The organism is Micromonospora humida (assembly GCF_016901255.1).
GTDB classification, from domain to species: Bacteria; Actinomycetota; Actinomycetes; order Mycobacteriales; family Micromonosporaceae; genus Micromonospora; species Micromonospora wenchangensis.
The window spans coordinates 57,672-113,909 of the sequence record NZ_JAFEUC010000009.1; the positions used below are offsets into that span (position 1 = coordinate 57,672).

Annotated in this window: 53 protein-coding genes, 1 pseudogene and 1 riboswitch (2 of these 55 running past the window's edge); of the genes and pseudogenes, 37 read left to right on the top strand and 17 right to left on the bottom strand. The window is 72.9% G+C overall.

All coding sequences use genetic code 11. The features are described from left to right. Positions 1-576, top strand: partial view of a radical SAM family heme chaperone HemW gene (gene hemW / locus JQX11_RS18925; RefSeq protein WP_204926474.1) — the final stretch only. The gene continues 648 nt to the left of window position 1, outside the view; the window shows 576 of its 1,224 coding nt (coding positions 649-1,224); the start codon falls outside the window, past its left edge; it ends in the stop codon at positions 574-576. Between the two features lie 91 nt (positions 577-667). Here hemW and JQX11_RS18930 read toward each other — a convergent pair whose 3' ends face one another. After that, positions 668-1,270, bottom strand: coding sequence for a DUF4870 domain-containing protein (locus JQX11_RS18930; RefSeq protein ID WP_204926293.1), 603 nt, complete (start codon positions 1,268-1,270; stop codon positions 668-670). Between the two features lie 214 nt (positions 1,271-1,484). On the opposite strand from JQX11_RS18930, the gene hrcA reads away from it, so the two are divergent. The 11 genes from hrcA (at position 1,485) to JQX11_RS18985 (ending at position 12,365) form a co-directional block, all read left to right on the top strand. After that, a complete protein-coding gene (gene hrcA / locus JQX11_RS18935) occupies positions 1,485-2,507 on the top strand; it encodes a heat-inducible transcriptional repressor HrcA (RefSeq protein WP_204926294.1) in 1,023 nt (340 codons plus the stop codon). A 74-nt stretch (positions 2,508-2,581) separates the two neighbouring features. Then, positions 2,582-3,727, top strand: a complete 1,146-nt coding sequence (gene dnaJ / locus JQX11_RS18940) for a molecular chaperone DnaJ (protein WP_204926475.1) — start codon at positions 2,582-2,584, stop codon at positions 3,725-3,727. Between the two features lie 176 nt (positions 3,728-3,903). Then, entirely contained in the window at positions 3,904-4,638 is a 735-nt protein-coding gene (locus JQX11_RS18945; RefSeq protein ID WP_204926295.1) for a 16S rRNA (uracil(1498)-N(3))-methyltransferase, read from the top strand. A gap of 293 nt (positions 4,639-4,931) precedes the next feature. Next, complete coding sequence (locus tag JQX11_RS18950; RefSeq protein WP_088644388.1) at positions 4,932-5,291, top strand: histidine triad nucleotide-binding protein; 360 nt, start codon at positions 4,932-4,934, stop codon at positions 5,289-5,291. Between the two features lie 68 nt (positions 5,292-5,359). After that, the gene (locus JQX11_RS18955; protein WP_204926476.1) at positions 5,360-6,700 is read left to right on the top strand and encodes a serine hydrolase domain-containing protein; all 1,341 of its coding nucleotides are present in this window, start codon (positions 5,360-5,362) and stop codon (positions 6,698-6,700) included. A 276-nt stretch (positions 6,701-6,976) separates the two neighbouring features. Then, positions 6,977-8,032, top strand: a complete 1,056-nt coding sequence (locus JQX11_RS18960) for a PhoH family protein (protein ID WP_204926296.1) — start codon at positions 6,977-6,979, stop codon at positions 8,030-8,032. Positions 8,033-8,050: 18 nt separating this feature from the next. Beyond that, positions 8,051-8,524, top strand: coding sequence for an rRNA maturation RNase YbeY (gene ybeY, locus JQX11_RS18965; protein WP_088644390.1), 474 nt, complete (start codon positions 8,051-8,053; stop codon positions 8,522-8,524). Then, positions 8,500-9,879: a hemolysin family protein gene (locus tag JQX11_RS18970; protein ID WP_204926477.1), complete on the top strand. Its 1,380-nt coding sequence runs from the start codon at positions 8,500-8,502 to the stop codon at positions 9,877-9,879. The genes ybeY and JQX11_RS18970 overlap by 25 nt, the downstream gene beginning before the upstream one ends. Further along, the gene (locus JQX11_RS18975; protein ID WP_204926297.1) at positions 9,872-10,258 is read left to right on the top strand and encodes a cytidine deaminase-like protein; all 387 of its coding nucleotides are present in this window, start codon (positions 9,872-9,874) and stop codon (positions 10,256-10,258) included. Before JQX11_RS18970 ends, JQX11_RS18975 begins: the two co-directional genes overlap by 8 nt. Next, positions 10,255-11,151, top strand: a complete 897-nt coding sequence (gene era, locus JQX11_RS18980) for a GTPase Era (protein ID WP_204926298.1) — start codon at positions 10,255-10,257, stop codon at positions 11,149-11,151. Before JQX11_RS18975 ends, era begins: the two co-directional genes overlap by 4 nt. A 131-nt stretch (positions 11,152-11,282) precedes the next feature. After that, entirely contained in the window at positions 11,283-12,365 is a 1,083-nt protein-coding gene (locus JQX11_RS18985; RefSeq protein WP_204926299.1) for an acyltransferase family protein, read from the top strand. A gap of 16 nt (positions 12,366-12,381) precedes the next feature. Here JQX11_RS18985 and JQX11_RS18990 read toward each other — a convergent pair whose 3' ends face one another. Next, positions 12,382-13,158: a DUF4097 family beta strand repeat-containing protein gene (locus JQX11_RS18990; RefSeq protein WP_204926300.1), complete on the bottom strand. Its 777-nt coding sequence runs from the start codon at positions 13,156-13,158 to the stop codon at positions 12,382-12,384. A 102-nt stretch (positions 13,159-13,260) separates the two neighbouring features. On the opposite strand from JQX11_RS18990, the gene recO reads away from it, so the two are divergent. The 3 genes from recO to JQX11_RS19005 all read left to right on the top strand — a co-directional run bounded on the left by recO (position 13,261) and on the right by JQX11_RS19005 (position 15,229). Beyond that, complete coding sequence (gene recO, locus JQX11_RS18995) at positions 13,261-14,163, top strand: DNA repair protein RecO (protein ID WP_204926301.1); 903 nt, start codon at positions 13,261-13,263, stop codon at positions 14,161-14,163. Between the two features lie 32 nt (positions 14,164-14,195). Further along, positions 14,196-14,972 carry an isoprenyl transferase gene (locus tag JQX11_RS19000; RefSeq protein WP_204926478.1) on the top strand — a complete coding sequence of 259 codons (777 nt, stop codon included), beginning with the start codon at positions 14,196-14,198 and terminating at the stop codon, positions 14,970-14,972. A gap of 71 nt (positions 14,973-15,043) precedes the next feature. Beyond that, on the top strand, positions 15,044-15,229 hold the full coding sequence (locus JQX11_RS19005; protein ID WP_204926302.1) for a hypothetical protein: 186 nt from the start codon (positions 15,044-15,046) through the stop codon (positions 15,227-15,229). An 89-nt stretch (positions 15,230-15,318) separates the two neighbouring features. Here JQX11_RS19005 and gnd read toward each other — a convergent pair whose 3' ends face one another. Beyond that, complete coding sequence (gene gnd, locus JQX11_RS19010; RefSeq protein ID WP_204926303.1) at positions 15,319-16,764, bottom strand: NADP-dependent phosphogluconate dehydrogenase; 1,446 nt, start codon at positions 16,762-16,764, stop codon at positions 15,319-15,321. Between the two features lie 386 nt (positions 16,765-17,150). Here gnd and JQX11_RS19015 point away from each other — a divergent pair, with 386 nt between their 5' ends. Beyond that, the gene (locus JQX11_RS19015) at positions 17,151-17,402 is read left to right on the top strand and encodes a hypothetical protein (RefSeq protein WP_204926304.1); all 252 of its coding nucleotides are present in this window, start codon (positions 17,151-17,153) and stop codon (positions 17,400-17,402) included. Between the two features lie 150 nt (positions 17,403-17,552). On the opposite strand, the gene JQX11_RS19020 is transcribed toward JQX11_RS19015, so the two are convergent. Genes JQX11_RS19020 through JQX11_RS19030 form a run of 3 tightly spaced genes read right to left on the bottom strand, consistent with a single transcriptional unit; the run spans position 17,553 to position 20,451 of the window. Continuing rightward, positions 17,553-18,353: an energy-coupling factor transporter transmembrane component T family protein gene (locus JQX11_RS19020; protein WP_204926479.1), complete on the bottom strand. Its 801-nt coding sequence runs from the start codon at positions 18,351-18,353 to the stop codon at positions 17,553-17,555. A gap of 46 nt (positions 18,354-18,399) precedes the next feature. Further along, positions 18,400-19,827 (bottom strand): ABC transporter ATP-binding protein, encoded by a 1,428-nt coding sequence (locus JQX11_RS19025; protein WP_204926305.1) that lies wholly within the window; start codon positions 19,825-19,827, stop codon positions 18,400-18,402. Positions 19,828-19,860: 33 nt separating this feature from the next. After that, complete coding sequence (locus tag JQX11_RS19030; RefSeq protein WP_204926306.1) at positions 19,861-20,451, bottom strand: ECF transporter S component; 591 nt, start codon at positions 20,449-20,451, stop codon at positions 19,861-19,863. Between the two features lie 75 nt (positions 20,452-20,526). Further along, positions 20,527-20,632, bottom strand: a riboswitch (TPP riboswitch). Positions 20,633-20,743: 111 nt separating this feature from the next. On the opposite strand from JQX11_RS19030, the gene JQX11_RS19035 reads away from it, so the two are divergent. Next, on the top strand, positions 20,744-21,577 hold the full coding sequence (locus JQX11_RS19035; protein WP_204926307.1) for an alpha/beta fold hydrolase: 834 nt from the start codon (positions 20,744-20,746) through the stop codon (positions 21,575-21,577). Positions 21,578-21,700: 123 nt separating this feature from the next. After that, positions 21,701-22,204 carry a DUF6328 family protein gene (locus JQX11_RS19040; protein WP_088644403.1) on the top strand — a complete coding sequence of 168 codons (504 nt, stop codon included), beginning with the start codon at positions 21,701-21,703 and terminating at the stop codon, positions 22,202-22,204. A gap of 97 nt (positions 22,205-22,301) precedes the next feature. On the opposite strand, the gene JQX11_RS19045 is transcribed toward JQX11_RS19040, so the two are convergent. Continuing rightward, positions 22,302-22,469: a hypothetical protein gene (locus JQX11_RS19045; RefSeq protein ID WP_204926308.1), complete on the bottom strand. Its 168-nt coding sequence runs from the start codon at positions 22,467-22,469 to the stop codon at positions 22,302-22,304. Positions 22,470-22,710: 241 nt separating this feature from the next. Here JQX11_RS19045 and JQX11_RS33465 point away from each other — a divergent pair, with 241 nt between their 5' ends. Then, positions 22,711-23,979, top strand: coding sequence for a cellulose binding domain-containing protein (locus tag JQX11_RS33465; RefSeq protein ID WP_307826247.1), 1,269 nt, complete (start codon positions 22,711-22,713; stop codon positions 23,977-23,979). 46 nt (positions 23,980-24,025) lie between these two features. Here the strand turns inward: JQX11_RS33465 and JQX11_RS19060 are convergent, their stop codons facing one another. From JQX11_RS19060 to JQX11_RS19090, 7 genes and pseudogenes are all read right to left on the bottom strand, one after another. Beyond that, on the bottom strand, positions 24,026-25,501 hold the full coding sequence (locus tag JQX11_RS19060) for a cellulose binding domain-containing protein (protein ID WP_204926309.1): 1,476 nt from the start codon (positions 25,499-25,501) through the stop codon (positions 24,026-24,028). A 114-nt stretch (positions 25,502-25,615) separates the two neighbouring features. Further along, the gene (locus JQX11_RS19065; protein ID WP_204926310.1) at positions 25,616-26,221 is read right to left on the bottom strand and encodes a hypothetical protein; all 606 of its coding nucleotides are present in this window, start codon (positions 26,219-26,221) and stop codon (positions 25,616-25,618) included. Positions 26,222-26,288: 67 nt separating this feature from the next. Then, positions 26,289-26,591: pseudogene (locus JQX11_RS19070) on the bottom strand (ArsR/SmtB family transcription factor); the annotation flags it as partial. A 43-nt stretch (positions 26,592-26,634) separates the two neighbouring features. Then, a complete protein-coding gene (locus JQX11_RS19075; protein ID WP_204926311.1) occupies positions 26,635-27,501 on the bottom strand; it encodes a metal ABC transporter permease in 867 nt (288 codons plus the stop codon). 3 nt (positions 27,502-27,504) lie between these two features. Continuing rightward, positions 27,505-28,266, bottom strand: a complete 762-nt coding sequence (locus tag JQX11_RS19080) for a metal ABC transporter ATP-binding protein (protein ID WP_204926312.1) — start codon at positions 28,264-28,266, stop codon at positions 27,505-27,507. Further along, entirely contained in the window at positions 28,263-29,207 is a 945-nt protein-coding gene (locus JQX11_RS19085; protein WP_204926313.1) for a metal ABC transporter substrate-binding protein, read from the bottom strand. Before JQX11_RS19085 ends, JQX11_RS19080 begins: the two co-directional genes overlap by 4 nt. 54 nt (positions 29,208-29,261) lie before the next feature. Beyond that, positions 29,262-29,519, bottom strand: a complete 258-nt coding sequence (locus JQX11_RS19090; RefSeq protein ID WP_204926314.1) for a DUF6703 family protein — start codon at positions 29,517-29,519, stop codon at positions 29,262-29,264. A gap of 27 nt (positions 29,520-29,546) precedes the next feature. Here JQX11_RS19090 and JQX11_RS19095 point away from each other — a divergent pair, with 27 nt between their 5' ends. The 6 genes from JQX11_RS19095 (at position 29,547) to dusB (ending at position 35,973) form a co-directional block, all read left to right on the top strand. Further along, entirely contained in the window at positions 29,547-29,888 is a 342-nt protein-coding gene (locus JQX11_RS19095) for an antibiotic biosynthesis monooxygenase family protein (protein ID WP_204926315.1), read from the top strand. Between the two features lie 207 nt (positions 29,889-30,095). Continuing rightward, positions 30,096-30,596, top strand: coding sequence for an Rv0361 family membrane protein (locus tag JQX11_RS19100; protein ID WP_204926481.1), 501 nt, complete (start codon positions 30,096-30,098; stop codon positions 30,594-30,596). A gap of 116 nt (positions 30,597-30,712) precedes the next feature. Further along, positions 30,713-32,092: a glycine--tRNA ligase gene (locus JQX11_RS19105; protein ID WP_204926316.1), complete on the top strand. Its 1,380-nt coding sequence runs from the start codon at positions 30,713-30,715 to the stop codon at positions 32,090-32,092. A gap of 151 nt (positions 32,093-32,243) precedes the next feature. Further along, the gene (locus JQX11_RS19110) at positions 32,244-33,938 is read left to right on the top strand and encodes a hypothetical protein (RefSeq protein WP_204926317.1); all 1,695 of its coding nucleotides are present in this window, start codon (positions 32,244-32,246) and stop codon (positions 33,936-33,938) included. Between the two features lie 22 nt (positions 33,939-33,960). Then, complete coding sequence (locus JQX11_RS19115; protein ID WP_204926318.1) at positions 33,961-34,749, top strand: hypothetical protein; 789 nt, start codon at positions 33,961-33,963, stop codon at positions 34,747-34,749. A gap of 54 nt (positions 34,750-34,803) precedes the next feature. Continuing rightward, positions 34,804-35,973, top strand: coding sequence for a tRNA dihydrouridine synthase DusB (gene dusB, locus JQX11_RS19120; protein WP_204926319.1), 1,170 nt, complete (start codon positions 34,804-34,806; stop codon positions 35,971-35,973). Positions 35,974-36,058: 85 nt separating this feature from the next. Here the strand turns inward: dusB and JQX11_RS19125 are convergent, their stop codons facing one another. Both JQX11_RS19125 and JQX11_RS19130 read right to left on the bottom strand, forming a co-directional pair. Beyond that, complete coding sequence (locus JQX11_RS19125) at positions 36,059-36,715, bottom strand: C39 family peptidase (protein WP_204926320.1); 657 nt, start codon at positions 36,713-36,715, stop codon at positions 36,059-36,061. A 703-nt stretch (positions 36,716-37,418) separates the two neighbouring features. Then, the gene (locus tag JQX11_RS19130; RefSeq protein ID WP_204926321.1) at positions 37,419-39,203 is read right to left on the bottom strand and encodes a beta-N-acetylhexosaminidase; all 1,785 of its coding nucleotides are present in this window, start codon (positions 39,201-39,203) and stop codon (positions 37,419-37,421) included. Positions 39,204-39,514: 311 nt separating this feature from the next. On the opposite strand from JQX11_RS19130, the gene ppdK reads away from it, so the two are divergent. The 6 genes from ppdK to JQX11_RS19160 all read left to right on the top strand — a co-directional run bounded on the left by ppdK (position 39,515) and on the right by JQX11_RS19160 (position 49,123). Continuing rightward, positions 39,515-42,220: a pyruvate, phosphate dikinase gene (gene ppdK, locus JQX11_RS19135; protein WP_232378205.1), complete on the top strand. Its 2,706-nt coding sequence runs from the start codon at positions 39,515-39,517 to the stop codon at positions 42,218-42,220. A 154-nt stretch (positions 42,221-42,374) separates the two neighbouring features. Then, the gene (locus tag JQX11_RS19140) at positions 42,375-43,682 is read left to right on the top strand and encodes a deoxyguanosinetriphosphate triphosphohydrolase (RefSeq protein WP_204926323.1); all 1,308 of its coding nucleotides are present in this window, start codon (positions 42,375-42,377) and stop codon (positions 43,680-43,682) included. Between the two features lie 301 nt (positions 43,683-43,983). Beyond that, complete coding sequence (locus tag JQX11_RS19145) at positions 43,984-44,817, top strand: siderophore-interacting protein (protein ID WP_204926324.1); 834 nt, start codon at positions 43,984-43,986, stop codon at positions 44,815-44,817. A gap of 73 nt (positions 44,818-44,890) precedes the next feature. Beyond that, complete coding sequence (locus JQX11_RS19150) at positions 44,891-46,534, top strand: BCCT family transporter (protein ID WP_204926325.1); 1,644 nt, start codon at positions 44,891-44,893, stop codon at positions 46,532-46,534. An 85-nt stretch (positions 46,535-46,619) separates the two neighbouring features. Next, positions 46,620-48,494: a DNA primase gene (gene dnaG, locus JQX11_RS19155; RefSeq protein ID WP_204926326.1), complete on the top strand. Its 1,875-nt coding sequence runs from the start codon at positions 46,620-46,622 to the stop codon at positions 48,492-48,494. Then, positions 48,494-49,123: a hypothetical protein gene (locus tag JQX11_RS19160; protein WP_204926327.1), complete on the top strand. Its 630-nt coding sequence runs from the start codon at positions 48,494-48,496 to the stop codon at positions 49,121-49,123. Before dnaG ends, JQX11_RS19160 begins: the two co-directional genes overlap by 1 nt. Before the next feature lie 177 nt (positions 49,124-49,300). Here JQX11_RS19160 and JQX11_RS19165 read toward each other — a convergent pair whose 3' ends face one another. Beyond that, entirely contained in the window at positions 49,301-49,546 is a 246-nt protein-coding gene (locus JQX11_RS19165) for a flavin reductase (protein WP_204926328.1), read from the bottom strand. Positions 49,547-49,835: 289 nt separating this feature from the next. On the opposite strand from JQX11_RS19165, the gene JQX11_RS19170 reads away from it, so the two are divergent. The 6 genes from JQX11_RS19170 to JQX11_RS19195 all read left to right on the top strand — a co-directional run. After that, positions 49,836-50,639 carry a helix-turn-helix domain-containing protein gene (locus JQX11_RS19170; protein WP_307826248.1) on the top strand — a complete coding sequence of 268 codons (804 nt, stop codon included), beginning with the start codon at positions 49,836-49,838 and terminating at the stop codon, positions 50,637-50,639. Further along, positions 50,630-50,821: a DUF397 domain-containing protein gene (locus tag JQX11_RS19175; RefSeq protein WP_204926329.1), complete on the top strand. Its 192-nt coding sequence runs from the start codon at positions 50,630-50,632 to the stop codon at positions 50,819-50,821. The genes JQX11_RS19170 and JQX11_RS19175 overlap by 10 nt, the downstream gene beginning before the upstream one ends. 159 nt (positions 50,822-50,980) lie before the next feature. Further along, complete coding sequence (locus tag JQX11_RS19180) at positions 50,981-52,120, top strand: YihY/virulence factor BrkB family protein (RefSeq protein WP_204926330.1); 1,140 nt, start codon at positions 50,981-50,983, stop codon at positions 52,118-52,120. Positions 52,121-52,469: 349 nt separating this feature from the next. After that, a complete protein-coding gene (locus JQX11_RS19185; RefSeq protein ID WP_204926331.1) occupies positions 52,470-53,648 on the top strand; it encodes an ROK family transcriptional regulator in 1,179 nt (392 codons plus the stop codon). Then, a complete protein-coding gene (locus tag JQX11_RS19190; RefSeq protein WP_232378164.1) occupies positions 53,645-55,234 on the top strand; it encodes a sugar ABC transporter ATP-binding protein in 1,590 nt (529 codons plus the stop codon). Before JQX11_RS19185 ends, JQX11_RS19190 begins: the two co-directional genes overlap by 4 nt. A 31-nt stretch (positions 55,235-55,265) precedes the next feature. Continuing rightward, positions 55,266-56,238, top strand: partial view of an ABC transporter permease gene (locus JQX11_RS19195; protein ID WP_204926332.1) — the 5' portion only. It continues 149 nt past the right edge of the window; only the first 973 of its 1,122 coding nucleotides appear in the window; it begins with the start codon at positions 55,266-55,268; the stop codon falls past the right edge of the window.

The window sequence follows — 56,238 nt, forward strand, 5'->3', positions numbered from 1 at the left end:
GTCGACCACGTCAGCGCGTACGCCCTGATCGTGGAGGACGGCACGCGGCTGGCGGCCCGGATGCGGCGCGGCGAGCTGCCGTACCCCTCCGACGACGTCGCGGCGGACCGCTACCTGGCCGCCGAGGCCGCCCTCGACGCGGCCGGTTTCTCCTGGTACGAGGTCTCCAACTGGGCGCGCGGCGGGGCGGCCCGGTGCCGGCACAACCTGCTCTACTGGACCGGCGGCGACTGGTGGGGCCTCGGCCCGGGGGCGCACAGCCACGTCGGCGGGGTGCGCTGGTGGAACGTCAAACACCCCACGACGTACGCGCAGCGGCTCGCCGCCGGGCACTCACCCGGCCTGGCCCGGGAGATCCTCACCCCGGCCGAGACGCACACGGAGGACGTGATGCTGCGGCTGCGGCTCGCCTCCGGGCTGCCGCTGGACGTGCTGGACGACGCGGGTCGGGCCGCCGCCGCCCGCGCGCTCGCCGACGGGCTGCTGGACCCGGTGGCCTATCCGCAGGGACGGGCGGTGCTCACCCTGCGGGGCCGGCTGCTGGCCGACGCGGTGGTCCGCGACCTGCTGCCCTGAGCGTGGCCGCGCCGGCCCGCCGCGCACTCTGCCGGGGCGCGCCGGGGCCGGCGGTGGTGCCCGACCGGCCGGGGGAGCGGCCGGTCGGGACTCACTTGATGAAGCTGGTGGACATCGGGTAGCGGTAGGCCTGACCCTCGTTGGCCTTCATGCCGGCGATGATCCCGAACAGGATCTGGATCACCACGACCGCGATGCTGGGCAGGAAGAGCAGGCACCAGCTCACGAAGAGCAGCACGAACGCGATGATCGACCAGAGGATCTGGAAGTTCAGCGCGGCCAGGGCCTGCGCCCGGACGGCCGGCGACTGCTGCCCGCGTACCAGGTAGGCGATCAGCGGGGCGACGAAGCCGAGCGGGCCGAAGCTGATCAGCGCGCCGGCGGCACCGCCGAAGTGCGCGACCAGCGCCCAGGTCTTGTCCTCGCTGTTGGCGTAGCCGCCGCTCGGCGCACCGTAGGCGCCGCCGGTCGGATATCCGCCACCGGGCGGGGGGTAGCCACCCTGCGGGGGGTAACCGCCCGCGGGCGGCTGGTCACCGGTGGGCGGCGGATACCCACCGGGCGGGGGGTACCCGCCCGCGCCCGGCGCGCCGGACAGTGGTGCGGTGGGCGGCTCGTATGGCGAGCCCTGGGGCGCGGTCGGGTCCGGCGGGAACCCGTCGCCCGCGCCGGGAGGGCGAGGTGGTTCAGTCATGCCCGCCACGGTAGGGGCTGTCGGCAAGGGTGCACCAGAGCGACACTGGTGAGGTTGGCCTCGACCGTGCGTCAGCGCCCCCCGCCGGCTTGGTCCTTCTTGATCATATCGGCGGCGGTACTGCCGACGTAGACTGGCACTCGCTACAGTCGAGTGCCAGAGTGTTCGCCCGGGTGCGGCAGCGCCCGGGGCGACGTGCGTCAGGAGGTGGGAGATGGGTCTCGACGACCGCAAACTCGCCGTGCTGCGGGCGATCGTCGAGGACTACGTCGCCACGCAGGAGCCCGTCGGCAGCAAGACGCTCGTCGAGCGCCACCAGCTCGGGGTCTCCCCGGCGACCGTCCGCAACGACATGGCGGTGCTGGAGGAGGAGGGCTACATCCGGCAGCCGCACACCAGCGCCGGCCGGGTCCCCACCGACCGGGGCTACCGTCTCTTCGTCGACCGGCTCTCCCGGGTCAAGCCGCTCAGCCCGGCCGAACGCCGGGCCATCGAGCGCTTCCTGGTCGGCGCGGTCGACCTCGACGACGTGGTGCACCGCACCGTACGCCTGCTGGCGCAGCTCACCCGACAGGTCGCCGTGGTGCAGTACCCGTCGCTGGCCCGCTCGTCGGTGCGCCACCTGGAACTGGTGCCGATCTCCACCACCCGGCTGATGCTGGTCATGATCGCCGACACCGGGCGGGTCGAGCAGCGGCTGGTCGAGCTGGCCGCGCCGGTCCCCGCCGACGACGTCCTCGACCTGCGCCGGCTGGTCAACGAGAAACTGGTCGGGAGTCGGTTGTCCGACACTCCGCCGCTGGTGCAGGCGCTTGTCGACGAGAGCGCGCCGCATCTGCGCGGCGCGATGACCACCCTGTCCACCGTGCTGCTGGAGACCCTGGTGGAGCGCACCGAGGAACGGCTCGCGCTGGCCGGCACCGCCAACCTCACCCGGGGTGGCCTGCTCGACTTCCAGGGCTCGCTGCGACCCATCCTGGAGGCGCTCGAAGAGGAGGTCGTGCTGCTCAAGCTGATCGGCGAGGCGGAGCCGAGCACCACCCGGGTGCTGATCGGCGACGAGAACGAGGTCGACAATCTCCGTGCCGCCTCGGTGGTCAGCACCGGGTACGGCCCGGGCAGCACCATCGTCGGCGGGCTGGGCGTGCTCGGCCCGACCCGGATGGACTACCCCGGCACCATCGCCACGGTGCGGGCCGTGGCACGCTACGTGGGCGAGCTGCTGGCCCAGAACTGACCAGTCAGGGCCGGCGGCCGGCTCCGGCCGCCGACCGGCGCAAACGCGAGACGAACATGAGGACACGGAACGCAGTGGCCAGGGACTACTACGGCATTCTCGGCGTGAGCCGGGAAGCCTCCGACGACGAGATCAAGCGCGCCTACCGCAAGCTGGCGCGGCAGTTCCACCCGGACGTCAATCCGGACCCGGAGGCACAGGAGAAGTTCAAGGACATCAACGCCGCGTACGAGGTCCTCTCGGACGACCGGAAGCGGCAGATCGTCGACCTGGGTGGCGACCCGCTCGCCCCGGGCGGCGGGGGTGCCGGCGGCCCGGGTGGCCCCGGCGGGGCCGGTCCGTTCGTCGGCTTCCAGGACATCATGGACGCCTTCTTCGGTGGCGCGGCCGGTGGCGCCCGTGGCCCACGGCCACGGACCCGGCCCGGGGCCGACGCGATCCTGCGGCTGGAACTGGACCTGCACGAGACCGCCTTCGGCGTCGAGGCCCCGATCACGGTCGACACCGCCGTGCTCTGCACCACCTGCTCCGGGGCGGGCACCGCAGCCGGCACCCACCTGGCGACCTGCGAGGCGTGCGGCGGCCGGGGCGAGGTGCAGTCGGTGCAGCGCACCTTCCTCGGCCAGGTCGTCTCGGCCCGGCCGTGCACCGTCTGCCAGGGCTACGGCACCACCATCCCGCACCCCTGCCCGACCTGCGCCGGCGACGGCCGGGTGCGGACCCGCCGCTCGCTGACCGTCAAGATCCCGGCCGGTGTCGAGGACGGCATGCGCATCCGGCTCGCCCAGCAGGGCGAGGTCGGCCCGGGTGGCGGCACCGCCGGTGACCTCTACGTCGAGATCCACGAGCGGCCGCACGACGTGTACTCCCGCAAGGGCGACGACCTGCACTGCCGGGTCACCGTGCCGATGACCGCCGCCGCGCTGGGCACCCGGCTCACCATCAAGACGCTGGACAGCGACGAGACCGTCGACGTCAAGGCCGGCACCCAGCCGGGCAGCACGCTGCGGCTGCGCGCCCGGGGCGTACCGCACCTGCGCGGCACCGGGCGGGGCGACCTCTACGTCCACCTCGACGTGCGTACCCCCACCAAGCTCGACGCCGACCAGGAGAAGATGCTGCGGGACTTCGCCAAGACCCGGGGCGAGGAGGTCGCCGAGCTGAGCAAGCAGGGCGGCTTCTTCTCCCGGATGCGCGACGCCTTCAACGGCCACGCCTGACCGGTCGGTCTTGTTTCGGTCGGCTTGTCCCGTTCGGTCTAGATCCGGTCGGTCTCGTGCCGGTCGGTCTCGTGCCGGTCGGCTCGTCCCGGTCGGCTCGTCCCGGTCGGGGCGTGCCGGTCGGGCCGGCGTCCCGGGTGGCTTCCCGGCCTGCCCGGCCGGTTAGCCTGATCGGCGTGTCCGCGCCACTGTTCCTGGTCGAGTCGCTGCCCCCTGCCGACCAGTTCACCCTGGACGGCCCCGAGGGGCACCACGCCGCGACCGTGCAACGGCTGCGCGTCGGCGAGGAACTGCTGCTCGCCGACGGGCGGGGCGGCACCGCCACCGCCGTGGTCACCGCCGTCGGTCGGGGTGCCCTCGACCTCACCGTCACCTCCCGGGGGTACGTCGACGCGGACGTCCCCCGGCTGGTCGTGGTGCAGGGCATCGCCAAGGGCGACCGGGGTGAGCTGGCCGTACAGGCGATGACCGAGGTCGGGGTGGACGAGATCGTGCCCTGGGCGGCATCCCGCTCGGTGGCGCAGTGGCGCGGCGACCGGGGCGTACGGGCCCGGGACAAGTGGGTGGCGACGGCCCGGGAGGCAGCCAAACAGGCCCGCCGGGCGTGGCTGCCGGTGGTGGCCGGTACCCCGGACGAGTCCACCGCCGCGGTGGCCCGCCGGATCGCCGGGGCGGGCACGGCGTTCGTCCTGCACGAGGAGGCCGACGACCGGCTCACCACTGTCGACCTGCCGAGCACCGGCGAGATCGTCCTGGTCGTCGGGCCCGAGGGCGGCGTCGCCCCGACCGAGCTGACCACCTTCACCGACGCGGGCGCCCGCGCGGTACGCCTGGGCCCCTCGGTCCTACGCACCTCCACCGCCGGCCCCGCCGCCCTGGCCGTCCTCGCCACCCGCCTCTCCCGCTGGTAACCACCCCACCCTTCCCTGCCCCACCTGCCCTCGCCCTGCCCGGGTGATCAAGAGGTTTGCGTCATCCCCCGGCTCGATCCCCGCCCCAAACTTCTTGATCACCACCCCTCAACGCCGCCTCGCACCACCGTCTCCCGGCGGTGTCCCCTCGTGATCAAGAGGTTTGCGTCATCGGCGGGGCGGCCTGGGATCGACGCAAACCTCTTGATCACCGGTGCAGGTGGGGCGGGACAGGACGGGGCGGTGTGGGAGGGGCGGGGGAGTGGGGGAGGGGTGGTCTTTAGAGTGGGGGGATGGGAGCCGACTGTCTGTTCTGCCGCATCGTCGCCGGGGAGATTCCGGCCACCATCGTCAAGGAGACCGCCACCACCCTGGCCTTCCGTGACATCGGGCCGAAGGCGCCGGTGCACGTGCTGATCATCCCCAAGGAGCACTACGCCGATGTGGCGACGCTCGGTCAGGGTGACCCGGGGCTGGCCGGCGAGGTCCTGGCCACGGCGGCGGCGGTGGCCGAGGACGAGGGGCTGACCGGTGACGGCTTCCGGCTGATGTTCAACACCGGCCCGTACGGCGGCCAGGAGGTCTTCCACGTGCACGCCCACCTGCTCGGCGGCGCGCCCCTGGGCCCGATGCTGGCCCGGGACCTGGTGTGACGTCGACGGTCGACCCGGAACCCGACCCGGACGGCCAGGGGGCACCCACCCGGCGTCGGCTGGAACGGATGGTCCGTGGCACCCAGGCGCAGGCACGGGTGCCGGCCCTGGCGGTGGCGCTGCACCGGGCCGACGGTCCGCTCTGGAGCTTCCAGGTCGGCACCACCGGTAACGACACCGTCCTCGGCCCGGCGAGCCGGTTCCGGATCGGCTCGGTCACCAAGACCTTCACCGCCGTGCTGGCGTTGCAGTGCCGCGACGACGGGCTGCTCGACCTGGACGACCCGCTGGGCCGGCACCTGGACCTGCCCGCGCACGGCGAGCTGACCGTACGCCGGTTGCTCTCGCACACCGCCGGGCTGCAACGCGAACCGTACGGCGACGTCTGGGACACGCTGCGCGCGCCGCAGGTGGACGAGTTGGTCGCCGACCTGGTCCGGGCCGAGCGGGTGCTGCCCACCGGCCGCCGTTACCACTACTCCAACCTGGGCATGGCGCTGCTCGGCCGGCTGGTCGGCGCGCTGCGCGGCGGCACCTGGGCCGAGGTGCTCGCCGACCGGGTGCTCACCCCGTTGGCGCTGGCCGGCACCTCGGTCGACCCGGGGCCGCAGGCGGTGACCGGGTTCCTGGTCGACGCGTACTCCGACGAGGCGCATCCGGAGCCGCCGACCGACTTCGGGGCGGTCGGGCCGGCCGGCCAGCTGTGGAGCACCGCGACGGACATGGCCCGGTGGGCGGCGTTCCTCGCCGATCCGGCCGCGCTGGACCCGACCGGGGCGGTGCTCTCCCCGACGACGCTGGACGAGATGCGCTGGCCGGTGACCACCACCGACGAGACGGCCTGGAGGGCCGGCTTCGGGCTCGGGCTGATCCTGGTCCCGTACCCGGACCGGGTGGTGCACGTGGGGCACGACGGCGCGATGCCCGGCTTCCTGGCCGGCGTCTACGGCCGGCGCGGCGGGGACGGCACCCCCGGCGCGATGGGCTGCGCGGTGCTCGCCTCCTGCGGCACCGCCGCCGAGGTGCTGGAACTGCCGCACCGGCTGCTCGCCGCCTCGGCCGAGCACGACCCGGCGGAGATCGTGCCGTGGCGGCCGGGCCCGGGTGCGCCCGGCCCGCTGCGGGGGGTGCTGGGCCGCTGGTGGGGCGAGGGGTTCGAGTACGTCTTCTCCTGGCACGACGGGGCGCTGCGGGCCCGGGGCGCGGACGATCCGGCGGGGCGGCCCCCGGCGGTGTTCGCGCCGACGCCGCAGTCACCTGACGTGTTCCGGACGGTCTCCGGGCGGGAGGTCGGGGAGCTGCTGCGGCTCACCCGCGACGCCGACGGGACGGTGGTCGCGATGCACTGGGCCACCTACCGTTTCACCCGCCACCAGGAGACCTTCGACCGGTACGACTTCCGGGCCTGACCGGCCGGCCCTCGACCTCGGCCGCCAGCCGACGGCCCGATCCGGCTCCCGGGCCTGACCCGCCGGTTCCCGGGCCCTGACATGCCAGCTCCCGGCCCGGTGCCGGCCGCCGGACGGGCCGGGAGGCGGGTACGACCGCCCGGCCCCGCCGGGCGGGAAAAGTGACGCGGTGCCGCCGGGCCCGAGCGGATACGATGGGAGTATCGTCCGCACGCCGCGCCAGCAGGGCACGGCGCGAGATGGAAGCAGGTGGCGCAGGGCCCCACGGCCCGACCTATGACCGGCACCCCACCTCCCGGCCCGCCCCGGGTGCAGACCAGGATCACGGTTCCCGACGCCAAGATCATGGTCAACCTGCTCGGCGCGGGCGACGAGATCCTGCGACTCGTCGAACGTTCGGTCACCAGCGACGTGCACGTTCGCGGCAACGAGATCACCATCACCGGCGCGCCCGCGGACAATGCTCTCGCCGAGCGCCTCTTCAGCGAGCTGCTCGAACTGATCGAGAAAGGCGAGACCCTGACCACTGACGCTGTCCGGCGTACCGTCGGCATGCTCGAACAGGGCGGCACCGAGCGACCCGCCGAGGTGCTCACCCTCAACATCCTCTCCCGGCGCGGGCGCACCATCCGCCCCAAGACGCTCGGGCAGAAGACGTACGTCGACTCGATCGACGCCAACACGATCGTGTTCGGCATCGGCCCGGCCGGCACCGGCAAGACGTACCTGGCGATGGCGAAGGCCGTCCAGGCGCTCCAGGCCAAGCAGGTCAGCCGGATCATCCTGACCCGTCCGGCGGTCGAGGCGGGCGAGCGACTGGGCTTCCTGCCGGGCACCCTGAACGAGAAGATCGACCCGTACCTGCGCCCGCTCTACGACGCGCTGCACGACATGCTCGACCCGGAGTCCATCCCGAAGCTGATGGCCGCCGGCACCATCGAGGTGGCCCCGCTGGCGTACATGCGGGGTAGGACGTTGAATGACGCGTTCATCATCCTGGACGAGGCGCAGAACACCACGCCCGAGCAGATGAAGATGTTCCTCACCCGACTGGGCTTCGGTTCCAAGATCGTGGTGACCGGTGACGTCACCCAGGTGGACCTTCCCGGCGGGACGGCCAGCGGGCTGCGGGTGGTCCGGGAGATCCTGGGCCATGTCGAGGACGTGCACTTCGCGCAGCTCTCCAGCGCGGATGTGGTCCGGCACCGGCTGGTCGGTGAGATCGTCGACGCGTACGCCCGCTGGGACGAGCGGGAGAACCAGCAGGCGCAGGGCGTGCACGCCGTGCCGGGGCGGACCGCCCAGGGCGGCCGGGCCGGCCGACGCCGCTAACCAATCAGAGGAAGACAGTTGTCCATCGAGATCGCCAACGAGTCCGGTGCCGAGGTCGACACCGACGCGGTGCTCGCCGTGGCCCGGCACGCCCTCGACGAGATGGGGGTCAACCCGCTCGCCGAGCTGTCCGTGCTGCTTGTCGACATCGGCTACATGACCGAGCTGAACCATCGCTGGATGGGCGGCGACGGCCCCACCGACGTGCTCGCCTTCCCCATGGACGAGGGCAGCGTCGACCACGGCCCGGGGGAGAGCGCCCCGGCCGGCGGTGAACCGGCACTGCTCGGCGACATCGTGCTCTGCCCGGAGGTGGCGGCCAAGCAGGCGGCCACCGCCGGGCACAGCGCCGCCGACGAGCTGCACCTGCTCACCGTGCACGGGGTGCTGCACCTGCTCGGCTACGACCACGCCGAGCCGGAGGAGGAGCGGGAGATGTTCGCCCTCCAGGCCCGGCTGCTGGCCAGCTGGCGGTCGACCCGGTCCCGGTGATGGACATAGTCGCGGCCGGTCCGACCGCCGGCCTTCCCGATCTTCAGCTGATCTTCTTCGCGGCCGGGCTGGTGGTGCTCGCCGGCCTGATCGCGATGACCGAGGCCGCGCTGGCCGCGGTCTCCCCGGCCCGCGCCGCGGAGCTGGCTCGCGACGGGGCGCGCGGCGCGCGTACCCTCCAGGCCGTCGCCGGTGACGTGGTCCGCCACCTCAACCTGTTGCTGCTGCTGCGGCTGCTCGCCGAGCTGACCGCCACCACCCTGGTCGCCCTGGTCGCGGTGGACAGCTTCGGCGCGGGCTGGCGGGCGGCGCTGGTGACCGCCGGGGCGATGACCGTGGTCAGTTTCGTGGTGGTGGGGGTGGCCCCGCGCACGCTGGGCCGGCAGCACGCGTACGCGGTGGGCCGGGCGGTGGCGCCGCTGGTGCGCTGGCTGGGTCGGGCGCTGAACCCGCTGGCCTCGTTGCTGATCCTGATCGGCAACGCGGTCACCCCGGGGCGCGGCTTCCGGGAGGGGCCGTTCGCCACCCAGGTCGAGCTGCGGGAGCTGGTCGACCTGGCCGAGCAGCGGGGGGTGGTGGAGCACGGCGAACGCCAGATGATCCACTCGGTCTTCGCGCTCGGCGACACCATCGCCCGGGAGGTGATGGTGCCGCGCACCGAGATGGTGTGGATCGAGGAGGGCAAGACCCTCTCCCAGGCGCTGGCGCTGTTCCTGCGCTCCGGGTTCTCCCGCATCCCGGTGATCGGGGAGAGCGTCGACGACGTGCTCGGCGTGCTCTACCTCAAGGACCTCATCCGGCGTACCCGGGGCGGTGACCTGCGGGCCCACCAGACGCCGGTGGCCGAGCTGATGCGGCCGGCGACGTTCGTGCCGGAGTCCAAGCCGGTCGACGACCTGTTGTCGGAGATGCAGGCCGCCCGCAACCACCTGGTCATCGTCGTCGACGAGTACGGCGGCACCGGCGGGCTGGTCACCATCGAGGACATTCTGGAGGAGATCGTCGGCGAGATCACCGACGAGTACGATGTCGAGCGCCCGCCGGTGGAGCACCTGGCCGACGGCGCGGTGCGGGTCACCGCCCGGCTGCCGGTGGAGAACCTGGGCGAGTTGTTCGACACCGAGCTGCCCACCGACGAGGTGGAGACGGTCGGTGGCCTGTTGGCGCAGGCCCTGGGACGGGTGCCGATCCCGGGTGCCGACGCCGAGGTGGCCGGCCTCAAACTGGTCGCCGAGGGCACCACCGGCCGACGTAACCGGATAGACAGCGTGCTGGTCAGCCGGGTGCCGTCGGACGGACCCGATTCCCCTGACAGTCAGCACAGCACCGAGGAGAGGCAACCCGCCGATGCCTGAGACACCCGTCGAGCCGGCCGCCCGGCCCACCCCGTCCGATCCGGCCGAGTTGAGTGCCGAGGACGGCAAGCTGGTCGTGCTGGCCCGTGGTGCCCGTGCCCGGGTGGCCGCGGTGGAGGGCGCGGCGGTCCGCGACCAGGACGGCCGGACGTACGCGGCGGCGAGCGTCGCGCTGCCCTCGTTGACGGTCACGGCGTTGCAGCTCGCGGTGGCGTCGGCGGTGGCGGCCGGGGCGAGCCGGCTGGAGGCGGCGGTGGTGGTGACCGAGGCGTCGACGCTGGACGGGGCGGGTCACGCCGCGGTACGGGACCTGTCCGCCGACGCGCCGATCCACGTGGCCGCGCCGGACGGCACGGTGCTCGGCACGGTGATCGAGTGACCGGCGTGGAGCAGCGGCCGTACCGGGCGGGTTTCGGGTGTTTCGTCGGGCGGCCGAACGCCGGCAAGTCGACCCTGACCAACGCCATCGTCGGCACCAAGATCGCGATCACCTCCAACAAGCCGCAGACCACCCGGCACGTCATCCGGGCCGTGCTGCACCGGCCGGATTCGCAGCTGGTCCTGGTGGACACCCCGGGCCTGCACCGGCCGCGCACCCTGCTCGGCGAGCGCCTCAACGACCTGGTGCGCACCACCTGGACGGAGGTCGACGTGATCGGCCTCTGCATTCCGGCCGACGAGCCGGTGGGCCGGGGTGACCGGTTCATCAGCGGCGAGCTGAGCGAGTTGAAGGCCACCGTCCTCGCCGTGGTCACCAAGACCGACCTGGTCGACAAGCGGCGGCTGGCCGAGCAGTTGCTCGCGGTCAGCGAGCTGGCTGACTTCGCCGCCGTGGTGCCGGTCAGCGCGGTCTCCGGGCACCAGGTGGACACCCTGGTCGACGTGATGACCGGTTACCTGCCGCCGTCGCCGCAGCTCTACCCGGACGACATGCTCACCGACGAGCCGGAGCAGGTGCTGGTCGCCGAGCTGATCCGGGAGGCGGCGCTGGAGGGGGTCCGCGACGAGCTGCCGCACTCGATCGCCGTGGTGGTGGAGGAGATGATCCCCGAGGGTCAGCTCATGAAGATCTACGCCGACGTCTACGTCGAGCGGCCCAGCCAGAAGGCGATCGTGCTCGGTCACCGGGCCAGCCGGCTCAAGGAGGTCGGCACCACCGCCCGCAAGCAGATCGAGGAGCTGCTCGGCACCCGGGTCTACCTGGACCTGCACGTCCGGGTCGCCAAGGAGTGGCAGCGCGATCCGAAGCAGTTGCGCAAGCTGGGTTTCTGATCCCGTACGCCGGGTGGAATTCGGACACTGATATGGGAAGTTTCACGTCAGGCACCGATTAGCAGCGGTTTCACAGGTCGGGTGCGCAGGGTAGGGGACGTCCATCCCGCCCCCGACATAGATGCAGCCTGATGCGTAACCGATATCTGGATCTGCTCCGGTTCCTGGCCATCATCCGGGTCGTGGTCTACCACGTCACCGGGCTGGCCTCGCTGACGCTTGTCTTCCCGGCCATGTCGGTCATGTTCGCCCTGGCCGGGTCGCTGATGGCCGCGTCGCTGGACCGCTGCGGCGTGCCCGCGGTCGGGCGTCGGCTGCGCCGGCTGCTGCCCTCGCTGTGGGTGGTGGCGGCGGTCTTCGTCCCGGCGATGCTGCTGACCGGGCTGGTGTTCACCCCCCGGGTGGTGCTGTGGCTGTTTCCCATCACCGACCCGCCCGCGAACTACTGGGGTGGGCTCGCGCTCAGCCCGATCTGGTACCTGCGGGACTACCTGTGGTTCGTGCTCGCCTCCCCGGTGGCGCTGTGGCTGTTCCGCCGGGCCCCGCTGCCCACCCTGGCCGTCCCCTACCTGCTGTTGATCGCGATCGAGGCGGGTCTGCTGACCACCACCTCGGCGGTGCTGCAGCACTTCGGCCTGTACTTCGGCGCCTGGCTGCTCGGCTTCGCCCACCACGACGGGTTGCTGCGCCGGCTGGCCGGCCGGGTGCTGGTGCCGGCGGCGCTGCTGCTGGCCGGGGCCGGCGCCGGCTGGATCCTCACCCACCCCGGGCCGCGCGGCTACGACCTCAACGACATCCCGCTGGGCAACGCCCTGTGGTCGGCGGCGTTCATCCTGGTCGTCATCGGCCGGGCCCCGGCCACCGCCGCCTGGGTGGACCGCAACCGGATCGTCAGCCGGCTGGTGACGATCGCGAACCGGCGCGCGTTGACCATCTACCTGTGGCACATGCCCTTCGTGGTGGCGCTCACCCCGCTGGTCGGGCTGGTCGGCTGGTCCCCCCGCGACCCCTGGGGGCTGGCGATCCGGGTGGTGCTGGTCTTCCTCCTGGTCGGCGTGGTGACCCTGCTGGTCGGCTGGGTCGAGGACGTGGCGGCCCGCCGCCGCCCCGAGCTGGTCCCCGGCCGGCGGCCGGCCCGACCGGTGCCGGCGACGCCCGTCGTCCCGGCCCCCCGGACGGCCGGGGCCGACGCCGCCGGGACCAGGGCCCGCTGAGGTACGCCGGGACGCCTCACCGCTGCACGACCGTCACGTTCCCGCTGCCGGTCTCAAGGTCGAGCACCAGCGACGCCGTAGGATCGTTGGTCACCCCGATCTCGGCCTCCCCCGAGTCGACGTTCGACTTCACCCGGTAGCGGCCCGCCGGTACCGTCAGCTCGACGTCCCCGCTGCCGGCGTGGGCCCGCGCCGAGGCCGCGGTGCTCAGCAGGAGCGTGATGTTGCCGGAGTCGGTCTCGACGAAGACGTCGCCACCGAGCCGGGTGCCGGTGACGTCACCGGAGGACGCCCGCAGGTCGACCGGGCCGGTGACGTTGAGCACCTCGATGTTGCCCGAGCCGGTCTCGGCCCGCACCGGGCCGCTGGCGTCGGCGATCCGCAGGTTGCCCGAGCCCAGGGAGAAGTCGACCGATCCGATCTTGGCCAGCTCGACGTCGCCGGAGCCGGTCTCGCCCTGCACCCGCACCCCGGGCGGGGCGGTCACCTCGTACGACACCGAGCAGCGGGGGCCGCAGCCGGTGTCCAGCACCAGCTCGTCGCCGGTGATCTGGTACGTGGTGTCGGGCTGGTCACCCTGGTAGCGGAGCACCCGCTTGACGCGTACCCCGGTGGCCGGGCCGGTGGCCCGCACCACGACGTCCCCGGAACCGGGCCGGACGGTGATCCGGGCGATCGTCGCCGTCTCGGTGGTGTCGAAGTCCAGCCGCCGGAACGCCAGTGTGTCGCACCCGGTGGCGAGGATGAGGGCGGCGGTCGCGCCCAGGGCGACCACGCTGCGGGGAAGTGCCATGACCAGCAACCTACGACCGCCGCACCCCGGCGCACATCCGGGGCGCGGCGCCCACCCACCCCGATCCGACCCTGATTTCCCACCCCGAGAGAGAATGACCCGATGGCCGGGTACCGCCGACAGCTCTACCGCGACGACGCGGTGGTGCTGCGTGTGCAGAAGCTGGGCGAGTCCGACCGGATCATCACGCTGCTGACCCGCCGGCACGGCCGGCTGCGCGCGGTGGCCCGGGGGGTACGCCGTACCACCAGCAAGTTCGGTGCCCGGCTGGAACCGTTCGGGCACATCGACCTCCAACTCGCCGGGGACCCGAAGGGCAACACCGGCAGCTCGCTGCACAGCGTCAGCCAGGTCGAGGGCATCGACCTGTACGGCCGGCGCTTCCTCGGGGACTACCCCCGGTACACGGCGGCGAGCGCGATCGCGGAGACGGCCGAACGCCTCACCCCCGTCGAGCGGGAACCGTCGCTGCGGCTGTTCCAGCTCACCCTCGGCGCGCTCAAGGCGCTGTCGCTGGGGGAGCACGCCACCACGCTGGTGCTCGACGCCTACCTGCTGCGCGGGATGAGCCTCGCCGGGTGGGCGCCGGCACTGACCGCCTGTGCGGTCTGCGGCACCCCGGGGCGGCACCGGGCGTTCTCCGTACCGGCAGGTGGCGCGGTCTGCCCGGACTGCCGGCCGCCCGGCGCGGCCCACCCCGCGCCGGCCACCATCGACCTGATGTCCGCCCTCACCAGCGGCGACTGGCAGGTCGCCGACGCCACCGCCACCGGGGTACGCCGGGAGTGCAGCGGCCTGGTCGCGGCGCACCTGCAGTGGCACCTGGAACGCGCGCTACGCTCGCTGCCGCTGGTCGACCGGGGCGGTGCGCCGGACACCGGCCCGGTGGGCGGTGTACCGGTGGGTGGTGGCGGGCCGGCCGGGGACGACGGCGGTGCGCCGGGTGGCCGGGTGGTGCCGCCCCGGGTCGGTGTGGAGGGTGTGGACAGGGAGATGACCGAGTGATCCGATCGTTGAGGTCCGGCCGGCGGGAGCCGGTGCCACCGACCCCGCACCCGTCGGGGGCACGTCCACCGGCGTTGCCCGCCGAGGCGCTGCCGAAGCACGTCGCGGTGGTGATGGACGGCAACGGCCGCTGGGCCAAGGAGCGCGGTCTGCCCCGCACCAAGGGCCACGAGCAGGGCGAGTTCAGCCTCTTCGACACCGTGGAGGGGGCGATCGAGCTGGGCGTGCCCTACCTGTCGGCGTACGCCTTCTCCACCGAGAACTGGCGGCGCTCGCCGGACGAGGTCCGCTTCCTGATGGGCTTCAACCGGGACGTCATCCGCCGCCGCCGCGACCAACTGGTCGACCTGGGGGTGCGGGTGGTCTGGTCGGGGCGGGCGGGCCGGCTGTGGAAGAGCGTCATCTCCGAGTTGCAGACCGCCGAGGAGATGTCCCGGGGCAACTCGACGCTGACCCTCCAGTTCTGCGTCAACTACGGCGGCCAAGCCGAGATCGCCGACGCCGCCGCCGCGATCGCCCGGGAGGTGGCTGCCGGTCGGCTCGACCCGGACAAGGTCACCGAGAAGACCGTGGCGAAGTACCTCTACCACCCGGAGGTCCCCGAGGTCGACCTCTTCCTGCGCCCCTCCGGCGAGGAACGGATCTCCAACTTCATGCTCTGGCAGTCGGCGTACGCGGAGCTGGTGTTCCTGGACACCCTCTGGCCGGACTTCGACCGCCGCCACCTGTGGTACGCCTGCGAGCTGTACGCCCAGCGGGACCGCCGGTTCGGTGGCGCGCTGCCCAACCCGGTCGCCCCGCCGCGCTGACCGGACCACGGTTGGTGATCTCACCGTCGGGGTATCCCCTGGTGAGCGGCCAATCGCGGAGGTGAGCACTCATGATTCAGAAGCGGATCGCACAGTGGGCGGTCATGGCGGTCGCCGTGCCGCTGGCCGCGGCGGGCGCCCGCCGGTTGAGCCACATCCTGGAGGCCCGTCGCGGCCCCAGCGGGGTGAGCCGGATGCTGAGCCGGGGTGCCGACGTGCTGCGCCCGCAGAAGGCCCGCCGTCGGCGGTTCTGGTGACCGCCGGCTGGCCGCACGCACCCCGCTGACCATCCCGCCGCCCGGCGGCCGGTGCGGTGTCGACACCGCACCGGCCACCGACGGGTCGGTCAGCCGGCCACTTCGGAGCGGTCGGCGGTCGCCCACAGGGTGTGGAACGCGCCCTCCCGGTCGATCCGGTGGTAGGTGTGCGCGCCGAAGTTGTCCCGCAGGCCCTGGATCAGGGCCGCCGGCAACCGCTCCGCGCGCAGCGCGTCGAAGTAGGCGAGCGACGAGGAGAAGGCGGGGGTGGGCACACCGGCCCGCGCCGAGTCCGCCACCACCCGACGCCAGCTCGGCACGCCGTCGCTCACCGCGTCGGCGAAGTACGGCGCGACCAGCAGCGTCGGCAGCTCCGGCTGCGAGTCGTACGCCTCCCGGATGCGGTCGAGGAAGCGCGCCCGGATGATGCAGCCGCCCCGCCAGATGGTGGCGGTGCCACCCAGGTCGATGTCCCAGTGGTACTCGCGGCTGCCGGCCCGGATCTGGTCGAAGCCCTGCGCGTACGCGACGATCTTGCTGGCCAGCAGTGCCCGGCGGACGTCCTCGACGAACGCGTCCCGGTCCTCGACCTGCCACTTCTCGCCCGCGTCGCCGAACGTGCGGCGGGCCGCCTCGCGCTGACCGGCGTGCCCGGACAGCGACCGGGCGAAGGTCGCCTCGGCGATGCCGGTGATCGGGATGCCCAGGTCGAGGGCGATCTGCACCGTCCAGCGGCCGGTGCCCTTCTGCTCGGCCTGGTCGAGCACCACGTCGACGAACGCCTTGCCGGTGGCGGCGTCGGTGTGCGCCAGCACGTCGGCGGTGATCTCGATGAGGAACGACTCCAGCTCGCCGGTGTTCCACTCCCGGAAGATCTCCGCGATCTCCGCCGGGGTCGCCCCCAGCCCGGCCCGCAGCAGGTCGTACGCCTCGGCGATGAGCTGCATGTCGGCGTACTCGATGCCGTTGTGGACCATCTTGACGAAGTGGCCCGCGCCGTCGGGGCCGACGTGCTGGCAGCAGGGGACGCCGTCCACCTGCGCGGCGATCTTCTCGAACATCGGCCCGAGCTTCTGGTAGGACTCCGCCGAGCCGCCCGGCATGATGCTCGGCCCGAGCAACGCGCCCTCCTCGCCACCGGAGACGCCGGTGCCGACGAAGTGCAGCCCGTGCTCGCGCAGCGTCTCCTCCCGGCGGCGGGTGTCGGCGAAGTGGGCGTTGCCGGCGTCGACGACGATGTCGCCCTCCTCCAGCAGCGGCACCAGCTCGTCGATGACGGCGTCGGTGGGGGCGCCCGCCTTGACCATGACGATCACCGCGCGGGGCCGCTCCAGCGAGCCGACGAAGTCGGCCAGGGACTCCGACGGCACGAAGGTGCCCTCGTCGCCGTGCTCGGCGACCAGGCTGCGGGTGCGCTCCGGGGAGCGGTTGTGCACCGCCACGGTGAACCCGTTCCGGGCCAGGTTGCGGGCCAGGTTGCGACCCATCACCGCCAGCCCGGTCACGCCGATCTGCGCCGTCGCCTGTTGCGTCATGTCGTACCCGCCACCTCTCACGTCACCTGTGTGCTGTGAACCTATCGCGCGCCCGCGAGGGCCGGCAGCCGCCGTCCACCCAGTGTCACAGGGTGGTCGCGTACGCCCGGCGGGGGTCGCCGCCGTCGACGCGACGGGGTCGGAAAAGCGGGTGCGCCGGGTGCGGGGGTGGGTTAGCGTGACGGCATGCGCATCTGACGCCCTTCTCTCCAGAGCCGACCCACCGCCGTGGCCGTGGGTCCGCGTGCTCGGGCGTCCGCGTTTCCCACTCCTCCCCGCAGGGGGATGACCCGTGGCCGGTCGTCCGGAGCCGATCCCGTCCGTCGACCGCCCGCCCGCCGTCCGCGTGGCAGGGTGGCCCTCCGCACCTCGTCAGGAGGCAGCGTATGCCCGCCAAGCGCAGTCCGAAGAAGTCCCGTCGTCCCGTACCGTCCCCGGTGGAGGTGGACCCGACGGCGCTCGCGGCACTCACCGTGACGCCCGCGCACCCGGTTCCCCTCGCCGTCGCGTCGTCCCACCCGGACGCCGCCGCCCGGCCGACGCCGCCCCCACCGCCGTCGCGGTCGGGTCGGTCGGTCCGGGCCGGCTCCACCACCGCCCAGGGCCAGAACCGGCGGTACGCCTTCCGCCGCAGCTGACCCGCCCGGCGGGGGCCCGCCTCGGCCGAGGGCCCGCCTCGGCCGGGGGCCTGTTACGCCAGATCGCCGAAACAGCGGTATCCGAGCCCTCGGATACCGCTGTTTCGGCTCAATGGTGCCGGCGGCCTGCCGCTCGGCGGGCCGGGTGGGTCAGCCGATCAGGGGGCGGAAGGTGCCGAGGGCGACGCTGACCGCGAGGGCGCTGCCGGCCAGGGCGGCCGCTCCGGCGACGAGCAGCCAGTCGGCCGGGCGGAACACCTGGCGGCGGGCCACCGTACGCGGGGTGCCGGCGTCGAAGCCCCGGGCGTCCATCGCCACCGCCAGCCGGGTGCCGCGCCGGATCGCCCCCACCAGCAGGGCGAACGCCGTGGCGGCGAAGAGCCGCAGCCGGGCCAGCGGGTTGCGGCCGGCGTCCACCCCCCGGGCCCGGCGCGCCATGGTCAGCATCTGCCACTCCTGACCGAGCAGCGGCACCAGCCGGAACGCGGCCAGTGCGCCGATGGCGAAGCGGGCCGGGGCCTTCGCGTTCTGCACCAGCGCGTCGGCCAGGTCGGTCGGGTCGGTGGTGGCGAAGACGATCACCCCGGGCAGGGCGACCGCGAGCATCCGCAACACCAGTCCCAACGCGGTGACCAGCACTCCCGAGGTGACCAGCAGCGGTCCGGCCTCCCAGAGCACCCGGCCGGAACGGTCGGCGGCGAACAGCATCAGGGTGACCAGGATGCCGACGGCACCGGCCAGCAGGGGCAGGGCCCGCCGGGCCAGCACCCGGTAGCGGATGCCGAACAGCGGCAGCAGCGCCAGTTCCATGGCGATCGCCACCGCGGGCGCGACCGGGTCGAGGCTGGCCACCAGCAGGAACGAGAAGACCAGACCGGCCGCGAGCTTCGCCACCGGGTTGCGTCGGGCCAGCGGCGCACCGGGCGTCGCGACGGGTTCCAGGCCGATCACGACCGCCCCCACGCCGGTGGACGGGCGGTGCGGGGGAGCGGGGCGGTCACGGCTGCTTCCGGGCGGGGCGCAGGGTGACCGCCCGGTCGGCGAGCGCGGCGACGAAGTCCCCGTCGTGGGTGACGGTGACCACGCCGTGTCCGGCGTCGCGCAGGTCGGCGAGGAGGTCGACCAGTTCCCCCCAGGTGCGGCGGTCCTGGCCGAAGGTGGGTTCGTCGCAGATCAGCAGCCGGGGTGCGGTGGCCAGGGCGGTCGCCACGCTGAGCCGCCGGGCCTCCCCACCCGAGAGGGTGTACGGGTTGGCCCCGGCGAGCCGGGTCAGCCGCAGCCGCTCCAGCAACTCGTCCACGGTGGCCCGGACGGACGGTTCGGGGCGACCCGTCCGGCGCGGGCCGAGGGCCAGTTCGTCGCGGACGGTACGGGTGACGAACTGGTGCTCCGGGTCCTGGAAGACCGAACCGATCCGACCGGCCAGGGCGGGGGCCCGCCACCGGTGCGGGGGCGTACGGGTGTCCCCGCCGGCCAGTGCGGCGGTGGCGGTCAGCCGGCCGGCCCCGGGGCGGAGCAGGCCGCCGAGCAGCAGCGCGAGGGTGGACTTGCCGGCCCCGTTGGGGCCGAGGACGGCGAGCGCCTCGCCGGCGCGTACGGCAAGGTCGGTGGGGGCCAGCCGGGGCGGCAGGCCGAGCCGGTCGGCGGTGAGCAACTCCGCGCCTGGCGGCCCGGCGGCCCGCCGCGTCACCGTGGGGTGACCGGGCACCCATACCCCCTCGGCGGCGAGCGCGGCCCCGTGCGCGGCGAAGACCGCCTCCGGGGTCCCGTCGGCCCGGACCCCGCCACCGGGAGCCAGCACCACCACCCGGTCGACCAGGGGCAGGGCGTCGGCGACCCGGTGTTCGACCAGGACCAGGGTGGTGTCGGGGTCCAACGCGCCGGCCACCGCCGTGCGGACCAGGTCCGCGCCGGCCGGGTCGAGGTTGGCGGTCGGCTCGTCGAGCAGCAGCAGCCCCGGCCGCAGCGCCAGCACCCCGGCCAGGGCGAGCCGCTGCTGCTCGCCGCCGGACAACGCCGCGGTGGGCCGGTCCCGGTGGTACGGGAAACCGACCCGGCGCAGCGCCTCGTCCACCCGGGGCCAGATCTCGTCGCCGGGCACCCCCCGGTTCTCCAGGCCGAACGCGACGTCGTCGCCGCAACGGGCCATCACGAGCTGGGACTGCGGGTCCTGGAAGACGGTGCCGACCCGTTCGCGGGCCTTGGCCGGGTCGAGGCCGTCGATCTCGACGGTGCCCTCCTGCTCGCCGGAGTCCGCCGGCAGCAGCCCGGCCAGCGCGGCGAGCAGGGTGCTCTTGCCGGCCCCGGACGGCCCCAGCAGCAGCACCCGTTCCCCGTGGTCGATGCGCAGGTCGACCCCGCGTACCGCCCAGGCCCGCCGCCCCGCGTGCCGCCAGCCGAAGCCGGCCAGCCTCACCCCGGCCACACCGCCGACCCTTCCCCGCTCGCCACGGCAGCCTCAGACGAGGGTGCGGTCGCGGGCGGCGGGGAACCGGTCGAGCACCCCGGTCTCGGCAAGCGCCCGGGTCAGGTACCAGCCGCCGACACCGGCGACGACGGCGGCGCTGAGCACGGTCAGCGCCGCGTACGGCAGGCGGTAGCTGACCAGGGCGTACTTGGCGTTCCAGACGAAGAAGTCGAACAGGGCGGCGCTCAGCCCGGTCATCGCCCCGGCGAGCACCGCCACCGGCAGCCGGTACGCCCGGTAGCGGAACGCGGCGAAGGCCAGTTCCGCGCCGAGACCCTGGATCAGGCCCTGGACGATGGTGATGCCACCCCACTCCGCGCCGAGCAGCGCGGAGACGGTGGCGGCGACGGCCTCGCAGAACAGGGCCGCCCCCGGCTTGCGGATGACCAGGCCGCCGAGCACGGCCGGGACGAGCCAGACGCCGTACATCACGGCCTGGCTGGCCGGTGCGGCGGCGAAGACCGGGTCGGCGGCCTTCCAGACCAGGCCCCAGGCCCAGAAGATGACCCCGAAGGCCACGGCGATCACGGCGGCGACCACGATGTCGATGGTGCGCCACCGGTTGGTGGTGGTGTGCTGCATGTCGGTGCTCCCAGTCCAGCGATCGAACCAGGAGAAGACGCACGCCGCGCCCGGCGGCAGCCGGACGGCGGCGCGGCTGGAGGTCGACCGAACTCCCTGCGCTGGCATTACCCAGATCAGGTTCGAGGGTCTGCGGGCGGTGCCCGCACTCTCAGCGCTGTGCGCTCCCCTGTCGGATGTGAAGTTGTCTCGGCAGACGCTAGCACCGACCTGCGGCAACGGCCCAGCAGGTCATGGTTCCCGGCATTCGACGCCCGGTCGGGGGCCCGGCTCGCTGGGTAGTCTGACGATCATGCGGGTAGCGGCGCGGGGACTGACGTTCGACGTACGGGCCGGTGGCCCGGAGGGCGGCGACGTGGTGCTGCTGCTGCACGGCTTCCCCCAGCACGGTGGGGAGTGGGACGCGGTGGTGCCGGCCCTGCACGCCGCCGGGCTGCGCACGTACGCACCCGACCAGCGGGGTTACTCGCCCGGTGCCCGTCCCACGGAGGTGGCCGGCTATCGGCTGCCGGAGCTGGTCGCCGACGCGGTGGCGGTGCTGGACGCGCTGGGCGTCGACACCGCGCACGTGGTGGGGCACGACTGGGGCGCGGTCGTCGCCTGGGCGTTGGCCGCAGGGCACCCGGAGCGGGTGCGTACCCTCACCGCGGTCTCGGTGCCGCATCCGGCCGCCTTCGGGTACGCGCTGGCCACCGACCGCCGGCAGCGGGCGCGCTCGTCGTACATGGCGTTGTTCCGCCGGGCCGGCCTGGCGGAGAAGGTGCTGCTGGCCGGGCGGGGGGTGGTGCTGCGCCGGCTGCTGTCCGGCGTCGGCGACCCGGCCCGGGTGGCCGGGTACGCCGGGCCGCTGCGGACGCCCGGCGCGTTGACCGGGGCGTTGAACTGGTACCGGGCGATGTCGGGTCGGGACATGAAGGCGGTCGGTCCGGTGGGCGTGCCGACCAGCTACGTGTGGAGTGACCGGGACGTGGCGATCGGACGGGCCGCCGCGCAGGCGTGCGTCCGGCACGTGTCGGGGGACTACCGGTTCGTGGTGCTCTCCGGGGTGACCCACTGGATTCCCGACGAGGCGCCGGGCCCGCTGGCCGAGGCGATCCTGGCCCGGGTGCGCGGGTCGGCCCGATGATGTCGGCGCAGCGGCCCGATCGGGGTTCGTGAATCGGTTTCGGGCGGTTGTGGATCGGGCACAGGCGTTGCTGCCGACGGGGGGTGCCCCCGTCGGTCGTACCGTCTGAACCGGAGGTAACGCGTGTCGAAGGAATCCGAGAAGCAGCGATGGCAACGCAACTTCGCCGATCTGCTCCAGGAACTGCGGGTCGCCCAGACCGGCGTGCAGATCCTCTTCGCCTTCCTGCTGACCCTGCCGTTCAGTAACGGGTTCACCCGGACCAGCGAGTTCCAGCGGGACGTCTACATCCTGGCCCTGCTGTCCGCCGCCGCGGCCACCGCGATGATCATTTCGCCGGTCGCCTTCCACCGGGCGCTGTTCCGCCAGGGCCGCAAGCCGGAACTGGTCCGCTTCGCGCACCGGATGGCCTCCGCTGGCCTGGCCTTCATGCTGGTCGCGATGGTGAGCGCGGTCCTGCTGATCGCCGACTTCGTGCTCGACACCGGCATCGCCGTGGTGCTCACCGTGATCACCGGCCTGTGGTTCCTGACCTTCTGGGTGATCCTGCCGTTCGCCCGACGCAACTGGGGCGACGACGACATCGACGACGACGATGACGACCCGGTGGTGCTGAACGGCGACTGATCCCGCCCGCGGGTGGTGCGACGAGTGCGGTGGGCCGGGGGCCCATCCGGGCGACGGCGGCCCGGGTGGGCCCCCGGCACCGCTGCCGGCCGGTGGGTCAGCGGGCGATGGCCCAGGCCAGCACGGCCGCCAGGATGAGCCCGTTGAGCAGCGCCAGCACCAGGTACGCCTGCGGCGGGATCTTGCGTCCGCGCCGGACGAAGCTGACCAGCACGGCGGCGTACGCCAGCAGCAGCACGGCGATCACGATCAGGAAGTAGAGCACCGCACCACCCTAGACGAGCCGGTCGTGGTGCCCGACGACCGAGCGCGACCGCCCGCGGCCCGGTGCGGCGTCGCCTGGCGTGCCGGCCCGGCCGGGCGGAGGTGGGAGAGCAGATTAATATCGAGTAACATCGATTTTTGCCTCCTCTCGTCCCGGGCTGCGGCCATCGTCGCGGGGCTCGGGCGGCCGTCCAGATGGGGGCGGGCGACGCCGGCCCGGCACCGGCGACTAGGAGCAGATCATGAGAGCAGCGCGGCGACGTATCGCCGGACTCGGCGCGATCACACTGGCGGTCCTCGCGGGCGGTGTGGCGGTCGCGGCGGGCAACGCCACCGCGGCGGCCACCGGCTGCCGGGTCGACTACAGGGTCACCAGCGAGTGGCAGGGCGGCTTCGGCGCGGACGTCACCATCACCAACCTCGGCGACCCGGTCACCGGCTGGACGCTCACCTGGGCGTTCGCCAGCGGGCAGCGGGTCAGCCAGGCGTGGAACGCCACCGTCACCCAGAGCGGGACGGCGGTCAGCGCCACGGACGTCGGCTACAACGGCACCATCGGGACCGGGGCCGCCGTCAGCTTCGGGTTCAACGGCGCGTGGACCACCGCCAACCCGGTGCCCACCGCGTTCGCGCTCAACGGGGTCTCCTGCACCGGCGCGACCCCGACCGTCACCCCCTGCCCGCCACCGTCCACCCCGCCCACCCCCACCCCCACCCCCACCCCCACCCTCACTCCCACGCCGCCCCCGACCCGGACGCCGACCCCCACCCCGACGCCCACGACACAGCCGCGGGTCACCGTGTGGCTGGCGGGGGACTCCACGGTCGCCAACCCGTCGTCGAGCGGGGCCTGCCCGGTGGGCTGGGGCAACCAGTTCGGCCAGTACCTCAACGGCAACGCCACCGTGGTCAACAGCGCGGTCGGCGGGCGCAGCATCCAGACCTGGCTGTATGACCCCAACGTCACCACCACGATGAACGCGGCCGGCGAGTGCGTGGTCAACCCGCAGACCTACTCGACCCGCTGGCAGGCCATGCTCAACGCCAACGGCGGGATGAAGGCCGGCGACTACCTGTTCATCCAGTTCGGCATCAACGACGGCAGCACCACCTGCAACCGGCACGTCGGCTCGGCCCGCTACAAGGAACTGCTCGGCGTGATGGCCCGCGCGGCCCAGCAGCGCGGCGCGTACCCGGTCTTCCTCACCCCGGCCGCCGCGATCACCTGCTCGGGTGGCACCGCCGTGGGCAACCGGGGCTTCCTCACCGAGACCTTCGACGCGGGTCGGGCCAACAACGTCCCCGTCATCGACCTGCACAAGCTGAGCTACACGCTCTACAACACGCTGAAGCTGTGCCCGAACAACGGTGACTACAACTCGGGCGCGGTGGGCGCGTTCTTCTGCGCCGACCACACCCACTTCGAGACGGCCGGGGCCCGGCAGATCGCCGGCGTGGTCGCCACCGCCCTGCGCAACCAGCAGCTCGGCCTCGCGGCCTACCTGCGCTGACGGCGTGTGGTCGGGCGGCCCCGGAACCGGGGCCGCCCGACCGGGGTCAGGACAGCGTGCAGGCGGTGCCGTTGAGGGTGAAGCCGGCGGGCCGGTTGTTCGCACCGGTGGCGTCGGCGAGGAAACCGAAGCTCGCCGTCGCGCCGGCCGCGATCGTGCCGTTCCAGCCGGCGTTGGTCGCGCGGACGGTGCCGCCGCTCTGCGTGTAGCCCGCGTTCCAGGCCTGGCTGATCCGCTGGCCGTCGGCGAAGCTCCACTGCAGCGTCCAGCCGTCGACCGGGGCCGTGCCGGTGTTGCGGATCGTCACCTCACCCTGGAACCCGCCCTGCCACTGCCCGGTGACCGCGTATCCGACGGCGCATCCGGTCCCGCCGGGCGGCGGCGTGGTCACCGGCGGTGCGGTGGTCGGGGGTGCGGTGGTCGGCGGTGCCGTGGTCGGGGGTGCCGTGGTCGGCGGTGCGGTGGTGGGGGTGGGCGTCGGCGTGGTGGTCAGCTTCGCCGCGATGACCGGGGCGAGTCGGGCCGTGATCGCCCGGTGCCCGGCGTCGTTCGGGTGCACCGAGTCGCTCAGCCCGTCGGCCGGCAGCCAGCCGGTGGTGTCCACGTAGAACACGTTGCGGTCGCCGCCGCCGGTGACCGTGCTGACGGCGGCGGCGGTCTCCGCGGCGTACCGGCCGCTGAAGGTGCGCAGCGCGAAGATCGCCGCGCGCGGGTACTTGCCCCGCACGGTACGGATGAACGTGACGTACTGGTTCTGGAAGTCCGTGCCGCTCACCCCGTGACTGCGGTCGTTGGTGCCCAGGTTGATCACCACGGCGTCGGCCTGGTAGCGGCTGAAGTCCCAGGCCGGACTGTTCGCCGCGTACCCGGTGCGGAGGAACTGGCTGGCGACGCTGACGCAGCCATCGGCGGTGGCGACCAGGCAGCCCCCGCCGTAGCCGAGTTGGGTGTGCTCGGTGCCGAGCTGCTCGCCGGTCAGCCAGCCGTACGCGGTCAGCGCCGTGCGGGACGAGGTGGTGCCGAGGGTGATGGAGTCGCCGACGAACTCGATCAGCTGGGGCCGGACCGCCGCCGGCAGGGTACGCGCGCCCGAGTCGAGGGTGAGCCCCTGGAACACCGCGTCCCCGGTGTACGAGCCGGCGACCACCCGGTACGACACCACAAGCGTGTGGTTGCCGGCGCGCAGCGGGGTCGGGGTCAGGTTGACCGTGCCGCTGACGTTGGTCAGGTAGCGGAAGTCGGCCCCGTCGATGCTGTAGTAGAGGTCGATGGTGCGGCGCTGCCGCAGCTTGACAGTGGTGCCGGTGAACCCGGTCTTCAGGTAGGCACCCGCCCAGTTCGGCACGTACGCGCTGCTGTTGCTGCGGTCCCAACGGCCGACGAAGGCGATGTTCGCGTCGGTGGGGGAGCCGTCACCGGTGGCGGCGCTGGCCGGGGGCAGGCCGATGAGGGTGGCGGCCAGCACCGCCACCACCCCGGCGGCTCCCGCCGCGAGGATCGACCGACTGCGGGACACGGGCATGGGGACGCTCCCTCTCCGGGCCGTCCGTGCCGACGCACGACGACGGCTTGCAGACCTAAGACATTCACCATCATCTAAGCCTGCGGGCCGGGGGGACACAACAGGTGACGGTGCCTACCGGCCACCGCGCAGGCCGAGTCGGCGCAGCTCCAGGGCGGCGAGCGCGTCGACGGTGGCGTCGTCGCCCCGCCGCCACGCCTGCGCCACGTCGGGGTCGATCCGGGTCAGCCGGCGCAGCGGCTGACTGGTCAGCGCGCGCAGCGCCAGCAGGTCCCGGCCGGCCGGCCCGGCGGCGAGGGCCTTCGCCGATGCGGCCCGGCGCATCCAGCGCAGCCGCAGCGGCAGCCAGCCGAACAGCACCAGCCCGAGCGGGAAGACCAGCACCGCGATGCTCAACGCCCACGCGAGCTGACCGACCAGGTCCTGCTGGTCGCGGCCGGCCTCGGCCACCGCGCGGGCGGCGTCGGCGGCCTTGGTGAACGGGCCGGTCAGCTCGTCGCCGACCAGCGGCACCCGGCCCACCTTGCCACCGGCCTCGGCCAGGTTGTCGGCGAGGCCGCCGCCGGCCCCCTCCAGCTTCCGCCCCGGTACGGCGAGCTTCTCCACCAGGTCGTACAGCCACATCGCGAAGCGGATCGCCGCATAGACCCAGGCGACGACGAGGAGATCGGTGAGGAACTGACGGAGGGCGACCGGAAAACGGTCAGCGTAGATCTTCACGGCCGACAGCGTGCCACGACGCGGGCCGCCCGGCACCCCCCGCGCGCCCGGCGGCCGGCTCACCGGGGGCGGACGGCCCCTCCCCGGCATGGCTGACCGCGTCGGCGACGATGTGCGCGACGTGCTCGTCGACCAGGGCGTAGGCGATCTCCCGGCCGCGCCGGGAACCCCGTACCACCCCCGCGCCGCGCAGCACCCGCAGGTGCTGGGAGACCAGCGGCTGCGGTGCGCCGAGCTGCTCGACCAGCTCGTGCACGCACCGCTCGCCCTGGGCCAGCTCGCTCACGATCGCCAGCCGGATCGGCGCGGACAGCGCCCGGAGCAGCTCGCCCGCGCCCTCGAAGGCGTCGTAGCCGTGGGTGCCGGTCACCCCGTAACGGTAACCAATACCAGTGACGGTTCGTCGGTCGGCGTCACCGCAGCACCACCTCGTGCGGCTCCGGCGCGCTGACCACGGCCGGGGTGGCCCGGCGGCGCAGCACCCGCCGGGCGGCCGCGGCCAGCGCCACCACGAGGAACGACGCGATCGCCAGCAGCACCACCGAGGCGCCGGGGGCGGTGTCGGCGGTGGCCGCCACCCACACCCCCGCCCCGGCGGCGAACAGGCCGAGCGCCATGGCCGCCGTCATGGTGCTGCGGAAGCCCCGGGTGACCTGCTGCGCGGTGGCCACCGGCACCACCATCAGCGCGCTGATCAGCAGGACGCCGACGGCCCGCATGGCGATGGTGACGGTGACCGCGGTGGCGACCGCCAGCAGCATGTTCAACGCCCGCACGGGCAACCCGGCGACCCGGGCGTACTCCTCGTCGTGGCAGACCGCGAACAGCGCCGGGCGCAGCGCCAGCATGAGCACCGCGATGCTCGCGCCGAGCACCGCGATGGTGGTCAGGTCGGCGGGGGAGGTGGTGGTGAGCGAGCCGAACAGGTAGGCGTTGAGGTTGGCGCTGCTGGCGTCGGAGAGACCGACCAGCATCACCCCACCGGCGATGCCGCCGTAGAACAGCAGCGCCAGCGCCAGGTCGCCGGAGGTGCGGCCCCGGGCCCGGACCAGCTCGATGGTGACCGCACCGAGGATCGCGGCGACCACCGCCACCAGCACCGGGGACCGGTTGAGCAGCAGGCCCGCCCCGACGCCGGTGAGCGCGACGTGGCCGATGCCGTCACCGATCAGGGCCAGCCGCCGCTGCACCAGATAGATGCCGAGAGCCGGGGCGGCCAGCCCGATCACCAGGGCACCGACCAGCGCCCGCTGCATGAAGTCGTACTGGAAGAGGTCCATCGTTCAGCTGCTCCACAGCCCGGCGGGCTCCTCGGGACCGTGCGGGTGCACGTGGTCGTGGTCGGGCTCGGCGTGGTGCCCGGCCGGTTCGGGCACCGGGCCGTCGTGGCAGACGCCACCCTGGTGCACCACCACCGCCCGGCTGATCAGCGGGCGCAGCGGCCCCAGCTCGTGGGCGACCAGCAGCACGGTGCCCCCGGTGCCGACGAAGTCGTGCAGCGCCCCGGCGAACGCCTCCTGGCTGGCCGCGTCGACCCCGGCGGTCGGCTCGTCGAGCACCAGCAGCTCCGGCTCACCGGCCAGGGCGCGGGCGATCAGGGTGCGCTGCTGCTGGCCGCCGGAGAGGGTGGCCACCGGGTCGCGGGCCCGGTCGGCGAGCCCCACCGCGCGCAGCGCCGCGTCCACCGCGGCCCGGTCGGCCCGGCCCGGTGGGCGCAGCACGCCCCGGCGGGCCAGCCGCCCCGAGGCCACCACCTCACGGACAGTCGCCGGCACGCCGCTGCCGGCCCCGAGGCGCTGCGGGACGTACCCGATGCGGTGCCACTGCCGGAACCGGCGCTGCGGGACGCCGAACAGCTCGACGGTGCCGGCACCCAGCGGGACCAGCCCGAGCACCGCCCGGATCAGGGTGGACTTGCCGGAGCCGTTGGCGCCGAGCACCGCCACCACCTCGCCGGCGGTGACGGTCAGCGAGACGTCCCGCAGCACCGGGCGGCCGTCGTAGCCGGCGGTGGCGTGCGCGACCTGGATGACGGGAGCGGTCACGAGCACCCCAGGGCGGTACGGAGCGTGGTCAGGTTGGTGCGCATCACCGAAAGGTAGTCCCCACCCCCGTCAGCGGAGAGCCCTTCGATCGGGTCGAGCACCGCGGTCTTCGCGCCGACCTCGGCGGCGATGGTCTCGGCGACCTTCGGGCTTACCAGCGTCTCGAAGAAGATCGTGGTGGCGCGGTGCTCGCGGGCCTCGCGGGCGACCTCGGCCAGCCGCTGCGGGGCGGGCTCGGTGTCGGGGGTGAGCCCGGTGAGGCCGATCTGCTCCAGCTGGTAACGCTCGGCGAGGTAGCCGAACGCGGCGTGGCTGACCACGATCTCCCGGCGCTGGCAGGTCTTCAGGCCGGCGGCGTACTCGGTGTCGAGCTTCTCCAGCTCGCCGCGCAGCGTCCGGGCCCGCGTCGTGTAGTCGGCGGCCCGGTCCGGGTCGACGACGGCGAGCCGTTCGGCGAGCCTGTCGGCGACGGTGGCCAGCCGGGTCGGGTCGAGCCAGAGGTGCGGGTCCTTGCCGCCGCTCTCCTCGGCGTGACCGTCCTCACCCTCGTGGTCGTGCCCGTCGGCTGTCGCGTCGCGCAGCGGTGCGACGGTTGTCACGTCGAAGGCCCGGTCGGCGGCGTTCTGCGCGACGGCCTCGTCCACCGCCGGCTGGAAGCCCTTGAGATAGAAGACCAGCTCGGCCTCGCTGACCTGGCCGACCTGGCGTGGGTTGAGTTCCAGGTCGTGCGGCTCGGCACCCGGCTTGGCCAGGTTGGTGACGGTGACCGCGTCCCCGCCGACCCGCTCGGCGACGAACTGGAGGGGGTAGAAGGCGGCGACCACGTCCACCCGGTCCGGGTCGGCCCCGGCGCCCTCGGTCGAGCAGGCGGTGCCGCCGGTCAGGACGAGCAGGGCGGTGGCGGCGGCGGTCAGGGCACGGAGCGGGGTGCGGGAGGTCATGTCGGCAACTGTCCGTGAAAACGAGAATGATTGTCAAAAACGCATGGGTGCATGTCAGAAGAGCTTGACCAGGGCCACCGCCACCAGCAGCGTCAGCATCACCAGCCGGATCAGCCGGGTCTGCGGCGCCTGCACCGGCCAGGTGACCGTCAGCAGGTAGGCCAGCCCCGCGGCCAGCGCCAGCAGGAGCAGCCCACCGACCGGGCCGGGCGCGAAGAGCGCCACCAGCACCAGCGCCAGGGTGGCGAGGAACACCGACGTCGGGTTCGCCCGGGCCAACCGGGCCAGCAGAGGGCGCTGCGTAGGCTGCATCCCACAGACTCTACGAGGAGGAACCCGGTGCTGGTCACCAACCGGTTCGTGGTCGCCGTCGAGGCGTCGGACGACTTCACCGCCCGGGCGCACGCCGCGCTGGCCGCGCTCGCCGCCCGCCCCGGCTACCTACGCGGTGAACTCCTGCGCGCCCTCGACGACCCCCGGCACTGGTGCCTGCTCACCGAGTGGGAGTCGGTCGGGACGTACCGGCGGGCGCTGGGCGGGTTCGACGTCAAGATCACCGCCGTGCCGCTGCTCGCCGAGTCGGTCGACGAACCCTCGGCGTACGAGACGCTGGCCGGCGCGGCCCCTGACGGCGAGGTGGTGGTCGTCGACAGCGACCGGGCCGCGCGTCCGCACCGCTGAACCACATCCGGCTGCGTCTCCGGTAGCAGCGAGTCCGATCGGGCCGCGCGTCCGCAGCGTCGGGCCCGGGGGCACTACCCTGCTCCTATGACCGCTCCCGGCCCGGCAGCCCCACCGCCGTACCCCGCGACACCCGGCCCGGACGGCGCACTGCCGCCCGCCGCCCCGGGAGGCCCGGGAACCCCCACCCCGTCGGGTGTCCCGGGCGTGCCCACCCCGCCGTCGGACCCGGGGGTCCCCCCGCCGCCCCCGGGGCCCGGAGTGGCCCCGCCGTTCGCCGCCCCGCCCACCGAGGGCAGCCGCAAGCGGCTCTGGCTGGGCCTCGGCGTCGGCGCGCTGGCCCTGCTGATCTGCTGCGGCGGCGGTGGCGCGGCAGCCGTCGGGCTGGTGGTCAGCAACGTGCAGGCCATCGAGGAGCAGGGGCAGGCGGTCACCGACGACTACTACCGCGCCCTGGTCGCCAAGGAGTACGGCAAGGCCTACGACACACTCTGCGAGGACGCACGGCGGCGGGAGTCGCGGGGCGAGTTCACCCGCCGGGTCGCCGAGGAGCCGGCGGTCGCCAGCTACCGGGTGGGCGACGTCGACCCGCAGACCCTGACCGTGCCGGTCGACGTCACCTTCAGCGGCGGCGGCCAAGACACCCAGCAGGTCACCCTCGCCGCCGACCAGCAGAGCGGCGGCATGGAGGTCTGCGGGGTCAGCTGAGCCGTCCCCGGTATTCTGCTGGGCCCGGGGCGCTGCTGGTCGTACCGTTGTCCCGGGCCGTCCGGTCCCACCCGTCTTCATGGCCACGCCGACCGCCAGCCGGCGTAGGAGGAAACATGCCAGCCGACCGTATCGACGCCGTCGTCAGCCTCGCCAAGCGTCGAGGCTTCGTCTTCCCCTCCAGCGAGATCTACGGAGGCACCCGGTCGGCGTGGGACTACGGTCCGCTCGGCGTGGAGCTGAAGGAGAACGTCCGCCGGCAGTGGTGGAAGGCGATGGTCCAGCAGCGCGACGACGTCGTCGGCCTCGACTCGGCGGTCATCCTCGCCCGCAAGGTCTGGGAGGCAAGCGGCCACCTCGCCGAGTTCGTCGACCCGCTGACCGAGTGCCAGTCCTGCCACAAGCGGTTCCGCGCCGACCACCTGGAGGAGGCGTACGCCGAGAAGCACGGCAAGCCGCTGACCTCGTTGCAGGAGCTGAACTGCCCCAACTGCGGCAACAAGGGCACCTTCACCGAGCCGAAGATGTTCAACGGCCTGATGAAGACCTACCTCGGCCCGGTGGAGAGCGACGAGGGCCTGCACTACCTGCGCCCGGAGACCGCCCAGGGCATCTTCGTCAACTACAACAACGTGGCGACCGCCGCCCGCAAGAAGCCGCCGTTCGGCATCGCGCAGACCGGCAAGTCGTTCCGCAACGAGATCACCCCGGGTAACTTCATCTTCCGCACCCGCGAGTTCGAGCAGATGGAGATGGAGTTCTTCGTCGAGCCCGGCTCCGACGAGCAGTGGCACGAGTACTGGTTGCAGGAGCGCTGGAACTGGTACCTCGACCTGGGTCTGTCCGAGGAGAACCTGCGCTTCTACGAGCACCCCAAGGAGAAGCTCTCCCACTACTCCAAGCGCACCGTCGACATCGAGTACCGGTTCCGGTTCGGCGGCACCGAGTTCGCCGAGCTGGAGGGCGTCGCCAACCGCACCGACTTCGACCTGGCCACGCACAGCAAGCACTCCGGCGTGGACCTTTCGTACTTCGACCAGACCCGCAATGAGCGCTGGGTGCCGTACGTCATCGAGCCGGCCGCCGGCCTCACCCGCGCGGTGCTGGCGTTCCTGCTGGAGGCGTACGACGAGGACGAGGCCCCGAACACCAAGGGCGGCGTCGACAAGCGCACCGTGATGCGCTTCGACCCCCGGCTGGCCCCGGTCAAGGTGGCGGTGCTGCCGCTGTCGCGCAACGAGGCGCTGTCGCCGAAGGCCAAGGGGCTCGCCGCCCAGCTCCGCAAGCGCTGGGTGGTCGAGTTCGACGACTCGCAGGCGATCGGCCGCCGCTACCGCCGGCAGGACGAGATCGGCACCCCGTTCTGCGTCACCGTCGACTTCGACACCCTCGACGACGACGCGGTGACCGTGCGGAACCGGGACACCATGGCCCAGGAGCGGGTCGCCCTCGACCAGGTCGAGCGCTACCTGATCGAGCGCCTGCCCGGCTGCTGACCACACCCGTCGTACCGGCCCCGCCCCGCTGACCGGGGGCGGGGCCGGCGCGCGTTCCGGCATCGGTCGGGATCTTCGTCCGCCCGGTCCTTGAGTCGGTCGCCGTGCCGTGCCAGCATTCCCGGTGCTGAATCTCTACACGGGGGTGGGAATGACGCACGAGCCGCAACCTGACCATGATCATGTTCCGGAGCGCCGCCGCCTCCTGCGCCGGGCCGCCGCGGTCGCCGTCACCACGGCCGGCGCGGGTGTCGCCGCCGCCGTCGGCCTGCCCGGCACCGCCCGCGCCGCCCCGGGCGACCACCTCACCATGGGTACGACCAACGACGCCGGGCCGGCGACCACCACGCTCAGCCTCGGCTACGCGGGGCTCACCCTGAGGAACACCGCGGGTGCGCCGTTGCGACTGGTGCCCGGCGAGCAGGTCTACCCGCAGGTGCTGGACTCGCCGACCGGCACCGTCGCGGTGGACCCGCTCGGCGACGTGTTCGTACAGGCCGGCCGGCCCGGCGACGAGGTCAACAGTTGGCTGTGGACGAGCGAGTGGGCGACCACCTCGGTCCCGGTGCGGCCGACCCGGGTGCTGGACAGCCGGGACCCGGACCTGCGCCGCACCATCGTCGCGGGCGCCTCGACGCTCGACCCGACGGGACGGCTCACCCCCGGTAACCCCATCGTGCTGAGCCTGGACCACCTGGTTCGCGACGGCTACGCCCTCAAGGGCAACGTGACAGTGGTCGGCATGACCGGTCCGGGCTTCCTGACGGCCTGGGGCAGCGGCACCAGGCCGACCGTGTCGACGGTGAACTGGTCGGCCGCCGGTCAGATCCTGTCGAACTTCCTCTTCGCCGAGCTGGGCACCCTCGGCGGGTACCGCAGTGTGCTGACGGTGCAGGTCTCCGCGCCGACCCACGTGATCGTCGACCTGACCAGCCTGCTGGTCGGCCACCCGAGCCAGGTCGTCGCGGTCGGCGGCGGTGCCGCCCCGGCGAGCGCCGCCGAGGCCGCGCCCCCGGTGGAGCCCGCCCCGGCGGCGGCCGCCCCCGGTGAGCCGGTCGTCCTCGGCCAGCGGAACAGCCCCGGCGTCACCACCGTGACCAGCGCCGCCCCGGACGGTGCCGCCACCCTGGCGCTGCGGAACCCGAACGGGGCGACGCTGGAGCTGACCCACAGCGACCTGCACGTGGCAAGCGATCTCGCCGTGGGTACCCTCGGAGTCGGCGTGTACGGGCTGGAGGTCGGCAACGGCACTTCCGTGGGACGGATCTCGGACGCGGCGTTCAGCACGTCGAACGCGACCATGCTGGTGCCGGTCCCGCCGACCCGGCTCCTCGACACCCGCAGCGCCGCCGGCCGGGCCCGGCTGCTGGAGGGCGGCGGCCGGATCGACGGCCGGGGGCGGGTGCTGGCCGAGACACTGCTGATCGTGCACCTGCGCGACATCGTCGAGTACGGCGACGGGATGTTGGGCAACATCACCGTGGCCGACACCACCCAGGGCGGCTTCGCCACGGTGTGGGGCACCGGCAGCCTGCCCACCGCCTCCACCATCAACTGGTGGACCGCCGGCCAACTGCTCTCCAACGGGGTGATCACGCAGCTCGGCGGTTACGAGACGGTCGGCGGCGACTACTACCCGGACGTGGTCGCCATCTACCTGCAAAAGAGCGCGGCGGCGGTGATCCTCGACGCGACCGGCCTGCTGGTGCGCCATCCGGATTCCGCGGTCGTCAATGCCCCGACGTCGACCCGTACCGCCGCCGGCTCCGCCGGCCGTCGGGCCCGGGCCCGGGCGATCAGGCAGGCCGCCGAGCGCGGCCACCGGGCGGTGCGGGCCGATGGGTGACCACGGAACCGGGAAGAGGGACATGAGCGCCGACGAGACCCCGTCCACCACCCGCCGCACGGTCATCCGGGCCGGGGTGGCCCTCGGCGTCGGTGTCGGCGCGACCGCGCTGGCCGGCACGCCGGCCGACGCCGCGCCCGGTGCGCCGGTGATCGGCGGGCAGCTCAACGACGCGGGCGAGGCCGGGACGGTGCTGGTCGGTGGCTCGTCGGCGAACCCGACGCTGGCGCTGGCCGGCACCGACCCGATGCTGCGGCTGTTCCCGACGCCGGACGACGCCATCCCGGCGGAGCTGCCGACCGGCTCGCTCGCCGTCACCCCCACCGCCGAGCTGGTGGTCGGCGGTCGGGACGGTCGTCGGGCGTACGTCAACACGTCGCGCTGGGCCAACCGCATCGTCGCCGTCCCGCCGGTGCGGCTGCTGGACACCCGGGCGCTGGCCAGCTATTCCGCCAACGTCCTCGCCGGTGCCGACGGGGTGGTGTCGGGCCGGTTGCAGGCGGGCCGGACGCTGTACCTGACCGTAAGTCGGGTCCCGGCAGGGTCCTACTACGCGCCGGTCGGTGCCTACCTCAACATCACGGTGGCGAACACGGTCTCCGGCGGAGTGCTCACCGCCTTTGCGGCCGGGGCCGCCAGGCCGGACACCTCCTCGGTGAACTGGTGGGGGCCGAACCAGATCCTCTCCAACCTGGTGGAGGTGCCGTTGGGTGCCCACGAGCGTGGTGCGGCCGCGTTCGCCCTGCACGTCCGCGCCGCCGCCACGGTGGTGGTGGACGTCTCGGCCCTGATCCTGAGCCTGCCGGGTTAGGACTGCCGCCCACCGCGGTGGGCGGGCCGCCGCCGGCATGGGATTCTGGGGTACGTGACCTCTCCCGCTGCGGTCCTGCGCCCGCTCACCATCGGCCCCCACCAGGTGTGGCCGCCGGTGGTGCTCGCCCCGATGGCCGGCATCACCAACGTCGGTTTCCGGCAACTCTGCCGGGAGCAGGGCGGTGGCATCTACGTCTGCGAGATGATCACCACGGTCGCGCTGGTGCAGCGGAACCCGAAGACCCTGCGCATGATCGCCTTCGGCGCCGACGAGCGGCCGCGCAGCCTCCAGCTCTACGGCACCGACCCGGAGATCACCGCCCAGGCGGTGCGGATCGTGGTGGAACGGGACCTGGCCGACCACATCGACCTGAACTTCGGCTGCCCGGTGCCCAAGGTGACCCGTCGGGGCGGCGGGTCGGCCCTGCCGTGGCGGCGGCGGCTGTTCGCCCGGCTGGTGCGGGCCGCGGTGGACGCCGCGTCACCCGCCGGGGTGCCGGTCACCGTCAAGATGCGCAAGGGCATCGACGACGACCACCTGACGTACGTCGAGGCGGGGCTGGCCGCCCAGGACGCCGGGGTGGCGGCGGTGGCCCTGCACGGGCGCACGGCCGCGCAGCGGTACTCCGGCACCGCCGACTGGGACGCCATCGCCACCCTCAAGCAGGCGCTCGACGTGCCGGTGCTCGGCAACGGCGACATCTGGGAGGCCGACGACGCGCTGCGGATGGTGGCCCACACCGGGGTGGACGGGGTGGTGGTCGGCCGGGGTTGCCTGGGGCGGCCGTGGCTCTTCGCCGACCTGCAGGCCGCGTTCGAGGGCCGGCCGGAGCGTCGGCTGCCGACCCTCGGCGAGGTGGCGGTGACCATGCGGCGGCACGCCGAACTGCTGGTCGACCAGTTCACCGCCGGCTCGCGTACCCCGGCCCGGGGCGAGCGGGACGGCTGCACCGACTTCCGTAAGCACGTCGCCTGGTATCTGAAGGGCTTCCCGGTCGGCAGCGAGCTGCGCCGGGAACTCGCCATGATCGAGAGCCTGGCCCAGCTCGACGACCTGCTCGGCAAGCTCGACGTGGCCGAACCGTTCCCGGTGGCCGCCCTCGGTCAGCCGCGCGGCCGGACGAACTCTCCCGGCAAGGTCTTCCTGCCCGAGGGCTGGCTGGACAGCCGGGACGACGACACCGTCCCCGAGGGCGCCGAGCTGGACGACTCGGGCGGCTGAGCCCGGCCCGCCGTCGGAGCGCGGTCCGGGGGTGACGACGAAGGGCCGACCCCCTCGGGGGTCGGCCCTTGCGGTTCGGTACGGGTCAGGAGGCGTAGCCGCGGCTGGCGATCCAGTGGGCCAGCTCACCGACGTCGATCCGGTAGGAGGCGGTGTCCGGGTTGGCGGAGTCCGCGATCGTCACGACCCGCCCGCCGTCGCGGTAGCCGACGACGCTGATGTAGTGCCCGCCCTCGAAGGAGTGGGTGTTGCCGTCGGTGTCGGTGGCGGTGCCGGCGATGTTGGCGACCACGGCGCGGCCGTCGTCCACCGCACGGACGATGTCCGCGCGCAGCTTGTCGATCCGCTTGCCGTCGACCTTGCCGGCCGGGATCTCCGTGCTGCGGTACGCGTCCTTGCGGCCGATCTCCTTGTTCAGGATCGGGGTGATGTCGTTGATGCTGTCGGTGCCGTCCTCGGTGGTGCCCATCTCCCTGGCCATCGCGTCCACGTCGATGTTCTTGCCCTGCACGCTCAGCGCGTTACGGGCGGCGGCCGGGCCGCAGTAGTAGAAGTTGGGCTGCGCGGCGTAGTCGACCTTCAGTTCACGCTCGCCGGCGGGCTTGCGGTCGGTCTGCACGACGGCGGCGGGCCGGGTGGTCTCGGCGGCCTGTGCGGCCAGCGCGGGGCCGGCGATGCCACCGGCGGTGACGGCCAGGCCGGCGGCGGTCAGCACGGTCTTACGCAGGATGTCGGTACGCATGATGGGTGCTCCTCTGCATCTCGGGGGTGCCACGGCGCGTCCCGCAGGGGGTGCGGTGACGCGGTGGTGCCGCATCGGCAGGTGAAGAGGAAGTCGTGACCCCGGCCGGGTGACGTGCGTTCCGGCAAGGCCGCCCTGCTGGGCGGGGCCGGGCCGGGACTGGCCGGGGCGATCGCGGATACCAGGTGTAACGACCCCGGCGGGCCGACGATTCCGCCCGGCGGGTGGCCCCCGTCACCCGCCGCCGGGCCGATCCGTCAGCGCATCGTCACCACCGACGACACCCGTCGGCAAACCCACCATCCGGTCACTGAAAGTCATAATCCGCCCACCGGCCTAGCGGCCCCTTCGCACCCTTTGCTCTGCTGCCCTCCCCGCGACAGTCACCCTTTGTGCCTGGCGCGTATGGAGCAGCAGAGCAAAGCGTGCGAGAGAGGTATGTGGTGGTTGCTGGCGGGGGATGGGAATGCGCAGCTCAGGGTGGGTTGATGATGGAGGGGGTGCCGGGGCCCGCTGATCATCGCCGGAGGTGGTCACTGTGTGTGATACGCGTGGCGCTTCGTGGCAGATGTGACTGGCTGTGATCGGAGAGGTGGCTCCCGTGCAGGAGGGTCCGCCGGGCCGGGAGGTCCGCTGGGTCGGGGCGTCCGCAGTGCGGGGAGGTCGGAAGGCCGAACGGCGGGTCCGGGGCGACGGTGGTTGGTCACCGCGCGTCGGGTGTGGTGGCGGTGTCTCGGGCCGGTGAGGGCTGCCCGGGGGCGGGATTCCGGTGCGTTTCCGCGGCGTCGGGGAGGTGCCGCCCGGCCGGTGCGGCGGGCCAGGGGATCTCCGGGGACGGGTGGAAGGCGATGCCGGCGGCGTGCCAGCGCGGGCCGTGGCCGGCCAGCCGCTCCCGGAAGCCGGGCCAGCTCCGGGTGGACGGCGTGGACCAGGCCACCTCGGCGAGGGCGGGCAGGCGCGGGAAGACCATGAACTCGATCTCGGCCAGCGAGGTCACCGACTCGGTCCAGAGCGGGGCCTCCACGCCCAGCACCGCCTCGGCGGGGACGCCGGTCAGATGAGTCGCCGGGTCCCAGTGGTAGGCCCGGTGCACGTCGATCAGACCGGCCCAGTCGTGCCCGATGGGGGTGTCCGGGGCGTACTTCATGTCCAGGTACGCGTGGTTGCCGGGGGAGAGGATCACCCGGGCTCCCCGGCGTACCGCCTCGGCCACCGTGGGGTCGTCCCCGTCGGTACCCCACCACTGCAGCACCCGGCCGTCGACCTGCCCGGCGGGGGCGATCTGGTGCCAACCGACCACGGTCCGGCCGAGCCCGGCGACGATCCGCTGCGCCCGCTCCACGAAACCGGTGTACGCCGCCCCCTTGACCTTGTACGCCTCGTCCCCGCCGATGTGCAGCCACGGCCCGGGGGTCAGCGCGGCCACCTCGCCGAGCACGTCGGCGACGAAGTCGTACGTGCGCTCGTCGGTGGGGTCGACGTAGCTGAAGCCGACCTCGGTGCCGGTGTACGGCGGCGGCGCGATCTTGTCCGGGGCCAGCTCGGGGTACGCGACCAGGGCCGCGTTGGTGTGTCCGGGCAGGTCCACCTCGGGGACGACGGTGACGTGCCGCCGCGCGGCGTAGGCGACGATGCGCCGGTAGTCGGCGGCGGTGTACCAGCCACCGGGGTCGCCGCCCACCGCGGTGCGCCCGCCGACCGTCGCCAGCCGGGGCCAGGAGTCGACGGCGATCCGCCAGCCCTGGTCGTCGGTGAGGTGCAGATGCAGATGGTTGAGCTTGTACCGGGCCAGGTGGTCGATCACCCGGCAGACCTCCTCGACGCCGAAGAAGTGCCGTGCCACGTCGAGCATCGCCCCCCGGTAGGGGAAGCGGGGCCGGTCGACGATCATGCCGCCCGGCACCACCCAGTGCTGCGCCACCGGGGTCCGGCTCTCCACGGCCGCCGGCAGCAGTTGCCGCAGCGTCTGCACGCCGTGGAACAGGCCGGTGGCGGTGCCGGCGGTGATCCGTACCGCGTCGGGGTCGACGTCGAGCCGGTAGCCCTCCGCGTCAGCGGACACCGTCGCTGCCGGGCCCTGCGGCGTGGCGGCGGCGAGGGTGAGCTGGAGCGGGCCCGGGGCGGGCGGCAGGTCGGCGACCGGGAGCGGGTAGCCGGTGGCGGGGCGGAGCAGTTCGGCGAGGTGTCCGGCGACCCCCCGGGCGCCCGCGTCGGCGCTGACCCGTACCGCCGCGTCGGCGGGGAGGACGAAGTCGGCGGCCGGCCGCGGCCGGACCGACGCGGGCGCCGGCACCACGTCACCCAGGCCGACGGTCGGCCGGGTGAGCAGCCGCCCGGCGGCCTGCGCGGCGCTGCGCGCCAGCGTGCCCGCGGTCGGCGTGCCCGTAGCCGGGGTGACCGTGGGCGGGGCGGCCCGGGTCGGAGCGGCGTCGGGGCGCGACGGCTGCTCGGGGACGGGTGCGACGCCGGTACGTGGGGTGCGCGACACGGGGCGGCTCCGGAGGGTGTATTCGCGAGGGATATGGCAAAGGTCAGGTTTGGTGCAACGGGTGACGTCAAGAGTACGAGGAGGAACCGGAATTGCGTGATCGTGCGCGTGGAAGCGTTCCCAGAAACCGGCGTGAACGCGGATAGTCGTGATGGCTGTGCCTATTGTCACCGAACGGTCCCAGGCCGCCCGATGTTCGCTTAACCTTCGCCCACCGAACGCTGACCAGGCCGGATTCCCGGTGGTCGGCCCCGGGGTAAGTCAGAACTGAACCTTCGTTAAGTGTCAATTCCGGCGCGCGTGGGAGGCTTCTGGTGACAACGCACGAGACGGACAAGTACGTCTACGACTTCGCCGAGGGCAACAAGGATCTCAAGGACCTGCTCGGTGGAAAGGGTGCCAATCTCGCCGAGATGACCAATCTCGGCCTGCCGGTGCCACCGGGCTTCACCATCACCACCGGTGCGTGCCAGGCGTACCTGGCGACCGGGCGGGAGCCGGACGGGCTGGCCGGGCAGATCGAGGCCCACCTGGAGGCGCTGGAACGCGCGATGGGCCGCCGCCTCGGTGATCCGCAGGACCCGCTGCTGGTCTCGGTACGCTCCGGCGCCCGGTTCTCGATGCCCGGCATGATGGAGACCGTCCTCAACGTCGGGCTCAACGACCGCAGCGTCGTAGGACTGAGCGACCAGGCAGGGCAGAACGACCGGTTCGCCTGGGACTCCTACCGCCGGCTGATCCAGATGTTCGGCAAGACCGTCTGCGAGGTGCCGGGCGAGGAGTTCGAACACGCCCTCGACGAGGCCAAGCGGGCCAAGGGCACCCACGACGACCTCGACCTTGACGCCGACGACCTGCGTGGGCTGGTGGAGACGTACAAGAAGATCTTCGCCAAGCACACCGGGCGGGAGTTCCCGCAGGAGCCGCGCGAACAGCTCGACCTGGCCATCCGGGCGGTCTTCGAGTCGTGGAACGCCGAGCGGGCGATCCTCTACCGCCGCCAGGAACGCATCCCCGCCGACCTGGGCACCGCCGTCAACGTGGTGACGATGGTCTTCGGCAACCTCGGCCCCGACTCCGGCACCGGCGTCGCCTTCACCCGCGACCCGGGCAGCGGCGCACAGGGCATCTACGGCGACTACCTGGCCAACGCCCAGGGCGAGGACGTCGTCGCGGGCATCCGCAACACCGTGCCGTTGCAGGAACTGGAACGGCTCGACAAGACCTCCTACGACCAGCTGCTCGACATCATGGCCCGGCTGGAAGGGCACTACCAGGACCTCTGCGACATCGAGTTCACCATCGAGCGCGGCAAGCTCTGGATGCTCCAGACCCGGGTGGGCAAGCGCACCGCCGCCGCCGCGTTCGTCATCGCCGGTCAGCTCGTCGACGAGGGCCTGATCGACCTGGACGAGGCGCTGCACCGGGTCAACGGCGCGCAGCTCGCCCAGCTCATGTTCCCCCGCTTCCAGCTCGACCACGAGTTCGAGGCGGTCGCCCGGGGCATCGGGGCCTCCCCGGGAGCCGCCTCCGGGGCGGTGGTCTTCACCTCCGCCCGCGCGGTCGAACTGGCCGCCGAGGGGAAGTCGGTGATCCTGGTCCGCCGGGAGACCAACCCCGACGACCTCAACGGCATGATCGCCGCCCAGGGCATCCTCACCTCGCGTGGCGGCAAGACCAGCCACGCCGCCGTGGTGGCCCGGGGAATGGGCAAGACCTGCGTCTCCGGGGCCGACGAGATCGAGGTCAACGTGCCGGCCAAGCGGTTCAACGTCGGCGGGCGCACCGTCTCCGAGGGCGACGTCGTCTCCATCGACGGCACCACCGGCAAGGTCTACCTGGGCGAGGTGCCGGTCACGCCGTCGGAGGTGGTGCAGTACTTCGAGGGCAGCCTCGACCCGGAACGGACCGACGACGCGCTCGTCCGGGCCGTACACCGGATCATGACGCACGCCGACGCGCGGCGGCGGCTGGCCGTGCGGACGAACGCCGACACCGGGGCGGACGCGGCCCGCGCCCGGCGTTTCGGCGCCGAGGGCATCGGCCTGTGCCGCACCGAGCACATGTTCCTCGGCGACCGGCGGGAACTGGTCGAACGCCTGATCCTCGCCGCCACCGAAACCGAGCGCACCGACGCGCTCGCCGCTCTGCTGCCCCTGCAACGCCAGGACTTCGTGGAGATCTTCCGCGAGATGGCCGGGCTGCCGGTCACCGTCCGGTTGATCGACCCGCCGCTGCACGAGTTCCTGCCCCCGCTGGAGCAGCTCGCGGTCAACGTCGCCGTCGCCCAGGAACGCGGCGAGGACGTCGCCAAGGAGGAGGCGCTGCTCGCCGCCGTCCGGCGGATGCACGAGGAGAACCCGATGCTCGGCCTGCGCGGCGTCCGCCTCGGCCTGGTCATCCCCGGCCTGTTCGCGATGCAGGTCCGCGCCATCGCCGAGGCCGCCGTCGCGGTCACCCGCGACGGCGGCACGGCCTGCCCGGAGATCATGGTCCCGCTGGTCGGCGCGGTCCAGGAGCTGGAGACGGTACGCGCCGAGGCCGAGAAGATCATCGCTGAGGTGGTCGGGGACAGCGGGGTCGAGGTGCTGATCGGCACCATGATCGAGGTACCCCGGGCGGCGCTGACCGCCGGGCAGATCGCCGAGGCGGCGCAGTTCTTCTCCTTCGGCACCAACGACCTCACCCAGATGGGCTGGGGCTTCTCCCGCGACGACGTCGAGGGCGCGTTCTTCTGGCGCTACCTGGAACTGGGCATCTTCGGCATCTCCCCGTTCGAGTCGATCGACCGCGACGGGGTCGGCCGGCTGATCCGGATCGCCGCCGAGGAGGGTCGGGCCGCCCGCCCCGGGCTGAAACTCGGCGTCTGCGGCGAACACGGCGGCGACCCCGACTCGGTGCACTTCTTCCACGAGGTGGGGCTGGACTACGTCTCCTGCTCGCCGTTCCGGGTGCCGGTCGCCCGGCTGGAGGCCGGCCGGTCCGCCATCGAGACCACCGGCTCCGACAGCCGCTGACCGCCCGCGACGCCCACCGGCCCGCCGCCGGTGGGCGTCGCGCGGCGTCGGTGCCCGGCCGGGTCGCGGGATTCCCGGTGCGCGCGCCCTCCGGCGCGGTGCGGCGTAACCTGGGCTCCCCGACCCTGGGGGACGACCGTGAAGGGGAGGCCGGATGGTGGCACCGCCCGCCCGACCACCCGGCGTCGACGGGAACCCGGCCGACGCGCAACGATGGGTCGAGGAGACGCCCAAGGACACCGGCCACGGCCGGTCCCCGTACGAGCGGGACCGCGCCCGGGTGCTGCACTCGGCGGCGTTCCGCCGGCTCGCCGCGAAGACCCAGGTGCACGTCGCCGGCACCGACGACTTCCTGCGTACCCGGCTCACCCACTCGCTGGAGGTGGCCCAGATCGCCCGGGAGATGGGTGCGAGGCTGGGCTGCGACCCCGACCTGGTGGACACCGCCGGGCTGGCCCACGACCTCGGCCACCCGCCGTTCGGGCACAACGGCGAGGACACCCTCGACGGGCTCGCCGCGTCCTGCGGCGGCTTCGAGGGCAACGCGCAGACGCTGCGGGTGCTCACCCGGCTGGAGGCGAAGGTGCTCGCCCCGGACGGCAGCCCGGCCGGGCTCAACCTCACCCGGGCCGCGCTCGACGCGGTCAGCAAGTACCCGTGGCCCCGCCGCCCCGGGCTGCGCAAGTTCGGCGTGTACGGCGACGACCGCCCGGTCTTCGACTGGTTGCGCGCCGGCAGCCCGGCCGCCCTCGCCCAACCTGCGGCCGACCGGCCCGCCGCCGACCCGTCCGGTGGTGCCCGCCGCTGCCTGGAGGCGCAGGTGATGGACTGGGCCGACGACGTGGCGTACTCGGTGCACGACGTCGAGGACGGCATCCACGGCGGGTACGTCTCGTTGCGCCCCCTCCTGAACGACCCGGACGAACGCGCTGCGCTCTGCGTCGACGTGGCCGCCGTCTACTCCGGGGAGTCCCCGGACGACCTCGGCGGGGTGCTCGTCGAGTTGCTCGCCGACCCGGTGCTCACCCCGCTGGCCGGGTACGACGGCAGCCACCGGGCGCAGGTCGCCCTCAAGGCCACCACCAGCGTGCTCACCGGCCGGTTCGTGGCGACCGTGGTCGGGGCGACCAGGGACCGCTTCGGCCCCGGCCCGCACCGCCGCTACGCCGCCGACCTGGTCGTGCCGCGCCGGATCAGGGCGCAGTGTGCCCTGCTCAAGGGCATCGCCTGGCGGTACGTGATGTGTCGCCCGGACGCCCGCACCCGTTACGACCGTCAGCGGGAGGTACTCACCGAACTGGTCACCGTGCTCGCCGACCGCGCCCCGGACGCCCTCGACCCGGTCTTCGCCCCGCTGTGGCGGCAGGCCGGAGACGACCCTGCCCGGCTGCGCGTCATCATCGACCAGGTCGCCTCCCTCACCGACCCCGCCGCCCTGACCTGGCACACCCACCTCGCCTGAAAACTGGCCCTACCCCTCTCCGCTACCGCCCGGCCGTCCTTGTCGGGCCGCCCCGTCCCGCCGGGCTGCTCGCCCCCGCCACGCCGCTCGCCCCCGCTCCCGCCCCCGACCCCGCCCCACTCCGGTGATCAAGAGGTTTGCGTCAGTTGATCAAGAGGTTCGCGTCAAAGTTGATCGCTGAATTGACGCAAAGCTCTTGATCACCGGGGAGGTTGACGCGAACCTCTTGATCACCCGGAGCGGAGGGGGTGGAGATGGGGGCGAGGGGGAGGGGTTGGGGAGTTAGGGTAGCCTTAGTTCTATGGCGGAGCGCTCCAAGATGGTTACTGCGGCGCGGGTGGTGCGGACCGAACGGCCCACCCCGCACCTGGTCCGACTCGTTCTCGGTGGGGAGGAGTTGACCGGGCTGCCGGTGGGGGAGTTCACCGACCACTACGTCAAGCTGGTCTTTCCGCCCGAGGGGGTGGAGCTGCCGAGGCCGTTGGACCTGACGGCGGTCAAGCGGGAGCTGCCCCGGGAGCAGTGGCCCCGACTGCGCGCGTACACCGTGCGGGCCTGGGATGCGGCGGCCGGTGAGATGACCATCGACGTGGTGCACCACGGGGACGAGGGGTTGGCCGGGCCCTGGGCGGCGCGGCTGCGTCCCGGCGACGAGGTGCTGTTCGTCGGCCCCGGCGGGGCGTACGCGCCGGATCCGACGGCCGACTGGCACCTGCTGGTGGGCGACGAGAGCGCCCTGCCGGCGATCGGTGCCGCGTTGGAGCGGCTGCCCGAGGGCGCCCCGGCGGTCGTCCTCGTCGAGATCGCCGACCCGGCCGACGAGCAGTCGTTGCCCAGCCCCGGCGCGGTGGCGTTGACCTGGCTGCACCGGGGCGGCCGACCGGTCGGCGAGGCGCTGGTCGCGGCCGTACGGGAGCTGGAGTTCCCACCCGGCCGGGTGCACGCCTTCGTGCACGGCGAGGCCACCTTCGTCAAGGAGCTGCGCCGGCTGCTGCGGGTCGAGCGGTCGGTGCCCCGGGAGGCGCTGTCGATCTCCGGATACTGGCGGCTGGGCATGGACGACGAGGGCTGGCGCTCCACCAAGCCCGACTGGAACCGCCAGGTGGAGGCCGAGGAGGCCGAAGTCCTGACCTGATCACCACCGTCCACGGCCGTGGCAATGGGCGCAATCGTCCGCTGCCGGGGTCACCGGGCGGGACGATGTGACCATGGCTGAGCAGGCACGGGACGTAGATGCGCGGGCGGGTGGCAGGCCCGACCCGGTGGTGCTCACCCTGGGCGTCGGCGGGGTGCTGGCGGTCGTGCTCTGGGGGGTGTCCGCGCGCGGTTCGCTGGCCGACTTCGGCGAGTCCGGGCTGGCCTGGGTGATCGGCACCTTCGGCTGGTTCTTCGTCGTCGCGGCAGACGCCTTCCTGGTGCTCGCGGTGGTCGTCGCGGCCTCCCGCTACGGCCGGATCCGGCTGGGCGCCGACGACGACCAGCCGGAGTTCAACACGCTGGCCTGGGTCGCCATGATGTTCAGCGCGGGGATGGGCATCGGTCTGGTCTTCTTCGCGGTGGCCGAGCCGATCCAGCACTACGCCGCCCCGCCGCCGGCCACCGGCGTCGCGGCACAGACCCCGGCCGCAGGTGCGGCGGCCATGCAGTACACGCTCTTCCACTGGACGCTGCACCCGTGGGCGATCTACGCCGTCACCGCGTTGGCGCTGGCGTACTCGACCTTCCGTCGGGGGCGGGACAACCGGATCTCGGCCGCGTTCCGCCCGCTGCTCGGCGCGCGGGCCGACGGGGTGGCCGGTCGGGCCATCGACCTGCTCGCCGTCTTCGCCACGGTCTTCGGTTCGGCTACCAGCCTCGGCCTCGGCGCGCTCCAGGTGGCCGCCGGTCTGGACCTGGTGGCCGGCGTACCGGACACCCGGTCGGTGGAACTGACCGTGATCGGCGCGCTCACCCTGGCCTTCGTCGTCTCGGCCTTCTCCGGCCTGCACCGGGGGGTCAAGTGGCTGTCCACCACCAACGTCCTGCTGGCCGTGGCGCTGATGATCTTCGTGTTCGTGGTGGGGCCGACGATCTACACGCTGGAGGTGCTGCCCGCCTCGGTCGGTGACTACCTCAGCCGCCTGATGTTCATGTCCACCCGTACCGGCGCGTTCTCCGACCCGGCGTGGCTCGGGTCCTGGACGATCTTCTACTGGGCCTGGTGGATCTCCTGGGCACCGTTCGTCGGCACCTTCATCGCGCGGATCTCGCGTGGGCGGACCGTGCGTCAGTTCCTGGTCGGGGTACTGCTGGTGCCCAGCGGGGCCAGTGCGATCTGGTTCGCGATCATGGGCGGCAGCGCCCTGCGTACCCAGGCCAGCGGCACCCGCGATCTGGTGGCGGACGTCGGGGCGGGCAGTGAGCAGGCGCTGTTCGGGCTGCTGGACGCGCTGCCGCTGGGGACCGTCACCAGCGTACTGGCCATGGTGCTCATCGCGCTCTACTTCGTGACCAGCGCCGACTCGGCGTCGCTGGTGCTGGGGGCGCTCACCTCGGGCGGCGCACTGCGCCCGCACCGCGTACTCGTGGTGCTCTGGGGGGTGCTGATCGGGGCGGTCGCCGCCGCGCTGCTGCTCGCCGGGGGCCTGGCCGCCCTGCAACAGGCGACCATCATGGTGGCGCTGCCGTTCGTGGTGGTGATGCTCGGGCTCGCCGTGGCGCTGCTGCGTGACATGGCCCGGGACCCGGCGGTCAACCCGCACCCGGACCGGGGACGCCGGTCCGGCCTGTCCGCCGCCGTGCGGGCCGCCCGGTCGTACGACGAGGAGAACCCGCCCCCGGTCACCCGCTGGCTGCACCGTCCTCCCCGCTGAGCCGGGCGTTCGCCACCCGCCATCCCCCGCCCGACGGATCGTCGGTCCGGCAGGGCAGGATGGAGGGCCGAGGGGGTGGCACCGCATGGCTGGGCGGATCAGGGACGAGGACATCGCGTTGGTCCGCGAGCGCACCTCCATCGCCGAGGTGATCTCGGACACGGTGACCCTGAAGTCGGCAGGTGGCGGCAACCTCAAGGGCCTGTGCCCGTTCCACGACGAGAAGAGCCCGTCGTTCAACGTCTCACCGGCCCGTAACGTCTTCTACTGCTTCGGTTGCGGCGTCGGTGGCGACGCGATCAAGTTCCTGATGGACGCCGAGCATCTCACCTTCGTCGAGTCCGTCGAGCGGCTCGCCGACCGGGCCGGCATCCAGCTGCGCTACGTCGAGGGTGACCAGGCCGCGCCCCGGGCCCGTCCGCAGCAGGGGCAGAAGCAGCGGCTGGTGGCCGCGCACGCCGCCGCCGTGGAGTTCTATCAGGCGCAGCTCACCACGGCCGGCGCCCGCCCGGCCCGGGAGTTCCTGGCCCGGCGCGGTTTCGACCGGGCCGCCGCGCAGCGGTACGGCTGCGGCTTCGCCCCGGACGCCTGGGACCTGCTCACCAAGCACCTGCGCCAGCAGGGGTTCAGCCACGACGAGCTGGTCACCGGCGGGCTGTCCCGGCCGTCGCGCTCGGGCACCCTGATCGACCGGTTCCGTCGCCGGCTGATGTGGCCGATCCGGGACATCGCCGGTGACGTGATCGGCTTCGGGGCGCGGAAGCTCTTCGACGACGACGACGGCCCGAAATACCTCAACACCCCCGAGACGCCGATCTACAAGAAGTCGCACGTGCTCTACGGCATCGACCAGGCCAAACGGGAGATCGCCAAGCAGGGCCGGGTGGTCGTCGTCGAGGGTTACACCGACGTGATGGCCTGCCACCTGGCCGGGGTGCCGACCGCCGTGGCGACCTGCGGCACCGCCTTCGGCGCGGACCACATCGGCGTGCTGCGCCGGCTGCTGCTCGACACCGACGCGGTGGCCGGTGAGGTGATCTTCACGTTCGACGGGGACGCCGCCGGGCAGAAGGCCGCGCTGCGTGCCTTCGAGGACGACCAGCGCTTCGTCGGGCGTACCTTCATCGCGGTCAGCCCGGACAACATGGACCCGTGCGACCTGCGGTTGGCAAAGGGCGACCTGGCGATCCGTGACCTGGTGGCCCGCCGCGAGCCGCTCGTCGACTTCGCCCTCCGGCACGTGATCAACCGCTACGACCTGGACACGGTGGACGGCCGGGTGGAGGCGATGCGCCGGGCCGCGCCCCTGGTTGCCAAGATCAAGGACCTGGAGAAGCGTCCCGAGTACGTCCGCAAGCTCGCCGGTGACCTCGGCATGGAGATCGAGCCGGTGCAGCGGGCGGTGCTGGCCGCCGCCAACTCCCCCGGGGAACGGGAGGCCACCGCCCCGCCCCGGGGTCGGACCCGTCCGGCCGTGCCCGCCGTGGACAGCCCGGAGTCGATGGTCGAGCGGGAGGCGTTGAAACTCGCCCTCCAGGTGCCGGTCCTCGCCGGCCCGATGTTCGACGCCGTCGAGGCCGCCGAGTACCGGCACCCGGTGCACGTCGCGGTCCGTACGGCGATCGCGGCGGCCGGCGGGGTGGCGGTGGCGGCCGGCGGCGCGGTGTGGATCGGTGCCGTGCGGGACGCCTGCGAGGACCTGGCCGCCCAGGCGCTCGTCGGTGAGCTGGCGGTGGAGCCGCTGCGGATCGACGGCGAACCCGATCCGAGGTACGTCTCCAGCACCCTCGCCCAGTTGCAGTGGGGCTCGGTGACCGCCCGGATCAGGGACCTCAAGTCCAAGATCCAGCGGATCAACCCGGTCAACCAGAAGGACGAGTATTTCGCCCTCTTCGGGGAACTGCTCTCGCTGGAACAGCATGCGCGGGCCCTGCGCGAGCAGGCCGCGGGAGGACTCTGATGGGACTGTTCGGCCGCAAGCGCAAGGTGCCGTCCGCCGTCCGCCCGCCCCTGGCCGCCGGTGAACGCGTCCTGGCCTGGGCCGCCACGGGCAACGGCAGCAGTAACGACGCGCCACCCGCTGACCCGATGTCCGCCGTCGACGGGGCGTCGGCCGTTGGCGGTGCGTCGGTCGGTGCCGGTGGTGGTGCTGCCGGTGGCGGGGTGCTGGTGGCCACGAACCTCGGGCTCTGGCTGCCGGGCCGCGGGGAGCGGTTGGGCTGGCACGACATCCTCAAGGCCGTCTGGTCCGGGCGGGAACTGACGGTCACCCCGGCGGCGACGGCCGCCGAGCGGGACGGCTACCTGGTGGTCGCCGACGGTCTCGCCGAGACGTACCTGCTGCTCGATCCGGGGGACCTGCCGCACCAGGTGCGGGCCCGGGTGACCCGCTCGGTGGCGTACACCCAGCAGCACCCGGTGCCCGGTGGCTCGGGGCGGATCGCGGCCCGGCGGGTGGCCGGGGCGGATGGTCTGACCTGGACGGTCCGCTACGACCCCGGTACCCCGGTCGACGCCGACGAGGTACGCGCCGAAACCGACCAGCTCGTCGCCGCCGCCCGCGCCGCCACCGCCCCCGCCGACCTCTGAGCCTCCACCGGGCGGGGGGATCGACCGCAACATCGGCGATATGGCGGCATCGCCGCGACCTGATGCCGCTGCATCGGCCCAACTGAGTCGATCATGACCTGACGCGGCGGGATCGTGGAAGCTCCCCGTGAACCGTGCGTCGCCGGTCGGCGGGCGAGGTGTGCCGGGGTGGTCGGGTCACCGGGACCGTGCCCAGGTGACGATGCGGTCGGTGAGGCCGGGTGGCGCGACACCGTCGTGCAGGCTGGCGAGGTCGTCCATGGCTTCGCCCAACAGCAGGCCCAGGTAGACCAGCAGGGCGGTGCGATCCTCGCGGTACTCCCCGAGCAGCGCCAGCCGGGCCGGCGAGCACGGCCAGGCCGCCCCGCACACCCGGCAACGCCAGGAGGGGCGGGCGGCCACGTGGGGGCGGTACCGGGGCATCAGCGCCGACCCGGCCGACCGGGACGGTGGCCGGGGCGGCCCGGAAATCCGCAGCGCGATCCGAGAACCTGTCGCATGGTCGAGCCTCCGTCGATGCTGGAGGGGAGCGCCCGCCGACGACACCGACGGACGCTCCCGGCCTGGTTCCGCCCACCGTCCGATCCCGGGAGCGGTCCCGCTGGGTGACAGTCTGTTGATGATCCGACTACGGTGGGAGGTCCGCCGTGCCGACGACGCAGGCGTGGACCGGTCGACCCCGAGCGGTCCGACAATGTACGGAGGCTGTCTGGTGGAACGCTCGTCCATGCTGGACCACTTCGCGGAGGAACTGCGGCTCACCCGGGCCGGTCACGGCATGTCCCAGGCGGCGCTGGCCGAGGCGTTGAGCTATTCGGGTGCCCTGGTCGCCAAGGTGGAGACCTGCGAACGCCGGCCGAGCCTGGACTTCGCCCGCCGCTGCGACACGGTGTTCACCACCGACGGCCGCTTCGAACGAATCCAACGCCGGATCAGCCGGGAAACCGTGGTGCCCTGGGCTCGGGACTGGACGGCAGTGGAAGCGGAGGCGCGGGCGTTCCGTTGGTTCGAGCCGCTCTACGTTCCCGGCCTGCTTCAGACCGAAGAATATGCCCGTGCCATCCTGGTCGGTGCCGGGCTGTTCGGCGTCGACGAAATCGAACAACAGGTGGCCACGCGAATCGAGCGCCAGGTAGTGCTCACCCGGGACCGGCCGCCGTTGCTCACTGCTGTCATCGACGAGTACGTGTTGCGCCGCAATGTCGGTCAGCCGGAGGTCATGTGTCAGCAGTTGCAGCACTTGGTGAAGCTCGGCACGACGTTGCCGCGAGTCCGTATCCAGGTGGTGCCACTGTCCGCCGGTGCCTATCCCGGCCTTGACGGCCCTTTCGTCATTGCTACCTCGCCCACTGGTGAGGACGTCGTCTACCTGGAGGGACAGCGCCACGGGCAGGTGGTCGACCGCACCGACTACCTGCGTGAAGTGGTTGAGGTATGGGAGTCGATCCGTGGTGAGACACTTTCGCAGCAGCAGTCCATCGAGTTGATATCGGAGGTGGCGGAAACATGGATCTGACCGGTGCCCGGTGGCGCAAGAGCACCCGTAGCAATGGCGGCGGCGGGGCCTGCGTCGAGGTGGCGGACGAGCTTTCCGGCGTGGTGATGGTGCGGGATTCCAAGGACCCGGGTGGGCCGGTGCTGGCCTTCGACCCGTACGCCTGGCGGGCATTCGTCGCCGGGACGGCACGGAAGGCTTAGCGGGACTGCGGGAAACGGCGGCCCGGAGATCGGGGCGATGCAGGTACGCCCGGCGGCGGGGGAGTGCCCCTCGTCACCTCTGCCGCTGGTCGGGGGTTAGGCGGCGGCTGTGGCGGGGCATGTCGGAGGGTGACATCCGCAGATCCCCGAGGAGGGGCGATGGCCTCCGACGAGACCCACGCCGACCGCGACGACGCGGCCACCGTGACCGCAGCCCGGCGCGACCGGGGCCGGTCGGGTGACCGGCGGTCCGGTGACCGCCCGTCGGGTGAGCCCGGGTCCGGTGACCGGCGGCGCGGCGGCCGGCGGGAGGCCGACGTGGGCACCCGGCCGGTCGGCCCCGACGCCGGCCCGGACAGCCCCGCCGACCTGCACCGGGCGGACTGGAAGGCGGCGCTCAAGCGCACCGGGCGGGAGTTCCAGGAGGACAGCCTGACCGACTGGGCCGCCGCGCTGACCTACTACGGGGTGCTGTCGATCTTCCCCGGGATGCTGGTGCTGATCTCGATCCTCGGCCTGCTCGGCGAGCGGGCCACCAGCGGGGTCCGGGACACGGTCGGGCAGGTGGTGCCGGAGGAGAACATCCGCACCATCATCGAGACCGCGATTGACCAGGCCGGCCAGTCGGGTGGGTTGGCCAGCGTCGCCGCGATCATCGGTCTGGTCGCCGCGTTCTGGTCGGCCTCCGGCTACGTGGGCGCGTTCATGCGGGCCTCGAACAGCATCTACGACGTGCCGGAGGGGCGGCCGGTGTGGAAGACCCTGCCCATCCGGCTCGGGGTGACCGCCCTGGTGGGGGTGCTGCTGCTCGCCGCCGCGGTGATCGTGGTCTTCACCGGCGGTCTCGCCGAGCAGGCCGGCAACGCGATCGGGCTCGGTTCCACGGCGCTGACGGTGTGGAACATCGCCAAGTGGCCGGTGCTGCTGGTGCTGGTCAGCCTGATGTTCGCGATCCTCTACTGGGCGTCGCCGAACGCCAGGCACGGCGGGTTCCGCTGGGTCAGCCCGGGTGGCGTGCTGGCGGTGCTGCTGTGGCTGCTGGTCTCGGGCCTGTTCGCCCTGTACGTCAGCAACTTCGGGTCCTACAACAAGACCTACGGGGCGCTGGCCGGCGTGATCATCTTCCTGGTCTGGCTCTGGCTGAGCAACATCGCGATCCTGCTCGGTGCCGAGTTCGACGCCGAGCTGGAGCGGGGCCGGGCCATCTCCGCCGGCCACGACCCGGACGAGGAGCCGTACGTCGAGCTGCGTGACGACCGCAAGCTGCGCAAGAAGCGCAACGCCACCCCCGGCCGCTGACCCCGCCTCCCGGGGCCTCCGGGAGGCCCGCCGGACCCACCGACCCCGCCCCGCCGCGTCGATCGTGGCGGGGCGGGGTCTTGTCATGTCCGGGGGCGATCGGGTAATGCTTCCTCCGCCCGTTCCGGGCCCGCCGGGCGGCAGCCACCCGGCCTCGGTAGCAGGTCGTTGCGGAGATTTCTCGGTCTGTCAACCTTTTCTTGATCCACTAGTAGCTTTTGTTCGTTCGGACAAAAGTTGTCGGAGGAGCGACCGAAGCTATGGACACGTGCCACGGAAGTCTCCTACTGTGTCGACCACAACACAACGGCGTGACGTCAATGTGAACCCTGAGGCGGAGGTGAGTCCCGTGCGGACGGCAGATCCCCTGCACGTGCAGCTGTTACGGCTGCTCCGTGACGAGGGGCCAGCGTCCCGGGCCGAGCTGGGCGACCGGTTGCAGATGCCCCGGCCCCGGCTCCTCGCCGAGTTGGAACGGCTGGTCGGCCTGGGCCTGGTGGCCGAGGCCGGACTGGCCGCCTCCCGGGGCGGCCGCCGGTCCACCCTGGTCGAGCTGAACCCCCACCTGCGGTTCGCCGGCATCGACATGGGCGCCAGTTCGATCGACGTCGAGGTGGTCAACGGGCGGCTCGAACCGGTCGCCGCGTACGCCGAGCCGGCCGACATCCGCTCCGGCCCGAAGGCCATCCTGCACCGGGTCAACGACCTGCTGCACAAGGCCCGGGTGGACGGGGCGTACGAGCGGCTCAACGGCGTCGGCATCGGCCTGCCCGGCCCGGTCAGCTTCCGCGACGGTGTGCCGGTCTCGCCGCCGATCATGCCGGGCTGGGACCGCTACCCGGTACGCGAGTTGATCAGCCGCGAGCACGGATGCCCGGCGGTGGTCGACAACGACGTGAACATCATGGCGATCGGCGAGCGGCACGGCGGGGTGGCCCACTCGGTCGACGACTTCCTCTTCGTCAAGATCGGCACCGGGATAGGGTGCGGGATCTACCTCAGCGGCGAGGTCTACCGGGGCACCGACGGCTGCGCCGGCGACATCGGGCACATCCAGGCCGAGGCCGGTGGACCGGCCTGTACCTGCGGAAACGCCGGTTGCCTGGAGGCCGTGTTCAGCGGGGCGGCGCTGGCCCGGGAAGCCTCCATCGCGGCGCGTACCGGCACCTCGCCGGCGCTGGCCGAGCGGCTCGCCGCCCGGGGTGCGGTCTCCGCCCGCGACGTCGCCGAGGCCGCGGTCGAGGGCGACGTCACGTGTATCCAGCTCATCCGCGACGGGGGCCGCCGGGTCGGGCAGGTGCTCGCCGGCCTGGTCAGCTTCACCAACCCGTCGATGATCGTCATCGGTGGCGGGCTGGCCCACCTCGGGCACATCCTGCTCGCCGAGATCCGCAGCGTGGTCTACCGCCGTTCGCTGCCGCTGGCCACCGGCAACCTGCCGGTCGTCCTGTCCGAGCTGGGACCGCGCGCCGGAGTGGCCGGCGCGGCCGTCCTCGCCAGCGACGTCGCCTTCGGGGAGGCATCATGAGCAAGCAACCGACCTCCGCCGCCGGGGACAAGGCCCCGCTGGTCGAGGCGCCCGCCGACACCGTCGCCGGCGAGGTGGTGCTCCGGCTGACCGACGTGGTCAAGACCTTCCCCGGCGTACGCGCCCTCGACGGCGTGCAGCTGGAGGTGCGGGCCGGTGAGGTGCACTGCCTGCTCGGCCAGAACGGCGCCGGCAAGTCCACCCTGATCAAGGTGCTCGCCGGGGTGCACCGCCCCGACTCCGGCCAGGTGCAGTGGCGCGGCGAGCCGGCGCACTTCGCCAACCCGCAGGCCGCCATGCGCGCCGGCATCGCCACCATCTACCAGGAACTCGACCTGGTCGAGGACCTGTCGGTCGCCGAGAACGCCTTCCTCGGCCACGAGCCGAAGGTTGCCGGGTTCGTCAGGCGTGGGCTGATGGCCCGGCGTACCCGGGAGATCCTGAGCCGGCTCGGCCACGGCGAGATTCCGCCCGGCCGGATGGTGCGGGCGCTGCCGGCGGCCGGCAAGCAGGTGGTCAGCATGGCCCGCGCACTGTCCCATGAGGCCCGACTGATCATCATGGACGAGCCGAGCGCGGTGCTGGCGCACGACGAGGTGGACAACCTCTTCCGGATCATCCGGGAACTCACCGCCCAGGGCATCGCGGTCATCTACATCTCGCACCGGATGGAGGAGATCCGCGAGATCGGCGACCGGGTCACCGTACTCAAGGACGGTCGGACCACGGCGGCGAACCTGCCGGCCCGCGACACCCCGACCCGCGACCTGGTCGCCCGGATGACCGGCCGGACCATCGAGTACGTCTTCCCGGACCGCCCGACCGCGCCGGCCACCGGCGACGAGCTGCTGCGGGTCGAGCGGCTGAGCCGGACCGGCGAGTTCGCCGACGTCTCGCTCAGCGTTCGTCCCGGCGAGATCGTCGGCATCGCCGGGCTGGTCGGCTCCGGCCGCTCGGAACTGCTGGAGACGATCTACGGTGCCCGACGCGCCGAGTCCGGCACCATCCGGATGGGCGGTCGGACCCTGCGGCCGGGCAGCGTCGGCGCGGCCGTCCGGGCCGGCATGGGCATGGCCCCCGAGGAACGCAAGAGTCAGGCGTTGCTGCTCGGCGAGCCGATCCACCGCAACGTCACCCTGGCGACCTTCACCCGGTACGCCCGCCTCGGCTTCACCAATGCCGGGCGGGAGCGGGCCGAGGCGGAGCGGATCGCCGACGACCTCCAGCTCCGGCCCAACGACGTGCGCCGGGCGGTACGCACCCTCTCCGGCGGCAACCAGCAGAAGGTGGTGGTCGGGCGCTGGCTGCTCGGCGACACCCGGTTGCTGCTGCTCGACGAGCCGACCCGGGGGGTGGACGTGGGGGCCCGTGCCGAGCTGTACCGGGTGATCCGCGGCCTGGCCGCCCAGGGGGTCGGCGTGCTGCTGGTCTCCAGCGAGGTCCCCGAGGTGCTCGGCCTGGCCGATCGGGTGCTGGTGATGCGGGAGGGCCGGATGGTGCGCGAGGCGCCCGCCGGCGAACTGGACGAGAACACCGTGCTCGACCTCGTCATGGCGGGGTCTCTGATGGAAGGCGCGCCGGCATGAGCGAGCGCAGTGGACATAACGAGGTGACGGCATGAGTGAGTCGACCGGGACCGCGACACCGGACCGGCCGGCGGACCTGCCGGCGCAGTCCCCGCCGGTAGACCCGGCGGTGACGGCGTCGCTCAAGGAGAAGCCCCGGACGGGCGGGTTGTCCTTCTGGCAGGGCGACGGGGGTGAGGGCGCGAAGCGTAACCTCGGCCTGATCGGCGTGCTGGTGGTGCTGGTCGTGATCGGCGCCGCGACCCGCTGGGATCTCTACTCCAACCCGGACTGGGTGTGGGGCAACACGCTGACCATCCTCAAGCTCGCCTCGGTGGTCGGGGTGGTCACCGTCGGGATGACCTTCGTGATCATCGGCGGTGGCATCGACCTGTCGGTCGGCGCGATCGTCGCCCTCGCCGGGGTGTGGTCGACCACGGTCGCCACCCAGAGCTACGGCGCGGGCGGCATGATCTTCACGGCGATCGTGGTCGGTGCGGCGGTCGGCCTGGTCAACGGGATCCTCATCTCCTACGGTCGGCTGGTGGCGTTCATCGCCACGCTGGCCATGATGGTCGCCGCCCGGGGTCTGGCCGCCCAGATCTCCGGCAAGCAGACCCAGGTGTCGAACAACTCCTTCATCAACGGCATCGCCAGCACCGACCTGCTGGGCATCCCGCTGCTGGTCTACATCCTCGCCGCCGTGGTCGCCGCCGGGTGGGTGCTGCTCAACCGCACCACCTTCGGCCGGCGTACGGTCGCCGTCGGTGGCAACCCGGAGGCGGCCCGGCTCGCCGGGATCAACGTCCGGCGGCACACCCTGCTGCTCTACGCGCTGTCCGGCCTGTGCTGCGGCATCGCCGCGATCATGCTGACCGCGCAGGCCAACTCCGCCCAGGCGGCCATGGCCAACCTGTACGAGCTGGACGCGATCGCCGCAGCCATCATCGGCGGCACGCTGCTCAGCGGTGGCCGGGGCACCATCATCGGCTCCCTGCTCGGCGTGCTGATCTTCTCCACCATCA

Bases quoted from the DNA above. Each gene is read 5' to 3' on its own strand.
- JQX11_RS19075 (WP_204926311.1), bottom strand. From the start codon at position 27,501: ATGGACCTCTTCCAGTACGACTTCATGCAGCGGGCGCTGGTCGGTGCC.
- JQX11_RS19125 (WP_204926320.1), bottom strand. From the start codon at position 36,715: ATGCGTACCGACATCCTGCGTAAGACCGTGCTGACCGCCGCCGGCCTG.
- JQX11_RS19190 (WP_232378164.1), top strand. From the start codon at position 53,645: ATGAGCAAGCAACCGACCTCCGCCGCCGGGGACAAGGCCCCGCTGGTC.
- JQX11_RS19085 (WP_204926313.1), bottom strand. From the start codon at position 29,207: ATGACCTCCCGCACCCCGCTCCGTGCCCTGACCGCCGCCGCCACCGCC.
- JQX11_RS19060 (WP_204926309.1), bottom strand. From the start codon at position 25,501: ATGCCCGTGTCCCGCAGTCGGTCGATCCTCGCGGCGGGAGCCGCCGGG.
- JQX11_RS19015 (WP_204926304.1), top strand. From the start codon at position 17,151: ATGCCCGCCAAGCGCAGTCCGAAGAAGTCCCGTCGTCCCGTACCGTCC.
- recO (WP_204926301.1), top strand. From the start codon at position 13,261: ATGGCCGGGTACCGCCGACAGCTCTACCGCGACGACGCGGTGGTGCTG.
- JQX11_RS19160 (WP_204926327.1), top strand. From the start codon at position 48,494: ATGGGACTGTTCGGCCGCAAGCGCAAGGTGCCGTCCGCCGTCCGCCCG.
- JQX11_RS18955 (WP_204926476.1), top strand. From the start codon at position 5,360: ATGGTCCGTGGCACCCAGGCGCAGGCACGGGTGCCGGCCCTGGCGGTG.
- JQX11_RS19175 (WP_204926329.1), top strand. From the start codon at position 50,630: ATGGATCTGACCGGTGCCCGGTGGCGCAAGAGCACCCGTAGCAATGGC.
- JQX11_RS18950 (WP_088644388.1), top strand. From the start codon at position 4,932: ATGGGAGCCGACTGTCTGTTCTGCCGCATCGTCGCCGGGGAGATTCCG.
- JQX11_RS18930 (WP_204926293.1), bottom strand. From the start codon at position 1,270: ATGACTGAACCACCTCGCCCTCCCGGCGCGGGCGACGGGTTCCCGCCG.
- JQX11_RS19090 (WP_204926314.1), bottom strand. From the start codon at position 29,519: ATGCAGCCTACGCAGCGCCCTCTGCTGGCCCGGTTGGCCCGGGCGAAC.
- JQX11_RS19165 (WP_204926328.1), bottom strand. From the start codon at position 49,546: ATGCCCCGGTACCGCCCCCACGTGGCCGCCCGCCCCTCCTGGCGTTGC.
- dnaG (WP_204926326.1), top strand. From the start codon at position 46,620: ATGGCTGGGCGGATCAGGGACGAGGACATCGCGTTGGTCCGCGAGCGC.
- JQX11_RS18990 (WP_204926300.1), bottom strand. From the start codon at position 13,158: ATGGCACTTCCCCGCAGCGTGGTCGCCCTGGGCGCGACCGCCGCCCTC.
- JQX11_RS19110 (WP_204926317.1), top strand. From the start codon at position 32,244: ATGACGCACGAGCCGCAACCTGACCATGATCATGTTCCGGAGCGCCGC.
- JQX11_RS19030 (WP_204926306.1), bottom strand. From the start codon at position 20,451: ATGCAGCACACCACCACCAACCGGTGGCGCACCATCGACATCGTGGTC.
- JQX11_RS18985 (WP_204926299.1), top strand. From the start codon at position 11,283: ATGCGTAACCGATATCTGGATCTGCTCCGGTTCCTGGCCATCATCCGG.
- hrcA (WP_204926294.1), top strand. From the start codon at position 1,485: ATGGGTCTCGACGACCGCAAACTCGCCGTGCTGCGGGCGATCGTCGAG.
- JQX11_RS19035 (WP_204926307.1), top strand. From the start codon at position 20,744: ATGCGGGTAGCGGCGCGGGGACTGACGTTCGACGTACGGGCCGGTGGC.
- JQX11_RS19140 (WP_204926323.1), top strand. From the start codon at position 42,375: ATGGTGGCACCGCCCGCCCGACCACCCGGCGTCGACGGGAACCCGGCC.
- JQX11_RS19115 (WP_204926318.1), top strand. From the start codon at position 33,961: ATGAGCGCCGACGAGACCCCGTCCACCACCCGCCGCACGGTCATCCGG.
- JQX11_RS19150 (WP_204926325.1), top strand. From the start codon at position 44,891: ATGGCTGAGCAGGCACGGGACGTAGATGCGCGGGCGGGTGGCAGGCCC.
- JQX11_RS19105 (WP_204926316.1), top strand. From the start codon at position 30,713: ATGCCAGCCGACCGTATCGACGCCGTCGTCAGCCTCGCCAAGCGTCGA.
- JQX11_RS19180 (WP_204926330.1), top strand. From the start codon at position 50,981: ATGGCCTCCGACGAGACCCACGCCGACCGCGACGACGCGGCCACCGTG.
- JQX11_RS19145 (WP_204926324.1), top strand. From the start codon at position 43,984: ATGGCGGAGCGCTCCAAGATGGTTACTGCGGCGCGGGTGGTGCGGACC.
- JQX11_RS33465 (WP_307826247.1), top strand. From the start codon at position 22,711: ATGAGAGCAGCGCGGCGACGTATCGCCGGACTCGGCGCGATCACACTG.
- JQX11_RS19005 (WP_204926302.1), top strand. From the start codon at position 15,044: ATGATTCAGAAGCGGATCGCACAGTGGGCGGTCATGGCGGTCGCCGTG.
- gnd (WP_204926303.1), bottom strand. From the start codon at position 16,764: ATGACGCAACAGGCGACGGCGCAGATCGGCGTGACCGGGCTGGCGGTG.
- JQX11_RS18960 (WP_204926296.1), top strand. From the start codon at position 6,977: ATGACCGGCACCCCACCTCCCGGCCCGCCCCGGGTGCAGACCAGGATC.
- JQX11_RS18975 (WP_204926297.1), top strand. From the start codon at position 9,872: ATGCCTGAGACACCCGTCGAGCCGGCCGCCCGGCCCACCCCGTCCGAT.